The organism is Amycolatopsis sp. 3B14 (assembly GCF_050958625.1).
Taxonomy (GTDB): domain Bacteria; phylum Actinomycetota; class Actinomycetes; order Mycobacteriales; family Pseudonocardiaceae; genus Amycolatopsis_E; species Amycolatopsis_E thermoflava.
The window spans coordinates 1-46,661 of sequence record NZ_JBHZEN010000081.1; the positions used below are offsets into that span (position 1 = coordinate 1).

43 protein-coding genes and 1 pseudogene are annotated in these 46,661 nt (G+C 72.1%); 19 read left to right on the top strand and 25 right to left on the bottom strand.

The window, feature by feature from the left end; all coding sequences use genetic code 11:
• Positions 1–249: 249 nt before the first annotated feature.
• The 4 genes from ACCP09_RS35700 to ACCP09_RS35715 form a co-directional block, all read right to left on the bottom strand.
• Positions 250–1,188, bottom strand: a complete 939-nt coding sequence (locus tag ACCP09_RS35700; RefSeq protein ID WP_433753246.1) for an Acg family FMN-binding oxidoreductase — start codon at positions 1,186–1,188, stop codon at positions 250–252.
• A 20-nt stretch (positions 1,189–1,208) separates the two neighbouring features.
• Positions 1,209–1,379: a hypothetical protein gene (locus ACCP09_RS35705; protein WP_378334250.1), complete on the bottom strand. Its 171-nt coding sequence runs from the start codon at positions 1,377–1,379 to the stop codon at positions 1,209–1,211.
• A 140-nt stretch (positions 1,380–1,519) separates the two neighbouring features.
• Entirely contained in the window at positions 1,520–3,241 is a 1,722-nt protein-coding gene (locus ACCP09_RS35710; RefSeq protein ID WP_433753248.1) for a GAF domain-containing protein, read from the bottom strand.
• 88 nt (positions 3,242–3,329) lie between these two features.
• Positions 3,330–3,764, bottom strand: a complete 435-nt coding sequence (locus ACCP09_RS35715; RefSeq protein ID WP_027929542.1) for an Lrp/AsnC family transcriptional regulator — start codon at positions 3,762–3,764, stop codon at positions 3,330–3,332.
• Between the two features lie 132 nt (positions 3,765–3,896).
• Between ACCP09_RS35715 and pdhA the strand changes: the two genes are divergently transcribed.
• From pdhA to ACCP09_RS35730, 3 genes are read left to right on the top strand one after another with little or no spacing between them, the layout of a single operon-like run.
• Entirely contained in the window at positions 3,897–4,985 is a 1,089-nt protein-coding gene (gene pdhA / locus ACCP09_RS35720) for a pyruvate dehydrogenase (acetyl-transferring) E1 component subunit alpha (RefSeq protein WP_433753251.1), read from the top strand.
• The gene (locus ACCP09_RS35725; RefSeq protein ID WP_433753253.1) at positions 4,985–5,986 is read left to right on the top strand and encodes an alpha-ketoacid dehydrogenase subunit beta; all 1,002 of its coding nucleotides are present in this window, start codon (positions 4,985–4,987) and stop codon (positions 5,984–5,986) included. The genes pdhA and ACCP09_RS35725 overlap by 1 nt, the downstream gene beginning before the upstream one ends.
• Entirely contained in the window at positions 5,983–7,227 is a 1,245-nt protein-coding gene (locus ACCP09_RS35730) for a dihydrolipoamide acetyltransferase family protein (RefSeq protein WP_433753255.1), read from the top strand. Before ACCP09_RS35725 ends, ACCP09_RS35730 begins: the two co-directional genes overlap by 4 nt.
• 9 nt (positions 7,228–7,236) lie before the next feature.
• Here the strand turns inward: ACCP09_RS35730 and ACCP09_RS35735 are convergent, their stop codons facing one another.
• From ACCP09_RS35735 to ACCP09_RS35760, 6 genes are read right to left on the bottom strand one after another with little or no spacing between them, the layout of a single operon-like run.
• On the bottom strand, positions 7,237–8,043 hold the full coding sequence (locus ACCP09_RS35735) for an alpha/beta hydrolase (RefSeq protein ID WP_433753257.1): 807 nt from the start codon (positions 8,041–8,043) through the stop codon (positions 7,237–7,239).
• Complete coding sequence (locus tag ACCP09_RS35740) at positions 8,040–8,507, bottom strand: MmgE/PrpD family protein (protein WP_433753259.1); 468 nt, start codon at positions 8,505–8,507, stop codon at positions 8,040–8,042. The genes ACCP09_RS35735 and ACCP09_RS35740 overlap by 4 nt, the downstream gene beginning before the upstream one ends.
• Entirely contained in the window at positions 8,497–8,823 is a 327-nt protein-coding gene (locus ACCP09_RS35745; RefSeq protein WP_027929536.1) for a DUF4387 domain-containing protein, read from the bottom strand. The genes ACCP09_RS35740 and ACCP09_RS35745 overlap by 11 nt, the downstream gene beginning before the upstream one ends.
• Positions 8,816–10,198 (bottom strand): acyclic terpene utilization AtuA family protein, encoded by a 1,383-nt coding sequence (locus ACCP09_RS35750; RefSeq protein ID WP_433753307.1) that lies wholly within the window; start codon positions 10,196–10,198, stop codon positions 8,816–8,818. The genes ACCP09_RS35745 and ACCP09_RS35750 overlap by 8 nt, the downstream gene beginning before the upstream one ends.
• 5 nt (positions 10,199–10,203) lie before the next feature.
• The gene (locus ACCP09_RS35755) at positions 10,204–11,175 is read right to left on the bottom strand and encodes an NAD(P)-dependent oxidoreductase (RefSeq protein ID WP_433753261.1); all 972 of its coding nucleotides are present in this window, start codon (positions 11,173–11,175) and stop codon (positions 10,204–10,206) included.
• Positions 11,176–11,198: 23 nt separating this feature from the next.
• Complete coding sequence (locus tag ACCP09_RS35760; RefSeq protein ID WP_378363437.1) at positions 11,199–12,470, bottom strand: MFS transporter; 1,272 nt, start codon at positions 12,468–12,470, stop codon at positions 11,199–11,201.
• Between the two features lie 113 nt (positions 12,471–12,583).
• Between ACCP09_RS35760 and ACCP09_RS35765 the strand changes: the two genes are divergently transcribed.
• Positions 12,584–13,321 (top strand): GntR family transcriptional regulator, encoded by a 738-nt coding sequence (locus tag ACCP09_RS35765; RefSeq protein WP_433753264.1) that lies wholly within the window; start codon positions 12,584–12,586, stop codon positions 13,319–13,321.
• A 45-nt stretch (positions 13,322–13,366) separates the two neighbouring features.
• Here ACCP09_RS35765 and ACCP09_RS35770 read toward each other — a convergent pair whose 3' ends face one another.
• Positions 13,367–14,455: a tartrate dehydrogenase gene (locus ACCP09_RS35770; RefSeq protein ID WP_433753266.1), complete on the bottom strand. Its 1,089-nt coding sequence runs from the start codon at positions 14,453–14,455 to the stop codon at positions 13,367–13,369.
• A gap of 105 nt (positions 14,456–14,560) precedes the next feature.
• Here ACCP09_RS35770 and ACCP09_RS35775 point away from each other — a divergent pair, with 105 nt between their 5' ends.
• Positions 14,561–15,466, top strand: a complete 906-nt coding sequence (locus ACCP09_RS35775; RefSeq protein ID WP_433753268.1) for a LysR family transcriptional regulator — start codon at positions 14,561–14,563, stop codon at positions 15,464–15,466.
• 476 nt (positions 15,467–15,942) lie between these two features.
• Here ACCP09_RS35775 and ACCP09_RS35780 read toward each other — a convergent pair whose 3' ends face one another.
• The 3 genes from ACCP09_RS35780 to ACCP09_RS35790 form a co-directional block, all read right to left on the bottom strand.
• Positions 15,943–17,964: an APC family permease gene (locus tag ACCP09_RS35780; RefSeq protein ID WP_123686623.1), complete on the bottom strand. Its 2,022-nt coding sequence runs from the start codon at positions 17,962–17,964 to the stop codon at positions 15,943–15,945.
• Between the two features lie 190 nt (positions 17,965–18,154).
• On the bottom strand, positions 18,155–19,804 hold the full coding sequence (locus tag ACCP09_RS35785; RefSeq protein ID WP_433753270.1) for an amidohydrolase: 1,650 nt from the start codon (positions 19,802–19,804) through the stop codon (positions 18,155–18,157).
• Positions 19,805–19,818: 14 nt separating this feature from the next.
• Positions 19,819–21,126 carry an MFS transporter gene (locus tag ACCP09_RS35790; protein WP_433753272.1) on the bottom strand — a complete coding sequence of 436 codons (1,308 nt, stop codon included), beginning with the start codon at positions 21,124–21,126 and terminating at the stop codon, positions 19,819–19,821.
• A gap of 114 nt (positions 21,127–21,240) precedes the next feature.
• Here ACCP09_RS35790 and ACCP09_RS35795 point away from each other — a divergent pair, with 114 nt between their 5' ends.
• The 3 genes and pseudogenes from ACCP09_RS35795 to ACCP09_RS35805 form a co-directional block, all read left to right on the top strand.
• Complete coding sequence (locus tag ACCP09_RS35795; RefSeq protein WP_433753309.1) at positions 21,241–22,152, top strand: LysR family transcriptional regulator; 912 nt, start codon at positions 21,241–21,243, stop codon at positions 22,150–22,152.
• Positions 22,153–22,243: 91 nt separating this feature from the next.
• Positions 22,244–23,386 (top strand): FAD-dependent oxidoreductase, encoded by a 1,143-nt coding sequence (locus tag ACCP09_RS35800; protein ID WP_433753274.1) that lies wholly within the window; start codon positions 22,244–22,246, stop codon positions 23,384–23,386.
• A 278-nt stretch (positions 23,387–23,664) separates the two neighbouring features.
• A pseudogene (locus ACCP09_RS35805) lies at positions 23,665–23,847 on the top strand (DUF5829 family protein); the annotation flags it as partial.
• Between the two features lie 173 nt (positions 23,848–24,020).
• On the opposite strand, the gene ACCP09_RS35810 reads toward ACCP09_RS35805, so the two are convergent.
• Positions 24,021–24,602, bottom strand: a complete 582-nt coding sequence (locus ACCP09_RS35810) for a TetR/AcrR family transcriptional regulator (RefSeq protein ID WP_400987988.1) — start codon at positions 24,600–24,602, stop codon at positions 24,021–24,023.
• An 84-nt stretch (positions 24,603–24,686) separates the two neighbouring features.
• Here ACCP09_RS35810 and ACCP09_RS35815 point away from each other — a divergent pair, with 84 nt between their 5' ends.
• Complete coding sequence (locus ACCP09_RS35815; RefSeq protein WP_378334234.1) at positions 24,687–25,646, top strand: NADP-dependent oxidoreductase; 960 nt, start codon at positions 24,687–24,689, stop codon at positions 25,644–25,646.
• Positions 25,647–26,018: 372 nt separating this feature from the next.
• On the opposite strand, the gene ACCP09_RS35820 is transcribed toward ACCP09_RS35815, so the two are convergent.
• Complete coding sequence (locus ACCP09_RS35820) at positions 26,019–26,768, bottom strand: IclR family transcriptional regulator (RefSeq protein ID WP_378334233.1); 750 nt, start codon at positions 26,766–26,768, stop codon at positions 26,019–26,021.
• 159 nt (positions 26,769–26,927) lie between these two features.
• Here ACCP09_RS35820 and ACCP09_RS35825 point away from each other — a divergent pair, with 159 nt between their 5' ends.
• The 9 genes from ACCP09_RS35825 to ACCP09_RS35865 are packed head-to-tail and all read left to right on the top strand — an operon-like array spanning position 26,928 to position 35,186.
• On the top strand, positions 26,928–28,193 hold the full coding sequence (locus ACCP09_RS35825; protein WP_433753277.1) for an MFS transporter: 1,266 nt from the start codon (positions 26,928–26,930) through the stop codon (positions 28,191–28,193).
• Positions 28,190–28,900 carry an alpha/beta fold hydrolase gene (locus ACCP09_RS35830; RefSeq protein WP_433753279.1) on the top strand — a complete coding sequence of 237 codons (711 nt, stop codon included), beginning with the start codon at positions 28,190–28,192 and terminating at the stop codon, positions 28,898–28,900. Before ACCP09_RS35825 ends, ACCP09_RS35830 begins: the two co-directional genes overlap by 4 nt.
• Entirely contained in the window at positions 28,897–29,643 is a 747-nt protein-coding gene (locus tag ACCP09_RS35835) for an SDR family NAD(P)-dependent oxidoreductase (protein ID WP_027929521.1), read from the top strand. The genes ACCP09_RS35830 and ACCP09_RS35835 overlap by 4 nt, the downstream gene beginning before the upstream one ends.
• A 17-nt stretch (positions 29,644–29,660) precedes the next feature.
• Complete coding sequence (locus ACCP09_RS35840; RefSeq protein WP_433753282.1) at positions 29,661–30,284, top strand: nuclear transport factor 2 family protein; 624 nt, start codon at positions 29,661–29,663, stop codon at positions 30,282–30,284.
• Between the two features lie 2 nt (positions 30,285–30,286).
• Positions 30,287–31,111 (top strand): sugar phosphate isomerase/epimerase family protein, encoded by an 825-nt coding sequence (locus ACCP09_RS35845; RefSeq protein ID WP_433753283.1) that lies wholly within the window; start codon positions 30,287–30,289, stop codon positions 31,109–31,111.
• Entirely contained in the window at positions 31,108–31,992 is an 885-nt protein-coding gene (locus tag ACCP09_RS35850) for an intradiol ring-cleavage dioxygenase (protein ID WP_433753285.1), read from the top strand. The genes ACCP09_RS35845 and ACCP09_RS35850 overlap by 4 nt, the downstream gene beginning before the upstream one ends.
• The gene (locus tag ACCP09_RS35855; protein WP_433753287.1) at positions 31,989–33,059 is read left to right on the top strand and encodes a maleylacetate reductase; all 1,071 of its coding nucleotides are present in this window, start codon (positions 31,989–31,991) and stop codon (positions 33,057–33,059) included. Before ACCP09_RS35850 ends, ACCP09_RS35855 begins: the two co-directional genes overlap by 4 nt.
• Positions 33,056–34,408 carry an MFS transporter gene (locus tag ACCP09_RS35860; RefSeq protein ID WP_378363450.1) on the top strand — a complete coding sequence of 451 codons (1,353 nt, stop codon included), beginning with the start codon at positions 33,056–33,058 and terminating at the stop codon, positions 34,406–34,408. Before ACCP09_RS35855 ends, ACCP09_RS35860 begins: the two co-directional genes overlap by 4 nt.
• A 25-nt stretch (positions 34,409–34,433) precedes the next feature.
• Positions 34,434–35,186: an SDR family NAD(P)-dependent oxidoreductase gene (locus ACCP09_RS35865; protein ID WP_123686608.1), complete on the top strand. Its 753-nt coding sequence runs from the start codon at positions 34,434–34,436 to the stop codon at positions 35,184–35,186.
• 1 nt (position 35,187) lies between these two features.
• Here ACCP09_RS35865 and ACCP09_RS35870 read toward each other — a convergent pair whose 3' ends face one another.
• Genes ACCP09_RS35870 through ACCP09_RS35880 form a run of 3 tightly spaced genes read right to left on the bottom strand, consistent with a single transcriptional unit; the run spans position 35,188 to position 38,306 of the window.
• Positions 35,188–36,075 carry an alpha/beta hydrolase gene (locus ACCP09_RS35870; protein WP_228684594.1) on the bottom strand — a complete coding sequence of 296 codons (888 nt, stop codon included), beginning with the start codon at positions 36,073–36,075 and terminating at the stop codon, positions 35,188–35,190.
• A gap of 33 nt (positions 36,076–36,108) precedes the next feature.
• A complete protein-coding gene (locus ACCP09_RS35875; RefSeq protein WP_433753290.1) occupies positions 36,109–37,467 on the bottom strand; it encodes an MFS transporter in 1,359 nt (452 codons plus the stop codon).
• The gene (locus ACCP09_RS35880) at positions 37,464–38,306 is read right to left on the bottom strand and encodes an alpha/beta hydrolase (RefSeq protein WP_433753292.1); all 843 of its coding nucleotides are present in this window, start codon (positions 38,304–38,306) and stop codon (positions 37,464–37,466) included. The genes ACCP09_RS35875 and ACCP09_RS35880 overlap by 4 nt, the downstream gene beginning before the upstream one ends.
• 103 nt (positions 38,307–38,409) lie before the next feature.
• On the opposite strand from ACCP09_RS35880, the gene ACCP09_RS35885 reads away from it, so the two are divergent.
• Positions 38,410–39,372, top strand: coding sequence for a LysR family transcriptional regulator (locus ACCP09_RS35885; RefSeq protein ID WP_433753294.1), 963 nt, complete (start codon positions 38,410–38,412; stop codon positions 39,370–39,372).
• A gap of 77 nt (positions 39,373–39,449) precedes the next feature.
• Here the strand turns inward: ACCP09_RS35885 and ACCP09_RS35890 are convergent, their stop codons facing one another.
• The 6 genes from ACCP09_RS35890 to ACCP09_RS35915 all read right to left on the bottom strand — a co-directional run bounded on the left by ACCP09_RS35890 (position 39,450) and on the right by ACCP09_RS35915 (position 46,543).
• Entirely contained in the window at positions 39,450–41,099 is a 1,650-nt protein-coding gene (locus ACCP09_RS35890) for a DUF11 domain-containing protein (RefSeq protein WP_433753295.1), read from the bottom strand.
• Between the two features lie 202 nt (positions 41,100–41,301).
• Positions 41,302–42,006: a class E sortase gene (locus ACCP09_RS35895; protein WP_433753297.1), complete on the bottom strand. Its 705-nt coding sequence runs from the start codon at positions 42,004–42,006 to the stop codon at positions 41,302–41,304.
• 25 nt (positions 42,007–42,031) lie between these two features.
• Positions 42,032–43,702 carry a hypothetical protein gene (locus tag ACCP09_RS35900; protein WP_433753299.1) on the bottom strand — a complete coding sequence of 557 codons (1,671 nt, stop codon included), beginning with the start codon at positions 43,700–43,702 and terminating at the stop codon, positions 42,032–42,034.
• Entirely contained in the window at positions 43,699–44,538 is an 840-nt protein-coding gene (locus ACCP09_RS35905) for a septum formation family protein (protein WP_433753301.1), read from the bottom strand. The genes ACCP09_RS35900 and ACCP09_RS35905 overlap by 4 nt, the downstream gene beginning before the upstream one ends.
• Positions 44,539–44,591: 53 nt before the next feature.
• Positions 44,592–45,962 carry a glycosyltransferase family 2 protein gene (locus ACCP09_RS35910; RefSeq protein ID WP_433753303.1) on the bottom strand — a complete coding sequence of 457 codons (1,371 nt, stop codon included), beginning with the start codon at positions 45,960–45,962 and terminating at the stop codon, positions 44,592–44,594.
• Entirely contained in the window at positions 45,959–46,543 is a 585-nt protein-coding gene (locus ACCP09_RS35915; RefSeq protein ID WP_433753305.1) for an exosortase/archaeosortase family protein, read from the bottom strand. Before ACCP09_RS35915 ends, ACCP09_RS35910 begins: the two co-directional genes overlap by 4 nt.
• Positions 46,544–46,661 lie beyond the last annotated feature (118 nt).

A 46,661-nucleotide genomic window follows, 5' to 3' on the forward strand; every position in this document is an offset into this window, starting at 1 on the left:
GCAACCGCCCGCGAGCCGGCCACACCACCACCCCGTCACCCAAGCAACGGCGAGCCACCCGCCGATGGCGCCCAGGTGCGGTGGCGCTCATCCCGACCTCCCCACCCGGCCGCCGCCCTGGACGTGGCCCCCTGCGGCACCGCGGCACGCACAACCACCCACCGGCCAATGGGGCAGGCGCGGAACCCATCAGCTGGGAACCCGCCGCGCGGCGAGCGGCCGCCCGCCGGTAGCGCCCCGGCGTCGTGCTCATCCGCGTTTCCCCGCCCCGGTCGGCGCCAGCACCCGGCCGGGGGTGGCCGTCACCGGGTAGCCGATCCGGAGGATCGCCTGCGGGTACCCGGGGAGGCCGAGCTTCTCGATGAGCCCGGCACGCACCTCGGGCAGGTGCAGCGGCTGAGTCAGGACCGAACCGACCAGCCCCTCGGTGATGGCGGCGAGCCAGGCCCGCTCCAGCGCGGCGCCGGCGTGCAGCTGGTCGCGGCGGGTGTCGTCCGCGGTGAGCACGATCAGCAGGGATTCCGCCGCGACCCGCTCGGTGAGGGTCACCGTGTCGGGCAGGTGCGTGTCGGCGCGCACCAGGCCCGACCAGGGCAGCGTGGTCTCCCGCGACGGCGGTTCCCGCAGCTGGGCGGTCCAGGCGGTCAGTTCCCGCTGGTAGGCCCGGTCGGCGCGGAGCAGCTGCCCGGCGTGCGCCAGCAGCTCGGCCAGCGGCGCCGCCTCGGTCCGGGGCTGGACGAGCCGCGCCTCCGTGCCCGGCCCGGCCGCCGTGTCGCCCAGCAGGCGCAGGAGCCGTGGCGGGACGTGGTGCAGCGCGAACGGCGAGCGGTAACTGCTGCGCTGGAAGATCGCCGAGTAGCGCTTCAGCTCGGCAGGCGTGGCCTCCCCTGGCTCGGCGACGCGGATCTCGGCGACCAGGTCCGCCCGCTCCGGCGACGGCAGCAACCCGACCTCGGGCCGCCAGCCGAGGACCCGCACCGCGAGGTCCAGGTTCGCCAGCGCCGCGCCGCAGGAAAGCACCCGGTCGCGGCCGGTCGGGTCGTGCCGCGGCAACGACACGTCGAACCGTTCGTACAGCCGCAAGACCCCGTCCGGGACCTCCAGCGCCCACGGCTGCGAATTGTGGACCGAGGGGGCGCAGCTCGCGGCCCGCGCGAGCGCCCCGATCTCGACCTGGGACCAGTGCATGTCATTTCCTCCGGAAGTTCTCAGCGGACCGCGGCGACCGGGCACGGGCAGTGGTGGAGCAGGGCCTGGCTGCCCGAACCGGAGCGGGCAGATGCCGCAGCGACGCCCCGCGCGTCGCCCACCGCGGCGTTCAGCGCCGCGGGCGAGCCGTCCACAGCGGCGACAACCGCTGGTTCGATCGATCCGGCCATGACCCGATCCTGACCGGCCGGTGCCGCGGCGGGCAGGGCAGACGGGCCCCGGCCGCGGGGCACTTCGGCTCTTTCCCGCGCCGACCGGAGCGGGCCCGCCGGGGTCGTGGCGGCCGTGACGAACCGCAGGCCCGGCGCGGTCAGGAGATCGGCGCGGCCCAGGTCAGCCGCGTCCCGCCGGTCTCGTCCGGAACGACGGAGAAGCTGCCACCCGCCTGGGTGGCGCGTTCGGCGAGGTTGTGCAGGCCGCTGCGGGCGACCTTGCCGGGGATGCCGGTGCCGTTGTCGACGACGTCGATGACGAGGTCGTCGTCGACGGAGACGGTGATCGTCAGGGTGGTCGCCCGGGCGTGGCGGACCGCGTTGGACAGCGCCTCCCGCAGCACCGCCTCGGCGTGTTCGGCGAGGTCCGCTCCCGCCACGCCGATCGGCCCGGACATCCGGACCGTGGTGCGCAGCCCGGTGTCGCCGGTGACCTCGGCGATGATGTCGTTGAGCCGTGTGCGCAGCTTCCCGGTGCCGTGCAGGCCGCCGTGCAGGTCGAAGATCGCGGTGCGGATCTCGGCGACGATGCTCTGCACGTCGTCGATCATGTCCGCCAGCCGCCGCTGGATCTCCGGGTTGCGGGAGCGCATGTGGGTGCTCTGCAACGCCAGCCCGTGGGCGAACAGGCGCTGGATCACGTGGTCGTGCAGGTCCCGGGCGATGCGGTCGCGATCGGAGACCACCTTCAGCTCGTTGATGGAGCGCTGGTCCTCGGCCAGTTGCAGGGCGAGCGCGGCCTGGTCGGCGAACGCGGCGGCCAGCGGGAGCTGGGTGCCGTCGAAGGCCGCGTCGCCCTTGCGCCGGACCACCACCAGCACGCCGGAGACCGACGTGCGGGACGCGCGCAGCGGCAGCACCAGCGCGGGACCGAACTCGGCGGACACCTCGAACTCCAGGCTGTCCACCCGCCGCGGCTGGGCATCGGTGAACGCCGCCCCGCAGGTCGAACCGTCGACCGGGATCCGCTCGGTCAGCTGCCCCGGGCCGGGTCCGGCGTGCACGGTGACCACCAGTTCCGTCACGTCCTCCAGGGGCATGTCCGGATCCTCGGGTTGGGCGATCAGCGCGTAGTCCGCGCGCGCCAGCGTCAGGGCGCGGGTCGCGATGAGCGTGAGGACGTCGGCCGGATCGGCGGCGGCCAGCAGTTCGGCGCGGACCTCGCTGGTGGCCTCCTGCCACTGCTGCCGCAGCCGGGCCTGTTCGAACAGCCGCGCGTTCTCCACCGCGATGCCCGCCGCGGCCGCGAGCGCCAGCACCACGACTTCGTCGTCCTCGGTGAAGGGCTGCCCGTTCGCCTTCTCGGTGAGGTAGAGGTTGCCGAACACCTCGTCCCGCACCCGCACGGGCACACCGAGGAACGAGTTCATCGGCGGGTGGTGCGCCGGGAACCCGGACGAGGCGGCGTGCTGGGAGATGTCGTCGAGGCGGATCGGCTTGGGCTGCTCGATCAGCAGGCCCAGCAGGCCGTGCCCGGTGGGCAGGTCGCCGATCTCCCGGCGCGTGGCCTCGTCGATGCCCTCGTAGACGAACTCCGCAAGGGACTCGCGGTCCTGGGTGAGCACGCCCAGCGCGCCGTAGCGGCAGTCCACGAGCTCGATCGCCGAGTGCACGATGCGCCGCAGGGTGGCGTCCAGTTCGAGCCCGCCCGCGACGGCGAGCATCGCTTCGAGCAGTCCGTCCATCTGGTCGCGGGATTGCACCAACTGCTCGATGCGGTCCTGCACTTCGCGGAGCAGTTCGCGCAACCGCAACTGGGACAACGTCTCGCGCAGCGGCCGCTCCTGCCCCGCCAGGTCACGCCGATCCTCACCCGCCATGCCGACCATCGTGCCTCAACGCGCACGGCAGCGGGGCAGAAAGACCCCGGCGGGGAGGACTACGGGCTCTTCGGGGAAGCCTACTGGGTCAGTTCGCCGAGTCCTCGAAGATCAGGAACGTGCGAGTGCCGAGCACCTCGGGTATCGCCTGCAGCTGTTCGAGCACGACGCGGCGCAGCGCGTCGTTGTCCGCGGCGCGCACCAGCAGCATCACGTCGAACTCACCGCCGGTGAGGGCCATGTGCCGGACCTCCGGGATGGTGCGCAGCCGCTCCTTGAGGTCCCGCCAGCCGTTCTGCCGCACGGTGAGGCTCACGTACGCCGAGGTGGTCAACCCGATCTTCACCGGGTCCACGGTGGCGGTGAACCCGGTGATGACTCCGCGCGCGGTGAGGCGGTCCAGGCGGGCGTAGGCGTTCGCGCGCGAGATCCGCACCCGCTCGGCGAGGGCGCGCACCGACAGCCGCCCGTCGGCGCGCAGCTCGGCGACGATCCGGCGGTCGACGTCGTCCAGGGTGTCCATCCGTCTCACTTCCCGGCGCCGAGACCGCCCTCCCGGAGAGAACCGACCTGATTCCGCACCGAAGAAGGCCGATCGTCTCGACTCTTCCCGTGTCTCTGGTCAAACTGCGCACGCTGACGGGACCATCCTGTCATGTCGTCCATCGCCAGCACACGAGTTCCGGACGAGGCGGCCGCCCCGGTCCGGCTGATCGACGAGCGCGGCGCGCACGTCGGCGAGCACCCGTTGCCGCCCGTGGCCGCGCTCGTCGCCGGGTACCGCGGGCTGCTCCTGGCCCGCCGCCTCAACGAGCAGGCCGGCGCGCTGGTCCGGCAGGGACGGCTCGCGGTGTACCCGTCCTCGCGCGGCCAGGAGGCCTGCCAGGTCGCCTGCGCCCAGGTGCTCGCCGAGGGCGACTGGCTGTTCCCGACCTACCGCGACACCGCGGCGGTCGCCGCCCGCGGCGTGGACCCGGTCGAGGTGCTGACCATGCTGCGCGGCGACTGGCACTGCGGCTACGACCCGGTGGCCCACCGCGTCGCCCCGCAGGCCACCCCGCTCGCGACCCAACTGCTGCACGCCGTCGGCGTCGCGCACGCGGCCCGGCTCAACGGCGAGGACACCGTGGTGATGGCGCTGTGCGGGGACGGCGCGACCAGCGAGGGCGACTTCCACGAGGCCTGCAACTTCGCCGCCGTCTTCCGCGCGCCGGTGGTGTTCTTCGTGCAGAACAACAAGTACGCGATCTCCGTGCCGCTGGCCCGCCAGTCGGTGGCGCCGTCGCTGGCGGCCAAGGCGGTCGGCTACGGCATGCCCGGTGTCCTGGTCGACGGCAACGACTTCGCCGCCCTCACCGTGGTGCTCGGCGAGGCGGTCGCCCGCGCCCGTGCCGGTGGCGGGCCGACGCTGGTCGAAGCCGACACCTACCGCATGGACGCCCACACCAACGCCGACGACGCCGCCCGCTACCGCACCGACGACGAAGTCGCCGCGTGGGTGAAGCGCGACCCGCTGACCCGCCTGCGCACGCACCTGGCGGAAGCCGGCGCACTCGACGCGGAACGCGAGGCCGAGTTCGCCGCCGCGGCCGAGGAGATGGCGGCGCACGTCCGAGCCGGGCTCGGGGCCGAGACCCCGGTGGACCCGGAAGAGCTGTTCGCCCACGTCTACGCGACGCCCACCCCGCAACTGGCCGAGCAGCGCGCCGCCCTGCGCGCCGAGCTCGAATACGAGGAGGCCTGATGTCGCCGGCCAAGATGACCATGGCCCAGGCGATCAACACCGCCCTGCGCGACGCCATGACCGCCGACGACCGGGTCGTCGTCTTCGGCGAGGACGTCGGGCAGCTCGGCGGGGTGTTCCGCGTGACCGACGGCCTGCACCGCGACTTCGGCGAGGCCCGCTGCTTCGACACCCCGCTCGCCGAGTCCGGCATCGTCGGCCTGGCCGTCGGGATGGCGATGAACGGGATGCGCCCGGTGGTGGAGATGCAGTTCGACGCGTTCGCCTACCCCGCGTTCGAGCAGATCGCCAGCCACGTGGCCAAACTGGGCAACCGCACCCGCGGGCGCCTGCGGCTGCCGATGGTCATCCGCATCCCCTACGCCGGCGGCATCGGCGGGGTGGAGCACCACTGCGACTCCTCCGAGGCCTACTACGCCCACACCCCCGGCCTGACCGTCGTCACCCCGGCCACCAACGCCGACGCCTACGGCCTGCTGCGCGCGGCGATCGACAGCCCCGACCCGGTGGTGTTCCTCGAACCGAAGAAGCGTTACTTCGCCAAGGAAGAGGTCGACGTCGCCGAGGCCGTCCCGCCGATCGGGCGGGCGATCGTCCGCAAACCCGGCCGGGACGCCACCCTGATCGCCTACGGCCCCTCGGTGCCCGTCGCGCTCGCCGCGGCCGAGCAGGCCGCCACCGAGGGCCGCGACCTGGGCGTGGTCGACCTGCGCTCGATCGTCCCGTTCGACGACGACACCGTCTGCGCCGAGGTCCGCCGGACCGGGCGCGCCGTCGTGATCGCCGAGGCGCCCGGCTTCGCGTCCGTGGCCTCGGAAATCGCCGCCCGTGTGTCCGAGCGCTGCTTCCACCACCTGGAGGCCCCGGTGCGCCGGGTGACCGGGTTCGACGTGCCCTACCCGGCGCCGAAGCTGGAACACCACTTCCTGCCCGGCACCGACCGGATCCTCGACGCCGTCGACACCCTGCAGTGGCAGGACTCCTGGGAGGTGACCGCGTGAGCGTGCAAGTCTTCACCCTGCCCGACCTCGGCGAGGGTCTCACCGAGGCCGAACTGGTGCGCTGGCTGGTCAAGGTCGGCGACCCGGTCGCCGTCGACGCCCCCGTCGCCGAGGTCGAAACGGCCAAGGCCACGGTCGAGGTGCCCTCCCCCTACGCGGGCGTGGTCGCCGCGCGGCACGGCGAGGAGGGCGCCACCCTCGCCGTCGGCGAGCCACTGATCTCGGTCGCTCCCAGCGCGGAGGCGAACGCCTATGTGGAGGAAGAGCGAGCCGGGTCCGGCAACGTCCTGATCGGCTACGGCACCACCGACGCCGCGCCGTCCCGACGCCGACGTCGCGCGGCCACGAAGGCTGCGGCATCGCCACGGCGCGACGGGGACCGGCCGGCCGTGATGTCGCCGATCGTCCGCCAGCTCGCCCGCCGCACCGGCGTCGATCTGGAAGCGCTCACCGGCAGCGGGCCGGACGGCCTGATCACCCGCCGGGACGTGGAGGCGGCGGCCGTCGCGGAAGAGCAGGCGGCAGGCGACGTGGACGCGCGGACCGGGCTGCCGATCCGTGCCCGGGTGCCGCTGACGGGCCTGCGCAAGGCGGTCGCCGAGACCCTCACCCGCAGCCGCGCGGAGATCCCGGAGGCCACCACCTGGGTGGACGTCGACGCGACGGCGCTGCTCGACCTGCGGGCCCAGCTCGCGGAAACCGGGCAGGCGCCGGGCATCCTCGCCATGGTCGCCCGCTTCGTGATCGCCGGCCTGGCCCGGTTCCCCGAGCTCAACGCCCGCGTGGACACCCGGCGCGGCGAGATCACCCACCTCGACGGCGTCAACCTCGGCCTCGCCGCGCAGACCGACCGCGGCCTCGTCGTCCCGGCGATCACCGGCGCCCACCGGCTCGGCATGCGCGGCCTGGACGCCGAGATCCGCAGGCTCACCGCGGCGGCCCGCGCGGGCACCGCCACCGCGGCCGAGCTCAGCTCCAGCTCGTTCACGCTCAACAACTACGGGGTGCTCGGCGTCGACGGCAGCGTGGCGATCATCAACCATCCCGAGGTCGCCATCCTCGGGATGGGCCGCATCATCCCGCGGCCGTGGGTCGTCGGCGGTGAGGTCGTCGCGCGGCAGATCGTGCAGCTGTCCCTGGTGTTCGACCACCGGGTGTGCGACGGCGGCATCGCGGGCGGGTTCCTCCGCTACGTCGCCGACGCGATCGAGTCCCCGACCTCGGCGATGGCCGACCTGTGAGCGGCGCCCTCAGCCGGTCAGCAGGTCGTCGAAGAAGGCGGTGATCGACGGTTGCGTCCCGGCGGCGCTGTGGCCCACCCCGGGCACCTCGGCCGTCCGCACCGCAGCGCCGTGTGCCCGCAGGCTCGCGGCGAGGCGGGCCAGCTCGGCGGGCCGGCTGCGGCCGGGTTCACCCATCGCGGCCAGGTCGGCGCGGCCGTCGTCGTCGGCGCCGATCACCAGCAGCACCGGCACCCTCGCCACCGCGGTGGGATCCACAGTGGACCCGAACCGGGACTGGGTGTCGCCGGTGCCGTCCGGCCAGGCGCGTGCGGAGTCGAGCACGGTCACGCTGCCCGGCGCGCTCACCGCGACGGCCTCGACCCGCTCCGGGTGGAGGTAGAGGAACCGGTGGGCGAACTGGCCGCCGCCGGAGTGCCCGCACAGCATCACGGTGTCCACGCGCGCGTTCCACCGCTCCCGGACCTGGTCCAGGATCTCCAGCAGCACCAGGTCGAACCGGATGCCGAAGGCGTCGAGGGTCTTGTAGTTGTGCACGTCGTCCGGATCGCCGATGCCGGCCGGGAACAGCGGCGTCACGACGATGACGTCGTGCCGGTCGGCGAACGGAATCAGCCCCTCACGCAACGCGCCGACGTTGCGCCCAGTGCCGTGCACGGCCACCAGCACCGGCATCCGCGCCCCGGGCGTCCAGGTCCGCGGCACGTAGGCGCAGTAGCTGCAACGCGGCTCGGTGGGCGCGGCGAAGAACGGCGTGCGGCCGGTCAGCAACCGGCGGCCGGGGTGCGCGGGGGGCAGGTCTTCGACACGGATCACGGAATCTCCCTTGTGGACGGCGGCCGGACGAGGACGAGCGCTTGGGTGAGCGCGGTGACGGACGGGGCCGATTCGACGTGCCAGATCGCGTCGAGCACGCGACTGCACCACGCGGCCGTGGCCAGGGGTTCCACCAGAGCCAGGAACTTCTCCTCGAACTGCGCGCCGGTCATCGGCGTGCCGTGCCGGCGGGGGCGTCGTGGACCTCGCGCACGAGCTGCTCGCCGGAGGCGAGGTGGACGGGCCGGGATGTTGTCGCTCGGGTGCCCGGGCTCCAGTCCGAGGTAGCCGTCGTTGAAGTCCGGGTGCCGCACCATGGTGCCGTCCACGAACGCGGCGACATCCGCCGTGGTGGTGTCCGTCGCGCCGAGCACTGTGGACGGTCCCGGCCGGAGGGCCCGCGCGAGCCGGCGGGCGGCCCGGCTGGGCTCGGCGTGGAAGGCGCCGAGGTCGTCAGCGATCATCGCGCCGGACCGGCAGGCGGGCCAGCGGGACGTGGTGCTGGCCCGCGTGCATGTCGCGGTCCCGCAGCGAGCCCTGGCTGACCGGGCGCGGGAAGGAGATCTTCACGACGTTCAGCGAGGGGATGCGGAACACCTGGACGGTGCTCTCCTCGACCCGGTACAGCTCCGCGATCACCCGCTCGTTGAGGAAGGACTCGTCGGCGGCGATCCGGTAGCCCTCGGCGTCGCGGAGGAAGACCTCCATGGTGACCCAGAACGGGCCGGCGTTCTTGGACCGCACTTCGTGCGCGAGGTCGGCGAGAGTGGTGTCAGGCACGGGTGTTCTCCCCCAGTTCGATGCGGAACAGGCTCAGCGGGTCATCGCAGTCCACGACGTGGTTGAGCACGAACTCGTACGCCGCGCCGCGCTCGACCTCGGCGGGCGAGGACGCGAACGCGAAGCTGGGCAGATAGTCCATCCCGGGCGCGGGCAGGTGCAGCATCAGCGGGTTGGCGACCTTCGCCACCGCCGTGGCGGTCGCCTGGTCAGGCGCGTTGACCAGCAGCATCACGCCCACCTCGCGCGGCGGCCCGCTCTCCGGTTCGAGGTCGTCCAGCACCGCGTTGTGCCCGTAGAGGCGCAGGTCGAAGGCGTACTCGCCGTCCGCCAGCCCGAGCGTCTGGCCGACCCGCTGCCGGATCATCGTGCGCATCAGCTCGGCCCAGGCGTCGACGTCGGCCAGGATCAGCGGATCCCGGATCGCGGCGAACGACATGGTTTCGTAGCCGGTGACCCGGGCGCCCTCCAGCTTGATCGTGTACTGCCCGGCGACGTGGAACTTCGACCCCTCGACCCGGACGATCCGGTCGTCGAGCGCGGTGTAGCGCGCGTCCCGGACGTCGAGGGTGCCGTCGGGTTCGCGCATCTCGAACGGGTTCACCGTCTCGTACAGCATGTGGGCGGCCACCGTGATCGGCGTGCACGACACCGTGGGATCCAGCGGCTCGATCGTGAAGCCGTCGGCGTCGATGGTGGCCAGGACCCCGCCCGCACGCGGGTTGGTGGTGCACTGCCCGCCGCACTCGACGATCTTGGCGGCGTGCCAGGTGGGTCCGGCCGGCATGCCCATCATGAGCGGGTAGGCGGCCGCCACGGCCGTGTCGGTGGCGCGGCCGGCGAGCACGACCTGGGCGCCCGCCCGCAGCGCCGCGACGATCGGCTCGTGTCCCATCGCACCGACGATGTGGGTGCAGCTTTCCAGGGTTTCGGCCCGCAGCTCCCCCAGCGGCGGCAGCGGGTGGACCCGCCCGGCGTTGAGGTGTTCCTTCAGATCGGCCGCGTTCTGCTCGCTGTAGATCTTCGCGACCCGCAGGTCGACCCCTTCCTCCGCCATCACCTCGGCGGCGATCCCGGCCACCCAGTCCACCCCGCGGTCGGTGCCGCTGGTGCCGCACGAGCCCACGATCACGGGAATGCCCGCGTCCGCGGCGGCGGTGAACAGGCTGCGCAGATCGCGGGCCACCGCCTTGGCCGTCGTCTTGGCCGTCGCCGACCCCAGGTAGTGCGGGCCGGAATCCGTGGACCCGCCGTCGATGCTGATCACGTCGGCGCCGAGCGCGATGCCGCGCTCGATCGTGGCGTGGTCCCAGCCCGCGCCGAGCATGCCGGTCGGTGTCAGGACGCGGACGGACTTCACCGGTTCGGTGCCCATGTTCCTCATTTCTTTCCTTCGGTGATCAGGGCGTCGTTTACCGGGAACCGCGGCCGGCCCTGCAGCGCCGCCACGAGTTCCTCGGCCCCCTGGCGTCCCGCGGCGGCCCGCGCCTGCGCGGTCTGCCCGGCCAGGTGGGAGTAGACGACGATGCCGTCGACGTCGCGCAGCGGGCTGTCCGGCGGCAGCGGCTCCTCGGTCGCGACGTCGAGCGCGGCGCCCGCGATGTCCCCGGCACGCACGGCCTTGGCAAGCGCGTCCTCGTCGACGATCGGCCCGCGGGCGGTGTTCACGAGCAGTGCCGTGGGCTTCATCCGCCGGAAAGCCTTTTCTCCCAGCAGGCCGCGGGTTCGTTCGGTGAGCGAGGTGTGCACCGAGACGTAGTCGGCGACGGCGAGGAGCTCGGGCAGGTCCACGAACCGCACCGCGGGGTCGGTCCGCAGGTGGGCGGGCACGCCGGTGGTGCACACGACGGTCATGCCGAAGGCGCGGGCCAGCGGAACCACGGCGCGCGCGGACGCCCCGTACCCGATGAGACCGAGGGTCGCGCCGCGCAGCTCGTGGCCGTCTTCGCGCGGCCAGGCGCCCCGGGCCACGCCGCAGGCGGACTGCACGAGACGCCGCGCCCCCGCGAGCAGCAGTCCCATCGTGTACTCGGCCACGGCGTTGGCGTTGATCCCGGGCAGGTTGCTCACGCTGATGCCGAGCCGGGTCGCGGCGGCCACGTCGATCGAGTCGTAGCCCACGCCGGTGCGCACCACGACCCGCAGCCGGGGCGCCCGCGCGAGGACGCCGGCCGTCATCGGCTCGTTGGCCACCAGCGCGGCGTCGACCCCGGCGAGCGCCTCCGCGAGCCGGTCGGGGTCCCGCCTGCCGGTCATCGGCAGGTGTTCGGTCTCCAGCCCGGCGCCGCGCAGGAACTGGTCGACCTCGTCGCCGGGACGGAGGTAGTCCGTGGTGATCAGGACGCGGAGCACGATCTCCTCTTTCTCCAGAGTGGTCAGACGGCGCGGTCGGTGGCGGAACGCCGCTGCAACGCCCAGACCCGGGCGACCGCGAGCACGGCGACGAGGGCGACGACCGCGACGTCGAGCAGCATCAACGGCCAGCCGGTGAGGTCGACCATGCCGCCGACCAGCGCCGGGCCGAGGAACCCGCCACCGGCCCAGCCGACGGTGTAAAGACCGGTGTAGGTCCCGACGACCCGGTCGGAGGGGGCGAGGTTCCACAGGACGACCACCGCGTTGACGAGGAACGCGGACGCACCCGCGGAAGCCACGCACAGGGCCACGACGGTGCCGGTCGCTGTCTGGACGACGGTGCCGAGCACCATGGCGGCCGCGAACACCGTCATCCCGGCGATCATCACGCGCAGCCGGCCGAAGCGCTCGGCGAGCATCGCCACCGGGAAGGCGGCCAGGATGAAGGCCACCCCGCTGGGCAGGGTCAGCCCGCCCGCGTCGCCGCGGGACAGGTCCAGCGCCTCCATCCCGTAGGAGGTGACGAGCGAGCGCGACGCGGCCCACGCGCCGCCGAACAGGAAGATCGACACGATGAGCAGCAGCCGGCTGCGGTCGCGGTCCGTCACGATGTCGGGCACGATGTCGCGCACCCGCACCTTGGCCACCGCCGGTTCGTCTCCCGCGCGGTCCTCTTCCACCGCCGCGCGGTAGGCCGGGGACCGGCTGTCCCGCACCTTCGCCGCCAGCACGGCCACCGAGACCACCATCAGCACCGCCGGGATCGCGAACGACAGGTTCGGGTGGTCGTCGACCAGGAAGAGGCTGATCAGCGCCGAGACGATCACCGTGATGCTCGAGGCGATCTTGACCACCGCGTTGGCGCGGCTGCGGCGCGCGGGGCTGATGAAGTCCGGGAGCAGGGATTCGGCGATGGGCTTGAACGAGTTCGCCACCAGCGCGTAGCTGAACATCGCCAGGATCAGCAGCGGCAGGGAGCCCGCGGTGAACGGGATGGCGACGAACAGCAGGGCCGCGACCGGCATCCCGGCGACGAGGTAGGGGATGCGCCTGCCCCAGGAGGTCCGGGTGTTGTCCGACCGGTTGCCCATCCAGGGCTGGACGAAGATGCCGAGCAGGTTGTCCATGCCCATCAGCAGGCCGATCAGCGCGGCGCTGCCGAGGTGCGCGCCGAGCAGCGGCGGGACCTGCGACTCGTAGAGGTTCCACGTCGACTCCTGCGCGAACACCGCCAGGGCCACGAAGAACGTGATCCGCCGACCGGTTCCCGCACGCCGCGTAGCCAGCGTCATCGCCACCACCCTTCCCTGTCGCCACGGCCTTGTGGCGAGCCCGACGCTACTTTGCTATAGCAAGATGGTCAATAGTTGCAAATGATCGCTGCGATGGCAGATAGGGTGATCGCATGGCAGGTGAGAGGTTGACGGGCCTGACGAGCGACACGCTGTCCGACCGCGCGTACCGCGCGATCCGCGCCGCGGTCACGACCGGCGAGCTGCGCCCGGGGCAGAAGGTGACCGAGCGCGGGCTGGCCGAGCGCCTGTCGGTCAGCCCGACCCCGGTGCGCGAGGCGATCCGGCGGCTCGAACAGGACGGCCTGCTCGAGCGGACCGGACCACGCACCGTCAAGGTCGCCGAGGTCGCCGACGCCGCGGTGCAGGACCTCGCCGAGGTCGAGGTCGCGCTACGCGGGATGGTGGCCCGCTTCGCCGCGCGGCACGCGACCGAGGAGCAACTGGACCGGCTCGACGCCATCCTCGACGACGCCGACGACCTGCTGATCGTCATCCAGCAGCGGCACCAGGCCGGTGAGGACATCTCCCGCCAGCTGGGCCGGCTGCTGGACACCATGCAGCGGTTCAACGAGGTTGTCGAATCCTGCGCGGGCAACCCGGTGCTCGTGCGCCTGCTCGACCAGACCCGGGTGTTCTCCTGGGCGGAGCGGCGCACCAAGCTGATCGACCGCATCAACCAGGACGAGACGTTCGGCCTGGACCGCTACTCCAGCCACCGCGCGCTCGTGCGGGCGCTGCGGGCCCGCGACTCGGCCGCCGCGGAGGCACTGGTGATCGAGGACGCCCGCGGCGGACTCGGCGACCTGCTCGCCGGCGCCCCGGCGGCGGTGCCCGCGGCGCAGCACTGACGGCCGGGACCACTGGTCAGAGACCGACCGGGTCGACGGGGCGGGTCATGACGCCACCGCCCGCGCGATCTCGTCGGCGATCGCCGCGCCCAGTTTCTCGGTCGTCCCGGAGCCGCCGAGATCGGGGGTGCGCACCTCCGGCCGCTCGTCGAGCACGGTTTCGATCGCGGCGACGACCTGCGCCGCCGCGTCCGGCTCCCCCAGGTGGTCGAGCATCATCGCGCCGCTCCAGATCTGCCCGACCGGGTTGGCGATCCCGCGCCCGGCGATGTCCGGGGCCGAGCCGTGCACCGGCTCGAACAGGCTGGGCCAGGTGCGGTCGGGGTTGATGTTGGCGCTGGGCGCGATCCCGATCGTCCCGGCGCACGCCGGGCCGAGGTCGGACAGGATGTCGCCGAACAGGTTGCTGGCCACCACGACGTCGTAGTCCTGGGGCCGCAGGACGAACTTGGCGGTGAGGATGTCGATGTGGTCGGAGTCCGCGGCGACGTCCGGGTACCGCCCGGCCATCGCGGCCGCGCGCTCGTCCCAGTAGGGCATCGTGATGGAGATGCCGTTGCTCTTGGTCGCCCACGTCAGGTGCTTGCGCGGGCGCGCGGCGGCCAGCTCGAACGCGTACCGCAGCACCCGGTCCACCCCGGTCCGGGTCATCACGGTCTCCTGCACCACGGTTTCGCGGTCGGTGCCCTCGAAGATCCGGCCGCCGATGCTGGAGTACTCGCCCTCGGTGTTCTCGCGGACGACGACGAAGTCGATGTCGCCCGGACCGTGGTCCCGCAGCGGGCTGCGCACCCCGCGCAGCAGCCGGACCGGCCGGAGGTTGACGTACTGGTCGAACCCGCGCCGGAACCGCAGGAGACTCCCCCACAACGACACGTGGTCGGGCACGACGTCGGGCCTGCCGACCGCGCCGAAGAAGATCGCGTCGAAGCCGCCGAGCACTTCCCGCCAGTCCGGGGGCAGCATTTCGCCGTGGCGCACCCAGTAGGCGGCGCTGGCGAAATCGAACTCGGTGACGTCGAGCTCGAAGCCGTGGCCGCGGGCGGCGGCGCGCAGGCACCGCAACCCCTCGGGCACGACCTCACGTCCGATGCCATCCCCCGGGACGACGGCGATGCGGTAACGGTGGGACACGGCAGCTCCTTGTGGTCGGGCCCTTCACCTTGATCGGCGCGGCACACCACGACAAGAGCTCTCCGGGCAACCTATCCTTTCGCTCAGGGAAAGAAAGGGGCGCGTGTGAGCTCGATCGACGATCTCCGCTTCTTCCACGTGGTCGCCGCGAGCGAGACGCTGACCGCCGCCGCCCGCGAACTCGGGTCCTCACTGCCCGCGGTCAGCAAACGCCTGCGGGCGCTGGAACAACGGCTCGACGCGCGCCTGGTGCACCGCGGCACGCGGCGGCTGGTGCTGACCTCCGAGGGCGAGCTCTACGCCGCCCGCCTGGAGACGATCCTCGACCAGGTCCGCGAGCTCGACGACCTGATCACGCACCGGTCGGCCGACCTGCGCGGCTCGGTCGTGGTCCAGGCCACCCTCGGCCTCGGACGCGCCCACGTCGCGCCCCTGCTCGGCGAGTTCACCGCGCGGCATCCCCAGCTGAACATCCGGCTGCACACCACGGCGCTGCCGCTGCGCCCGCACCGGCGCGAGTTCGACCTGGCCGTGCACGTCGGCGCCCCGCCGGATTCGACGCTGCGGATGCGGCGGCTGGCCCGCAACCGGCGCGTGCCCTGCGCCGCACCGTCCTACCTGGACCGCAAGGGCATGCCGGAACGGGTCGAGGACCTGGCCGACCACGACTGCATCGTGCTGCGCGAGAACGAAGGGGACTTCGACCTGTGGCGGTTCGGCACCGCGGGCCGGCCGAGGCAGGTGCGCGTGCGCGGCCGCCTGTCCAGCGACGACGGGGACGTCGTCACCGGCTGGGCACTGCGGGGACACGGGGTGATCATGCGCTCGGAGTGGCAGGTCAGGTCGCATTTGGACAGTGGCGCGCTCGTCCGCGTGCTGCCCGGAGTCCCCACCCCGCCCGCCGACATCTACGCACTCCTCGCCGACGACGTCCACGTGCCGCGGCGGGTCAGCGAGCTGATCGACCACCTGGCGGCCCGGCTGCCTGCCCGGATCGCCGGGTCGCGCTGAGGCGCCCCCAGCAGTCACGGCACAGGCGCGCCGCTTGGTGCCGACCGGCGGGCGGACAGTGGCCCGCAGCTAGCACCGCGGCGTGGCCAGCGCGCCCGCGCCGAGGCTCAGCGCACGAACGCGACGGCCGCGAGAGCTTCCGGCACAGCGCCGGATCTTCGCTGGAACACCGAGGTGGCCCGCGCCCGGCGCGCGCTCCGCGACGAGCTGGACACCGCCGGCCCCGGTGCCGATCTGGGCGACCCGCTTGCCGGGCAGGTCGTAGTCGTGGTCCCAGCCGGCGCTGCGCAGGAGCTGCCTACATCCGCGACCACTTCCCGAGGTGGCAGCAAACCTGGCAGCCGTGCGAGGGGATTTCGCGCCGCCCGCGCCGCCGGAGCGCGACCCCGGGGTCGAAGTGGACCACGAGCACGCGCAGCCGCAACATGTCCGGCCGGACATACCTGATCGACGGAGGCCGGTTGGGTCGTCCGGCGTCACCGGGGTTGCCCGGTTCGGCGCGGCCGGTGTGCGGGGATGCCGCGCCGGACGTCGCCAGGCAGGCGGTCGAGGCGTTCGAGGTTCCGCGCGGTGCTGGAGCGCAGCTGCCAGGGCACGCTGACGACCATCACAGCGGGTTCGAACAGCAGCCTGCTCTTCAGGCGCAGGGCGCTCTGGTTGTGCAGCAGGTTCTCCCACCAGTGGCCGACGACGTACTCGGGGATGTAGACGCAGATGACGTCTCGGGGGCTGTCGCGGCGCAGCTTCTTGATGTAGTTGACCACCGGCCTGGCGATCTCCCGGTATGGGGATTCCAGCACCAGCAGCGGGATCGCGAGGTCGTGGCTTTCCCAGACGCGCTGCAGCTCGCGGGTTTCGGTGTCGTCGACGTTGATGGTGATCGCGGTCAGCGTGTCGGGGCGGGCGGCCTTCGCGAAGGCCAGAGCGCGCTGGGTGGGTTTGTGCAGTGTCGAGACCAGGACGACGGCGTGCACGCGGCTGGGCAACAGCGTCCCGGTCTCGTCGGGGGCGAGTTCCTCCCGCACCTGCTGGTAGTGCCGCCGGATCGCGCGCATCAGCAGGAACAGCAGGGGGATCGCGATGACCACCAGGTAGGCGCCGCCGGAGAACTTCGTGATCAGCACGACGACCAGCACGACGCCGGTGAAGCACGCGCCGAATGCGTTGATGGCCCGGCCACGCCGGACACGCCGGCGCGACGCCGGATCGGTGGCGGTGCGCAGTTCCTGGTTCCAGTGCCGGACCATCCCGGCCTGGCACAACGTGAACGAGGTGAACACACCGATGATGTAGAGCTGGATCAGCCGGGTCGTGGAACCGTCGAAGGCGTAGATCAGCGCCGCGGCGACCATCGCGAGCAGGACGATCCCGTTGGAGAAGGTGAGCCGGTCCCCGCGGGTGTGCAGCTGCCGGGGCAGGTACCGGTCCCGCGCCAGGATCGCGCCGAGGAGCGGGAAGCCGTTGAAGGCGGTGTTGGCAGCCAGGATCAGGATGAGCGCCGCGGTGGCCTGGATGTAGAAGAACCCGGCGCTGTGGTCGCCGCCGAAGACCGCGGCGGCGATCTGCGCGATCACCGTCCGCTGTGCCGCGTTCTCGCAGCTGCCCGGGAAGCCCGCCAGGTCGCACGGGTTCTCGGCGATCCTGACCTGCGCGATCAGGGCCAGCAGCGTGATGCCGCTGAACATCGCGATCGACAATGCGCCCATCGCCGTCATCGTGCGCGCGGCGTTGAGGCCCTTCGGCTTGCGGAAGGCCGGGACGCCGTTGGAGATCGCCTCGGCGCCGGTGAGCGCGGTGCAGCCGGAGGAGAACGCCCTGAGCACGAGGAACGCCAGCGCGAGACCGGTCAGCCCGGCCTGCTCGGCGTGGATGTCGTAGTGCGCGCTCTCGGCCACCGGTCGATGCCCGGCCAGGGTCTCGGCCAGACCGGCCACGATCATGATGAGCACACCGGCGACGAACGCGTAGGTGGGCACCGCGAAGGTGCGCCCCGACTCGCGTACCCCGCGCAGGTTCACCGCGGTCAGCAGCAGCACGAACACGAGGTTGATCAGCACGCGGTGAGGGTTGAGCTCCGGCAGCGCCGAAATGATGTTGTCCACCCCGGCGGCGACCGACACCGCCACGGTGAGCACGTAGTCCACCAGCAAGGCGCCCGCGACCACCAGGCCGGCGTTGCGCCCCAGGTTCTGCGACGCGACTTCGTAGGAGCCGCCGCCGGTCGGGTAGGCCTGCACCACCTGGCGGTAGGACAGCACGACCACGACCAGCAGGACCACCACCGCCAGCGCGATCCACGGGGTCAGGTGCAGGAACGCCACCCCGCCGAGCGAGAGGATCAGCAGGATTTCCTGGGTGGCGTAGGTGACCGAGGACAGCGGGTCGCTGGCGAAGATCGGCAGTGCGATCCGCTTCGGCAGCAACTCGTGCGACAGCCGGTCGCTGCGGAACGGGCGCCCGACCACCAGGCGCTTGAGCACGGACGTTGCGGAAGGCACGAAGGCAGGGTAGGCAGCAGGTGATGGGCCGAACGGCCGCGCGGCGTATGGATCCCGTCAAAAATCCGCCCGTGTCGCGGGGCCGCTGCCGGAAACTCGACCGGTGATATCAGGGCCGGGTCGAGCCTCGGAACCCGCGGCCGCCGCAACCGGGTCCGGCCGGGATGACGGCGCCGGGCGAGTGCGCTCGTCAGGACGGGGCCAGCGCACCCTCCGCGTCGTAGCCGAAGACGCCGCCCACCATCGTCGCCCGAACTTGGAGGTCTCGGATGCGGTCGGGCGCCACCTGGAGCAGGTCGTCGGACAGCACGGTGAGGTCGGCCAGGTTGCCCCGCCGCAACGCGCCCTTCCGCGTCTCCTCGTGCACGGCGTGCGCGGAGCCGATCGTGTACGCCCGCAGGGCCTGCGCCGGGGTGAGCGCTTCCCCCGGGGCGATCGGCGCCCCGGACGCCGAGCGGCGGTTGACCATGTCGTGGATGCTGATCAGCGGCTCCCCCGGCACCACCGGCGCGTCGGTCGACCCGGGCAGCTCGACACCGGCCTCGACGAAACTACGCATCCGGTACGCGCGCTCCACACGATCCGCGCCCAGCGCGGCGAGGAAACCGTCGCCGAGCGCGGAGATGAACCGCCCCTGCGGCACCGGGATCACACCCGCCGACACGATCCGCGCGACGTGCTCGTCGGAGGCGACCCCGACGTGTTCGACGCGGTGCCGGGCATCGGGCCGCGGCAGGCGTTTCTGGGCCTCCTCGTAGGCGCCGAGCACGACGTCCAGCGCGTGGTCGCCGATGGCGTGCGTGGCGATCTGCCACCCGTTCTCGTGGCCGCGCAGGATGTTCTCCCGCAACGCCTCGGCCTCGGCGAGCAGGAACCCGCGGTTGCCGGGGCTGTCGCGGTAGTCGCAGCACATCGCCGCGGTCCGGCCGATCAGCGACCCGTCGGACACGATCTTCACCGGCCCCAGCCGGAACCACTCGTCGCCGATCCCGCTGCGCAGCCCGAGGTCCAGTCCCCAGCCGTCCAGGCCGTCGTCGACCCGCCCGAGGTCGTGCACCGCGTCGATGAACGGCATCGCCGTGACGCGGGTGCGGAGGTTCCCCCGCTCGTAGGCCGTCTGGAACGCCCGGGCGTCCGCGGGACCGTGGCCGATCAGCCGTCCGCCGATCCCCGGCTCGGTCACGCTGGTCAGCCCGTGGCGCAGCGCCCACGCCGACGCGGCTTCCAGCGCCGCCACCAGCTCCTCCTGCGGCACCGGCTTGAGCACGTGGCTGACCAGCGTCATGGCCTGCTCCTGCAGCAGACCGGTGTGCACGCCGTCGCGGAACACGGCGCTGCCGCCGGGCGGCGCCGTCACCACGTCCGGATCGGGATGCCCGGCCCGCCGGAACGCCTCGGTGTTCGCCACCGCCATGTGGTTGGAGTTGTGCACCAGGTAGACCGGCCTGCCGCCGGCGATGCGGTCGAGCACCTGCCGCGTGGGGTGCTCGCCGATGTTGTTCTGGTCGTAGCCGTTGCCGATCACCCACGCGCCGTCGGGTTTCCCGGCGGCCCACTCCTCGACGCGGCGGTAGAGCGCGTCCAGCGTCGGCGCGGCCTCGGCGGACAGGTCGAGCTGCGTCATCTCCTTGCCCAGCATGGAGAAGTGCAGGTGGGCGTCGTTGAACCCGGGCACGACCGGGGCGCCGCCGAGGTCGTGGCGCGCGTCCGCGGTGACGCCGTCGAGCTCCTCGTCGAAGCCGGCGATCCGGCCGTGCAGCACGCCGACCGAGTGCGCGCGCGGACGCGCCGGGTCGAGGGTGGTGATGCGGGCGTTGGTGATGATCGTGTCGATGCGCATGAGGTATGTCCCAATCAGACCGAAGCGGTGACGGTTGGCGTGGCGGACCTGCGGACGAGTGCGGACAGCACGGTCACGCCGGCCGCGGTGACTCCGATGAGGACGAGGTAGAACACCGCCACCCCGGCCCAGTGGCCGCCGCCGAGCCCGAGGAAGAGCTGCGCGAGCAGCGGCGTCGTGCCGCCGATGACCGTCGAGCAGAGCTGGTAGGCGAACGAGATGCCGGTGTAGCGCACGCCCACCGGGAACGCCTGGGCGAGGAACCCGGCGAGCACCGCGTAGTAGCCGGTCCCGGCGATCGTGCTCAGCCCGATGCCGAGCAGGATGAGCGCGGGTTTCCCGGTGCCGGCGAGCAGGAACATCGGCACGGCCAGCGCCGCCGTGGCCGCCAGCGTGCCGACCATGAACCGGGCCGCGCCGATCCGCTCCGCGAGCCGGGTAGCCAGCGGCTGCCACAGGAACTGCAGGACCGCGTTGGCCAGCAGCAGGTTCAGCATGACCTGGCGGCTGACCCCGAGCTGCGAGGTCGCGTAGGCGAGCATGAACGTGCTGAGGAAGTAGGCCATGCCGATGCCGAGCGCGCTGGCGAACACGGCGGCGACGACCCGTCGCCAGTGGTGGGCGAGCAGCTCGGCGATCGGCAGCTTCACCGGCGGGGCCTGCTCGACGCGCTGGGTGAACTCCCGCGACTCCTCCAGTTTCAGGCGGGTCACCAGCCCGATGACGACGAGCAGGGCCGACAGCAGGAACGGGATCCGCCAGCCCCACGTCGCGAACGCGTCCCCGGGCAGCGCCGCGACCAGCGCCATGACGAGGGTCGCGAGGATGTTGCCCGCGGGCGAGCCCTGCTGCACGAACATCCCGCCCCGCAGCGCGCGGCCGCTCGCCCCGCTCTCGGTGGCCAGCAGGACGGCGCCGCCCCACTCCCCGCCGACGGCGAAGCCCTGGAGCGCGCGCAGCAGCACCAGCAGGATCGGCGCGGCGACCCCGATGGTCGCATACCCCGGCAGCACGCCGATCGCGAACGTGGCCACGCCCATGATCAACAGAGTCGCGACCAGCGTGTTCTTCCGGCCCAGCCGGTCGCCGAGGTGCCCGAACACGATGCCGCCGATCGGTCGCGCGAGGAAACCCGCCCAGAACGTCGCGAACGATGCCAGCAGCGCCGTGGACGTGTCGAACGTCGGGAAGAACACCGGCCCGAAGGCGATCGCCGCGGCGGTGCCGAAGATGTAGAAGTCGTACCACTCGACCGCGGTGCCCACGAAGGCCGCGATGCGGGCACGTCTGCCCTGACGTGCGGCCGTCTCGTCGTCGGACATGTCGCCTCCGGTGTGATGCGGGTGAATGTGCCAGGAATTCTCAGTGGCCACGTGCCATGCTGTCGAATACTGATTTCGCAAGGACTTGATGCTCGGGAGGCATGCGGCGTGGAGATGCGGGTGGTGAAGTACTTCCTCGCGGTCGCGGAGGCGGGTTCGATCACCGAGGGGTCACGGCGCCTGCACGTCACGCAACCGTCGGTGTCCCGGCAGCTCCGCGCGCTCGAACAGGAGCTCGGCGTCACCCTGTTCCAGCGGGGCCACGGTGCGCTGAGCCTGACGCACGCCGGCAGGCGGTTCCTCGACGCGGCGCGGGACCTGGTGCTGCGCGAGCAGATGGCCCGCGACGCCGTCGGGCTGGACCAGATCCGCGGCGCGCGGTGGCGGGTGGTCGCGCCGTTCACGACGATCGTCCGGTCGCTGGCGCCGTTCATCGCCGAACACGGGGCGAGCCATCCGGTGATCGACGCGCTCGAATGCGAGCCGGTCGCGGTGTTCGAGCGCACCCGGGTGCTGGGCGCGGACCTGGGGGTCTCCACCGTGGCGCCGCCCGCCGACTGGGCGTCCCGACGCCTCGTCGACGTGGGGATCACCGTCCACGTCGCGGCCGACCACCCGCTGGCCGGCCGGTCCGACGTGGAGATCCGCGAACTGGCGCGGCACCCGCTGGTGCTGATGGACCGGACGAACGTGGCGCGGCTGGCGTTCGACGAGGCGGTCGCGACCGCGGGCGTGGACGTGCCGGAGGCGATCGAGATGAGCTCGGCGTTCATGGCGCAGGGCCTCGCGGCGAGCGGCCGCGGCGCCGCGGTGATGACCAATGCCCCGGCGTTCGGCCTGCACGCGGTGCGCATCATGCTGGACGGGCGCCAGATCCGGCTCGGCCTCCACGCAGGCTGGGACCCGACCCACTACGCCGCCGAGGCGATCTGCCGGTGGGTCGAGGAGTTCGCGGAATGGCACGCGGACGTCCCGGAAGCGGTGCACGTCGACGACCCGCCCGCCGCACCGGAAGTCAGCGCCTGACAGGCCGGTGTCAGCGCGCTGTGCTCCCGCTGCCAGCGAACCCCTCCAATGTCAGGGACGAAGACGTTCCCGACTTTGAAGGAAGTTTCCGATGCGCACCCCAGTCACGATCATCGGCGCCGGTCTCGGCGGGCTCACCCTCGCCCGCGTGCTGCACGTCCACGGCATCCCGGCCGCCGTCTACGAGGCGGAGCCGTCGCCGATGGCGCGCACGCAGGGCGGGATGCTCGACATCCACGACTACAACGGGCAACTCGCCGTCGAGGCCGCCGGCCTGATGCCGGAGTTCCGCGGTCTCGTGCTGGAGGGCCGCCAGGCGATGCGGATCCTCGACCAGGCCGGCACCGTGCTGTTCGAGAAGTCCGACGACGGCACGGGCGGCCGTCCCGAGGTGCAGCGGGGCGAGCTGCGCCGGATGCTGCTCGACGCGCTCCCCGCCGGCACCGTCCACTGGGGACACAAGGCGAGCGGCGCCCGCACCCTCGGCGACGGCCGGCACGAGGTGACCTTCACCGACGGCCGCACCGTCGTCACGGACCTGCTGATCGGCGCCGACGGCGCGTGGTCCCGGGTCCGGCCACTGCTGACCGGCGCCACGCCCGAGTACACCGGCACGGCGTACGTCGAGACGTACCTGTTCGACGCCGACACGCGGCACCCCGCCACGGCGAAGGCGGTCGGCGGCGGCTCGATGATCGCGAACGGCCCCACCCCGGACGCGGCGATCTTCGCCCACCGCGAGCGTGGCGACACCCTGCACGGCTACATCGAGCTCGCCCGGCCGCTGGACTGGTTCGCCGCCGTGGACTTCGCCGACCCGGCCGCGGCCACCGCGCGGATCGCGCGGGAGTTCGACGGCTGGGCTCCGGAGCTGACGGCACTGATCACCGACAGCGACACCGCGCCGGTCCTGCGCCCGCACCACGCCCTGCCCGCCGGCCACCGCTGGGAGCGCGTGCCGGGAGCGACGCTCGTCGGCGACGCGGCGCACCTCGCCGCGCCCAACGGCGAAGGCGCGAACCTGGCCATGCTGGACGGCGCCGAACTCGCCCAAGCCCTGGCCGCGCACGAGGACGTCGAGACCGCACTGGCCGAGTACGAACAGGCGATGTTCACGCGGGCCGCCAACCCGCCCGACGAGAGCGCCCTCCTGGAAAGCGTTTTCGGCGGCACGATCCCGCAGAGCCTGGCCGCCCTGTTCGGGGATCGGACCGGTACTGCGCAAAACGGGTGACGGCTGGGACAATTCCGGCAGAACGGTTCTACTGTCGGCGGCAGGGGGAGACGTCGAAGAATTCTCGGCATGCTTTGTGCGATGGCCGTGGGATTCGCCGGAATCGCCGGCACCGCGGCGCGCCCAATGCCCGCAACCGTTCGGTCGCCGGTCCACGTCTGCCCACCGCCGGTGGTGGTCCGGACCTGACGAACCGGTCGTGTCCCTGCAGACGCGCGACTTCGGTGACGGAATCCCGATCCCTCAGCAACACCGAGCCCGCCTCGTTCCCGGGCGACGTGGGGCGGGAACGCGTCCTACCGGACGACTACGCCGACCACCTGATGCGCGACGTCACCGGGATCCGGATCGGGATCACCGCGGGCGATCACGCCGACACGGTGCCGTTGCTGCGGGCCGGCGGTTTCGCGGTCCGGACCACCCCGCAGGGCACGGTCGCCACCCGCGGTGGCACGACGATCCGGTTGGATGTCGTGCCACTGGGCGAAATCGGTCTGCGCAGTGTCGAGTTTCGCTCAGCACGGCGGTGCTCCACCGGCACGTGGAGCGGATCGGCAATTCCGAACTGGTGGTCGGGCCGGGACCGCGTGCGCACTGGACGTTCAGGTTCCGGGGATAGGGATCCGCATGCGGATCAACGCCGCCGCGAAGAAGGCCGGAGTCCGTCCATCAGGAGGTTCAGCAAGCGCGCTGCCATCGCCTTGTGCTCGGGCGAACCCGCCACGGTGAAGATGCCGATGAGAGCGGCTGCGATGTCTTCGGCAGGGACATCGCCACGGAGTTGGCCGCTCGTGCGACCGGCGTCGAGGATCTCGTCGATGGCCGCGAGCAGCTCGGTCCGGGTGTGGGCATGCCCGATCTCCCCCGATTCGATCATCGCGAGCAGCGTGTCCAGCATCCCGTTCTTGGTCGCGACCCACTCCCCGAACAGGTCCATCCACCGTCGCAGGGCCGCGGGCGGGTCGAGTTCGGCGAGGAGCTCACGAGCGCCGGAGGTGAGCCGCGCGACCTGGTCCCGGTAGACCGCGTCGACCAGCGATTCCCGGGTCGGGAAGTGCCGGTAGAGCGTGGCGATGCCCACCCCGGCTTCGCTGGCGATCGCGCGCATCGACGGCTCGGTCTCCGCCGAGGCGAACAAGCGGGTCGCCACGTCCAGCAGCTGCTGGCGGTTGCGGGCCGCGTCCGCTCGCGGTCTGCGGGTCTCCTCGGCGGCCAAAACGGATCACGCTCCACTTGTGTTAGCCTGGTGTTGAAACGGAGCATAGTCCGCTTACTGAGCCGCGACTGGAGACAGGTGAACATGGCAGAACCGAACGTCAACACGCCGGCGATCACGAGCCGGGCGGTTCAGTTCGAGTCGTTCGGCGGGCCGGAGGCCTTGACCGTCCGCGAGGTGCCCGTGCCGCAGGCCGGGCCGGGACAGATCCGCGTGCGGGTCGCCGCGGCCGGCCTGAACCCGATGGACTGGTTCATGACCTCGGACGCGGAGACCGCGGCGCGATTCGGGTTGAGCCTGCCCTGCGGGTTCGGCACCGACTACGCCGGCGTCGTGGACCAGATCGGTGACGGGGTGCGCGAGTTCGCGGTCGGTGACCGGGTGTTCGGCGGCGCCCTGTCCCGCGCGGTCGCCGACTACGTCGTCGTGGACGAGGCGGGGACCATCGCGGTGGGCGGCGAGGCCCACCACACCCCGGACGGAGTCGACGACCGCACCGCCGCCACCCTTGCCATCGCGGGCCGCACGGCGGCCGCGGCCCTCGCCGTGATCGAGCCTGGCCCGGGCGACACGGTGCTCATCGGCGGCGCGGGAGGCGGGGTCGGTGTGTTCGCCGTCCAGCTCGCGCGCCGGGCGGGCGCACGGGTGATCGGGACGGGGTCGGCATCCTCGGCCGAGGCCCTGCGAGCCCTGGGGGCCGAGCCGGTCACCTACGGCGACGGCCTGGTCGACCGGGTCCGCGCGCTGGCTCCAGCCGGCGTCACCGCGGCCATGGACCTGCACGGGACGGACACGGCGCAGGCGGCACGGAAACTGGGCGTGCCCGACGCACGCATCACCACCATCGCCGCCCAGGTCGACGGGATCACGCCGGCGAACGGCGCCGGCGCACCCCAAGGCGCCCTCGAGGAGATCGCCGGCCTGGTCGCGACAGGCCGGCTCCGGGTGCCGATCGCGGCGCGCTACCCGGTCGAGCAGATCCGCGCCGCGGTCGAGCTCCAAGCGGCGCGGCACGTGCACGGGAAGGTCGTCATCGACCTCTAGGTGTTGTGACTTGTGAGGTTGTGGACGGCGTGTTGGGGTTGATTGTGGGGAGGACCTCCGGGCGGAGTGGGTGTTGCGACGCATCCACACCAGCCCTGGAGGTCCTCGACGGGTCACGCTGACGCAGGCACCAGTTGATCGTGCAGCGTTATCAGGCGGGTGGCCGGCGGCGCGGATCGGCTGAGCAGCTCGGGGTGGCCCGTTCCACAGTTTGTCAGTAGTTGTCCCGGCATCGGGAGGAGGGCGCGCTCTGACGTCCGCGGGGCGATGACCGCCGGGTGAGCAGCGGGAGGTTGGTCAAGGCCAGGACCGGCCTGGCCACACTGCTCATCCGGCCTTGAGGACAGGCCGCCAACGCCGCCCCGCCAGGGCTCACCCGGCCCAGCGGGCGATGCCGAGCGCCGCGGTGCGCACGGCGGGCGCGAGCCGGTCGACGGCGGCCCTGGAATGCGCCACGATGCCGAGCGCGGCGCGCACCCGGCCGTCCAGGCCGAGGATCGGGGCGGCGACCGACACCGCGCCCAGCGTCATCTCCTCGTAGGAGTAGGCGACCCCGGTCTTGCGGACCTCCTCCAGCGCGGCCGCGAGCCGGCCGGGCTGGGTGATCGTGTGCGGGGTCATCCGCGCCAGACCCGCCTCGGCGACCGACCGGAGCAGGTCCTTTCCGGAGAACGCCAGGAAGACCTTGCCGACGCCGGTCGCGTGCAGCGGCAGGCGGCCACCGACTTCGGTTCGCGTCGGAACGGCCTTGGTGCTGGAGATCTTCTCGATGCACAGCGCCTGCGTGCCCTCCAGGACGGTGAGCTGGAGGTTCTCCTGGGTCGCCTGGAAGAGGTCGTGCATGTAGGGCAGGGCGGCTTCCCGCAGCCCGCGCTGCTGCGGGGCGAGCGTCCCGATCGTCCACAGTCGCATCCCGATGCGGTACCGGCCGTCCTCGAGCCGTTCCAGCCCGCCCCACTCCCGGAGCTCGGTGATCAGCCGGCGCGCGGTCGACACGGGCAGACCGCTGCGCGTGGCCACCTCGGTGAGTGTGAGCGCCGGATGCGCCACGTCGAAGCAGTCGAGCACGGTCAGCAGCCGCCGGGACACCGACTGACCGGGCGTGTTCGTTCGGCCCGCCATGCCGTCAATGTACGGGCGATTGCCACTGGACGGCAATCACGTCTGGCGCCGGGCGGCGCCTGGGCCGCAGGATCCCTACGTTCCCGCCACACCGGAGCAGAACGAGGAGGTTCTGAGCATGACGAACACCGACCGGGCGTGTGCCCGCCGTGTCACTGGGTGGACGAACCGGTGAGCGGGTTCTGGACGCGCCAGGGCATCGTCCCGCACCTGCGCTGGGGCTTCGTGGCGCTCACGTTGTTCATGATCGGCGACGGGATCGAATCCGGATTCCTCTCCCCCTACCTCGCCGAGCACGGCTTCGGCGCGGGCCAGACGTCGCTGCTGTGGAGCGTCTACGGGTTCGTCGTCGCCGTCGCCGCGTGGCTGTCGGGCGCGCTCGCCGAGGCCTTCGGCCCCCGGCGGGTGATGTTCGCCGGATTCGCGATCTGGGTGGTCTTCGAGATCGCCTTCCTGTTCGCGCTGGCCCAGGGCGACTTCACGCTCATGCTGATCAGCTTCGGCGTCCGCGGCCTTGGCTATCCGCTGTTCTCCTACGGTTTCCTCGTGTGGGTGGCCATGGACACGCCGGAGTCGGTGATGGGCAAGGCCGTGGGCTGGTACTGGTTCTTCTTCGTGCTCGGCCTCGGGGTGATCAGCTCCTACTACGCGGGCGCGGTCATCCCGCTGATCGGCGAGTTCGCCACCCTGGTCACCTCGCTCGCGTTCATCGGCGCGGGCGGGATCCTGCTCGCGTTCCTGGTCAAGGCCCGCCCGCAGCAGCCCGCCGGCGTCAAGGCCAGCCTGCGCACCGTCCTCGGCGCCGTCACCGTCGTCGTCGAACGGCCCAAGGTCGGCATCGGCGGGATCGTCCGGATGATCAACACCCTCGGGTTCTACGCCTTCGTCGTCTTCCTGGGCACGTTCATGGTCCGCGACGTCGGACTGTCCACTCCGGAATGGCAGACGGTGTGGGGCACCATGCTGCTGACCAACATCCTCGCCAACGTGCTCTTCGGCTACGTCGCCGACAAGATCGGCCGCGTCCGGACGGTGGCGTGGTTCGGCGGTTTCCTCTGCGCCCTCAGCGTGCCCGCCTTCTACTACGTGCCGGCGCTGCTGGGACCGAACTTCTGGGCGATCCTCGTGATCGCGATCGTCTACGGCGCCGCGCTCTCCGGATTCGTTCCCCTCTCGGCGATCCTGCCCGCGCTGGCCCCGCACCGCGTCGGCGGCGCCGTCGCGATCCTGAACCTCGGCGCGGGGGTCAGCCAGTTCATGGGACCCGTCGTCGCCGGGCTGGTGGCGCCGATCGGTGTCTCCGGGACGCTCTGGGTGATCGCCGGCATCTACCTCGCCGGGATCGCCCTCACCTTCTCCCTCCGCACCCGTGACACCAGCGTGTCCACAGCAGACCAGCCACTCACCGAAAGGACCGCGTCATGACCGACCGTCCCACCATCGTCCTCGTGCACGGGATGTGGCACGGCGGCTGGGCCTGGGAACGCGTCGCGTCCCTGCTCGAAGCCGACGGCTACCCCTGCGTCCGGGTCACGCTGCCCGGCAAGGACCGGGCCCCGGGTGATCCGACCTTCCGGGGACACTGCGACCACCTCGTCCGCGTGCTCGCCGGCATCCCCGGCGACCTCGTGCTCGTCGGCCACTCCTACTCCGGCGCCCTGCTCACCGAGGTCGGCGACGCCCCAGGCGTGCGCGCCCTGGTCTACCTGAGCGCGTTCTGCCTGGAACCCGGGGAATCGGTCGCCTCCGTCAACGACGCCGAAGCGGGCTCCCAGGCGGGCAAGGACGACATCCGCCAGGTCGGCGACTACCTGGTCATCGACCCGGACACCGCGCGGCACGCCTTCTACCACGACTGCACGCCCTCGGACGCGGCGAGCGCGGCCGCACGTCTCACCCCGGAGCACGCCGACGCCCGCACCGCGGTCGTCTCCCGCGCGGCCTGGCGCACGGTCCCCGCCCACTTCGTCGTCTGCACGCTCGACCGGGCCTGCACGCCGGAGGTCCAGCGCAAGATGGCCGCGAGGGTGGGCTCGGTGAGCGAACTCGAATCGAGCCACTCCCCCATGCTGTCGATGCCCGGCGCCGTGGCCGACACGATCGTCAAGGTCGCGACGGAGCACGCGTCATGACCGCCCCAGTCGCAATCGTGACCGGTGGCGCGGGCGGCATGGGCACGGCCATCGCCACGGCCCTGCTCGCTGACGGCTTCCGGGTCGCGCTGCTGGACCGCCGCGGCGCGAAGGAGGCCGCGGATCAGTTCACCGGCGAGGTCCTGGGGGTCGAGGCCGACGTCACCGACGAGGCATCGGTCCAGGCCGCCGTCGAGCAGGTGGAGGCCACCTGGGGCCGGGTCGACGCGCTGGTGAACAACGCCGGCATCGAGCCGCCGCACACCGTCGCGGACCTGGACCTCGCAACCTGGCAGGCGACGTTGCAGGTCAACCTGACCGGGCCGGTGCTGCTGATGAAGCACTGCGTGCCGCTGTGGCGGCGGCAGGGCGGCGGCCGCGTGGTGTCGATCGGCTCACGCGTATGGCTCGGCGGCGGCTGGACGCCGGCGTACTCCGCGTCGAAGGCGGGACTCGTCGGGCTGACCCGGGTGGCCTGCCGCGAACTGGGCCCGCTCGGGGTCACGGTCAACGTCGTCGCGCCGAGTTTCGTGCACACCGCGTTCAACGCCCAGAAGGCCGATCCGGAGTTCCTCGACGACTACACCGGCCGGTTCGCCGCCGCCTCGCCGCTGGGCAGGCTCGTGGAGCCCGCCGACGTCGCGAACACCGTGGCCTTCCTGGTGTCCGACCGCGCCCGCAACATCACGGGCGAAGTGATACACGTCGCCGCCGGCACTCAGCTGGCGCCGGCGATCCGATGACAAGGAGGTTGGAAAACGTGCCGACAAGCCTCGAAGACAGGCTGGAACTGCGTGAACTCGTCGACAACTGGGTCGTCTGGCGCGACGCCGGGGACTGGGACCGCTTCGCGACGGTCTGGCACCCGACCCAAGGGTGGATGACCGCCACCTGGTTCCAGGGCCCGGCCGCGGAATTCATCGCGGTCAGCCGCGAGGGATTCGAGCGTGGCGTGAACATCCTGCACTTCCTCGGCGGCCACAGCGCCGACGTGCACGGCGACCGGGCCGTCGTCCAGACGAAGATGACCATCAGCCAGCGCGCGAGCGTCGACGGGGTCGAGGCCGACGTCGTGTGCACCGGCCGGTTCTACGACTTCTGCTGCCGCCACGAGGGCGAATGGAAGATCGTGCGCAGGCAGCCGATCTACGAGAAGGACCGGCTCGACCCCGTCGACCCGGCCGCGCGGCTGGAACTCGACACCGGACTGTTGAACCGGTTCCCGTCCGGGTACCGCCACCTGGCGTACCTGCAGACCAAGGCCGGGTTCACGGTCAAGACCGGGCTGCCCGGACTCACCGGCGAAGCGGTGCTCCGCCTGTACGACGAGGGCGCCAAATGGCTCGCGGGCTCGGCCACCGCGGGCGAAGTCGGCAAAGGATGAGCATGAAACACCTCAACTGCAGCGCCAGCACGCTGCGCACGGCGGACCTGCCCACCCGCGTGGCCGCCGCGGCCGAGGCCGGGTTCACCGGCATCGGGCTGCGGGTGAGCGACTACCTCGGCACGGACCTGTCCGACGGGCAGATCCGCGACCTGCTGGACCAGCACGGACTGCGGGTGCTCGAAGTGGAGCACAACTGGGACTGGTCCCTGGGCGCGGATCCGGCTGAGGAGGCCATGTTCCGGCTCGCCGACCGGATCGGGGTGCGGCACCTCAACGTGCCGATGTTCCAGGCGCACCCGCTCGCGGACCTGGTGGAGCCGTTCGGCGCGCTGTGCGACCGCGCCGCCGAGCACGGTGTGCTGGTCGGCTTCGAGTTCCTGCCCTACAGCCACGTCCGCACGCTCGCCCAGGTGTGGGAGGTGGTCGCCGCGGCGGACCGGCGCAACGGCGGGATCACCCTCGACCTGTGGCACTGGTTCCGCTCCGGCGCCACGCCCGGCGACCTCGACGGCATTCCCGCCACCAAGATCACCACGGTGCAGCTGTGCGACGTCCGGCCCGAACCGGACCCCGACATGACCGAGGAGGCCCGCCACCGGCGGCTGCTCCCCGGCCGCGGCGCCGGGGACACGCTCGCCGTGCTCGGCGCCCTGCGCGACCGCGGCGTCACCGCGCCGGTGTCGGTGGAGGTCTTCTCCGACGACCTCGACGCCCGCCCCGCCGGGGAGTCGGCCCGGCTCGCCTTCGCCGCGGGCGCCGAGGTCCTCGACCGCGCCGGACTGGCCGCGCCGGAGTGGACGACCAATCTCGAGGAGGGCCGATGACCGGGTTTTCCGAAGACACCTCCGCGCAGGTCGTCGCCGAGAGTTTCGCCGGCACCCCTGATCCGCGGCTGAAGCAGGTCCTGACGAGCCTCGTCGAGCACGTGCACGCGTTCGTCAAGGACGTCGAGCTCACCGACGCCGAGTGGCAGCAGGCGATCGATTTCCTCACCGCGACCGGCCACATGTGCGACGGCACCCGGCAGGAGTTCGTCCTGCTCTCCGACGTGCTCGGGGTGTCGATGCTCGTCGACGCGATCAACAACCGGAAATCCGCCGCCGCCACCGACACCACGGTCCTCGGCCCGTTCCACATGGTCGACTCCCCGCCGCGCGAGCTCGGCGCGAACATCTCGCTCGACGGCAACGGTGAGCCGTGCGTGTTCGCCGGGCAGGTCCGCTCCTCCGACGGCACCCCGCTGCCGGGCGCGCGGGTCGACGTGTGGCAGGCCAACGGCGCCGGGTACTACGACGTGCAGCAACCCGGCGTGCAGCCCGAGCGGAACCTGCGCGGGCTGTTCGTCACCGACGAGCACGGCCGGTTCTGGCTGCGCACGGTGGTGCCCCGCTACTACCCGATCCCGGACGACGGACCGGTCGGGCGGCTGCTCGCCGCCACCAAGCGGCACCCGAACCGGCCCGCGCACATCCACGTCATCGCCGACGCCGCCGGCCACGCCCCGCTCACCACCCACGTCTTCGTGGAAGGCAGCCCGTACCTGGACTCCGACACGGTGTTCGGGGTCAAGGAGTCGCTGATCCGGCCGGTCACCGACGTCGACGACCCGGATCGCGCCCGGCGCTACGGGGTCACGAACCCGTTCCGGCTCATCGAGTTCGACATCGTCCTGGACCGCGTCGTCTCAAACGAGGTGCGGCGATGACCCACGACTTCGTGCACGAGAGCCGTCCCGGCCGGGTCGTCTTCGCGGTGGGCGCGGCGAGCCGGCTGGCCGGCGAGGTCGAGCGGCTGGGCCTGCGCAGGCTGATCGTGCTGTGCAGCCCGGAACAGGCGGAACTGGCCGCCGAGCTCACCGCCCCGCTCGGCGACCGGATCGCGGCACTGCACCCGCACGCCACCCCGCACGTACCGGTCGCGGTCGCGACGACGGCGGTCGCACGCAGCCGGGAGATCGGCGCCGACGGATGCCTCGCCGTCGGTGGTGGTTCCTCGATCGGCCTGGCCAAGGCGATCGCGAAAGACACCGGGCTGCCCGTCGTCGCGGTGCCCACGACCTACGCCGGCTCGGAGATGACGCCGATCTGGGGCCTGACCGACGGCGGCCGCAAGACCACCGGCCGCGATCCCCGTGTCCTGCCGTCCACTGTGGTCTACGACCCGCGGCTGACCCTCACCCTGCCGACGGCCCTGTCGGTCACCAGCGGCGTCAACGCCCTCGCCCACGCCGCCGAAGCGCTCTACGCGCCCGACGGCTCACCGATCACCGCGTTGATGGCGGCCGAGTCGGCACGCGCCCTCGCCGCCGCACTCCCCCGGGTCGCCGACGATCCGCACGACCTCGAGGCCCGATCCGAGGCCCTCTACGGAGCGTGGCTCGCCGGCAGCGTGCTGGGCGCGACCACGATGTCGTTGCACCACAAGCTGTGCCACATCCTCGGCGGCACGTTCGACCTCCCGCACGCCGAAACCCACACCGCGGTACTCCCGCACGTCCTCGCGTTCAACCTCCCGGCCGCACCCCGGGCACGGGCCGCACTGCGGAACGCGTTCGGGGCCGGCGATCCGGCCGCGCACCTGTTCCGCCTCGCCGACGACCTCGGCGCCGACATGTCCCTCAAGTCGCTCGGGATGCCGGCGGACGGTGTGGACACCGTGGTGGCCCAGGCGTTGTCCGCGCCCTACGCCAATCCCCGGCCGGTGACGGAACACGACCTGCGGATCATGCTCGGCAATGCCCTCACCGGCTCCTGTCCAACGGAGGACACGTGACCAGTCTCGACCTGCAACACGTCATCGACCGCAACAAGGTCGGGCCCCTGCAACGCAAAGTCCTGCTGCTCTGCCTGGGCGTGGTGGTGCTCGACGGCCTGGACCTCGCCGTCGTCGCCTACATCGGCCCGCCCCTGCTCGCCGACTGGGGCCTGTCCAAGGCCCAGCTCGGGCCGGTGATCACCAGCGGGCTGCTCGGCATGGCGCTCGGGTCCCTGGTCGCCGGGCCGATCGCGGACCGCATCGGCCGGCGCAAGATCATCCTCGCCTCGATGGTCTTCTTCGGGGTGATGTGCGCGGCGACCGCGCTGGCCCCGAACGTGGTGTGGTTCTCGATCCTGCGCCTGCTCACCGGTTTCGGCCTCGGCGCCGCGCTGCCCAACGCGACGACGCTGGTGTCCGAGTACGCTCCCGTGCGGCGCCGCGGCACGATGATGGCGCTCACCTACTGCGGACACACCCTCGGTGGCGCGATCGCCGGGTTCCTCACCAGCCTCGTCGTGGAGGTCGCGAGCTGGCACTGGGCTCTGGTCGCCGCCGGTGTCCTGCCCCTCGCCTACGCCGTTGTCGTCTACTTCGCGCTGCCGGAGTCGCCGAAGTACCTCGCCCGTCAGGCCGGGCGGGAGGCCGAACTGCTGGGCCTGGTGAACCGGATCGTGCCCGAGAACTTCCCGCCCGGCACCCGGTTCGCCCTCAACGAGCCGGCCGTCGACGCGAAGGTCCGGGTCGCCGGGCTGGTCGCCCGCCGGTTCCGGCTGGGGACCGCCGCCATCTGGATCGGCTTCAGCGCGGCGTTCTTCATCGTCTACCTGACCAACAGCTGGATGCCCATCCTGATGACCGACATCGGCTTCTCCCTGACCGCCGCCGCCACGATGGGGCTGCTGCTGCAGGCCGGCGGAACCCTGGGCAACCTCGGGATCGGGTCGGCGATGGACCGCTTCGGCATGCACCGCACGGTCGTCGCCGCCATGGGCTGCGCCTCGGTGATGTTCGTGCTCGTGGCCGTCGCGCCGCCGAACGTGCTGGTGCTCGGGACACTGATGTTCGTGATGGGCATGTTCACCAACACCTGCGGCACCGCCTTCCCGATCATCGGCGCCGCCTTCTACCCCACGAGCATCCGCGCCACCGGAACCAGCTGGGCGACCGGCGTCGCCCGGTTCGGCGCCATCGGCGGCGCGGCCATCGGCACGGTGCTCGTCGCCGCCGGCCTCAACTACCACCAGGTGTTCCTCTCGCTGCTCATCCCCGGCGCCGTGTGCATCCTGGCCGTCATCGTCAAGGGCAGGCGAGCGCGCACACCGGCAGGCGAACCCGTCGCCGGACGCGTCTCCGCCCGCGGCTGAGCAGCCTCACGAAAGGACCCCGATCATGCGACTGCGCGACAAGACCGCGCTGATCACCGGCGCCTCCAGCGGCATGGGCCGCGCCACCGCCACGACGTTCGCCCGCGAGGGCGCGACCGTGGTGGTCGCCGACATCAACGACGACGACGGCGCGGCCGTGGTCAAGGAGATCGAGGCCGACGGCGGGCGGGCGCGCTACCTCCACCTGGACGTCACCGACGAGGATTCGTGGACCACCGGGATCGACGAGATCGTCGCGGAGTTCGGGCGGCTCGACGTGCTGGTCAACAACGCCGGCATCAGCGGCACCTTCGACCCCGACCTCACCAGCACCGCGTTCTTCGACCAGCTCATGCTGGTCAACGCCAAGGGTGTGTTCCTCGGCATCAAGCACGGCGCCGCCGCGATGGCCCGCTCCGGCGGCGGCTCGATCGTCAACCTGTCCTCGATCTCGGCCTCGATCGGCCAGCTCGGCGTGCACCTCGGCTACGGGGCGTCCAAGGCCGCCGTCAAGTCGATGACCCGGACCGCCGCCGTGCACTACGCCGACGACGGGATCCGCGTCAACGCGGTCGCTCCGGGGATGCTCCCGCCGATGCGGACCTCCCGCGGCTCCGCCGACCCGGTGTGGCGGGCCAGGCAACTCGACGGGGTGCCGATGAAGCGGGCCGGCGAGGTGCGGGAGGTCGCCGACGTCGTTCTCTTCCTCGCCAGTGACGAGGCGTCCTACGTGACCGGCGTGGAGGTCCTGGTCGACGGCGGGCTGACCGCGGTGTGACTCACCGCCGGGCGAGGAACGCCTCCACGGCGGCCACCACGTCCCCCGGCGCTTCCTCGGGGACGTAGTGGCCGCCCGGCACCGCGTGACCGCGCACGGCGGCGGGATCGGCGTGGTGCTCCTGCCAGACGCGCACCACGTCGGTCCCGCCGAGGCCGCCCTCGGCGCCCCACAGCAGGAGCAGCGGCGCCCGCACCCGCAACCCCCGCTCGTGATCGGCCTGGTCGCGGTCCAGATCGGTGGCGAATCCGGTGCGGTAGTCCTCGAAGGACGCCCGCAGGTGCCCCGGATCGCTGAACGCGGCGACGTAGTGCTGGAACGTCTCCGCGTCGACCGCGCCGGAGTCGAGCACCCGGGCGAAGAAGTGCCGCAGGTACGCCTCGACGTTGCCGGCGACCAGCGTCGCCGCCAGCTCCGGGTTCCGGTGGAAGAACCAGTGCCACATCGCGCTCGCCGAGTCGCGGTCGAACGTGTCCATGACGACCCTGGTCGGCAGGATGTCCAGCAGCACCAGGGCGTCGATGTCCGAGGGGTGGTCCAGGGCCCAGCGGTGCGCGACGCGGGCGCCGCGATCGTGGCCGATCACCACCGCCGAGGAGAACCCGAGGTGGTGGACGAGGGCGCTGAGGTCGGCGGCGGTGGCGCGCTTGTCGTAGTCCCCCGACCGCGCCAGGCCCGAGTCACCGTACCCACGCAGGTCCGGGACGATGAGGGTGCGCCCGCGGCTGAGCGGCTCCACCACGTGCCGCCAGCAGGCGTGCGTCTGCGGCCAGCCGTGCACCAGCACGGCGGCCTCGGGCCCGTCGCCGACGACGCGGTAGGCCAGCTCGACGTCGTCGAGGCGCACCGACTCGCGGATGTCCCACGGCATGATTTCCCCTTGCTTCAACGGACTTTCCTCGATCCACAGTGCACGCGGCGCTCAGCCCACACCAAGCGGTGGTTGCCGCTCAGTGGCAGCCGGGCGCCGCGCGCCCAGCCGAGCGGTGGCCAGGGCCGCGAGCAGGAACACGACGGCCTCGTAGACCATCGCCGAGCCCATCGCCCCGGCGGTGTAGACGACCCCGGCCACCGCCACCCCCACCGTGCCGCCGAGCTGCTGCGCGGTGGGCAGCAACCCGGACACCGAACTCGCCGCGTCCGCCGGGACCCGTTGCAGCACCAGGGAAAACGCCGAGGCGGTGAAGACACCGAACGCGAAGCCGCCCGCGCCCAGCACCGCCCACAGGACCGGCGCCGGCGCCGACAGTGCCGGGCTGACGAGCAGCGACACCACGGCGAGCCCGGCGGACGCGGCGGCCAGCGCCACGGCGCCGAACCGGCGTGCCGCGGCTTCGGCGACCCCGCTGCCCAGCAGCGCGCCGACCGCGTACGGTGCGACCGTCAACGCGGTGACCAGCGGGTCGCGGTGCAGCTCGCCCTGCAGGTACAGGGAGAGCAGCAGGCTGAACGACGGGATCCCGGCGTTGAACAGCAGCACCGCGCCGATGCCCCAGCGGGTCGTCCTCGCCGTCAGGGCTGCCGGGTGCACCAACGGGTGCCGCACCCGCCGTTGTGACGCGGCGAAGGCGGCGAGCAACCCCAGCGCCACCACCAGGCTGACCCACGTCCACACCGGCCAGGCCGCGTCCTGGCCGAGGGTCAGCGGCAGCACCAGCAGCACCAGCCCCGCCAGGGACAACGCGGCGCCGACCGGGTCCACCCGGCTCGCGACCACCGGCCCGCGCCCTGCGGGCAGCACCCGGAACAAGGCCAGCGCGGCGATCCCGACCGGAACCGGCAACGCCAGCGCGACCCGCCAGCCGGCCCCGAACGGGTCGAAGTGCAGCAGGACGCCGCAGCACAGCGGCCCGGCGAGCGAGGCGATCGCCATCGTCGCCCCGTACCGGCCCAGCACCGCCGCCCGCCGGCCCGCGGGCACCGCGGTCTGGATCAGCGACAGGATCTGCGGCGCCACCAGGCCGCTGCCCGCCCCCTGCACCAGCCTGGCGGCCACCAGCCACTCCACGTCCAGCGCGGCGGCCGCGGCCAGCGACGCCAGCGTGAACACGGCCGTGCCGGCAACGAACAGCCGCCGGTAGCCGAACCGGTCGCCGAGCCGCGCCGCGGTGATCAGCGCGCAGGCATAGGTGAGCGTGTAGCCGGCCAGGGCGAGCTGGCCCGCGCCCGAGCCGGCGGCGAAGTCGTGGCGGATGCGCGGCACGGCCAGCTGCATGACGGTGACGCTCATCAGCTGGACGAACGTGCCCGACAGCAGCACGGCCTGAGCGGCGGGCCTCATGCCTTCGCGATCCGGCCGAGGAGTTCGGCGAGCTCGCCGGGCCGGGTCAGGAACGGCGAATGCCCGCCGGGCAGGGAATGCACCGTGAACGGGTTGTCCGGTGTCACCCGGTCCGCTTCGGCGATCATCAGGTCCTGCGTGACCGGCGGCAACGCGAGGTCGCCGGTCAGCCGGATGTAGCTGCGCGGCACGCGGCCCCACCGTGCGGCGGTGACGGGGAACTCCCCGGCCAGCGACACCAGGGGTTCGTCGGGGTGCAGCGTGAGGCGCCAGCCGGGCCGGTCCGCGGGCCAGTCGTTGAGGAACGCCCGCCGGATCACCTCCACTTCGGACGGATCAGTCGAGAGCGGGTTGATCCGGAACGCGCCGATCACCTCGGGGTCGCCGGCCCGCGGCACCTGGACGGCGCCGGCGTTCTCCGGCGCGGTGACGTAGTCCATGAAGCGTGGCCGGCCCGCCGGCACGAACGCCGACAGGTACACCACGTGGTCGGCCAGCTCCGGCTGCCGCTCGATCGCGGCCGACGCCGGGCCGCCGCCCGCGCTGTGCGCGACGAGGACCACCCGCGCGTACCGGCGGCGCACCTCGGCGAGGTCGGCGACCAGCGCGTCGACGAGCACGCCGGTGGTGAGCCCGGTGAGCGCGGACGGTTCGGTGGCCAGGCCCGGCTGCCCCGGCTGCAGGTACCCGGACGGGGTCGGCGCGGTCACGCCGTGCCCGGGCAGGTCCACGGCCACGCTGGGCACACCGGAGGCGGCCAGTGCGCGTTGGGTCGCGGCCCAGTGCAGCGAGGAGTGCCAGGCACCGTGGACGAACACGCAGGCAGTGGTCTCGTTCATGACGTCCTTTCGACGGCTGTGGGGAACGAGGTCCACTTCATCGCGTCGTGTGACGGTCATCCACTTTCATATCTGGATCAGCCCGGCGCGATATCTTGTGCGTATGGAAGTGCGTCACCTCCGGTACGCCCTGGCGCTGGCCGAGCACCAGCACTTCGGCCGGGCGGCCGCGTCCCTCGGGATCGCGCAGCCGCCGCTGTCCACGCAGATCGCGGCTGTCGAACGCGAGATCGGTGAGCGGCTGTTCGACCGCACGCCCCGCGGCGTGTTCCCGACCGCCGCCGGCACCGCGTTCCTCGCCAGGGCACGGCGCGCGCTGAGCGAGATGACCGCCGCCGCGGTCGAGGCCGGCCGCGCGGCTCGCGGCGAAACGGGTCAGCTGCGGATGGGTTTCATCGGCTCGGCGTTGCTCGACCCGCTGCCCGGCGTGCTGGGACGCTTTCGCACCGCGCGGCCGGACGTCCGGCTCGACCTGCATGAGATGAACAGCCCGGACGGGACCGCGGCCCTCGTCGCGGGCGACCTCGACGTCGCGGTCGGCCGTGGCGCACCCCGGGGCGCCGGGGTCGAAGGGCTCGTGACCGTGCCGATCGGCGCCGACCACCTGGTCGCCGTGGTCGGGGTCGCCCACCCCTTCGCGGGCCGCGGCGAGATCCGGCTCGAACAGCTGGCTGCCGAGCAGCTGATCATGTCGGCGCCGGAACAGGAACCCGCGGTGGCCGCCCATCTGCGCAGCCTGTTCGGCGCGGACACGTCGGCGCTGGACGCGGCCACCCGGTCGCGGGACGTCCACACGATCATCGGCCTCGCGGCCTGCGGCGTCGGCGTGGGCCTCGGCCCGGCCCGGATGCGGCTGGTCACCCGCAAGGACGTCTGGTTCTGCGACGTCGCCCCGCGCTTCCGCCTGCCGGACCTGCACCTGTCCTTCCGCGCGGCCGACGACTCACCGGTGCTCGCCGCGTTCCTGGACATCGTGCGCGCGAACTGCGCCGAAGTCGGCTCCCGCCTCGACGACATCCTCGCCCGGCGGCAGGCCCGCTCGATCAAACCGGACCTGGCCGGCTGACCACATCGGACGGTTCGCCCGGCAACGCTTCCGGGCAGGCGGCTCGCCGCGGCGCGCGACGAGCCGCCTCCTCCCCGTCAGTTGACGATCGACCGCCGGCGCAGGAACCATGCGCCGGCGCCGGCCAGGGCGCCGACACCACCGATGGCGAGGCTCACCAGCGGCACGACCCGCACCGTCTTGGAACCGGTGTTGTTGCTCGGGTCGCTGTCCGGGTCGTTCCCGGTGACCTGGGCGGCGTTGGTCAGGTACTTCGCCACCCCGTCCGCGTTGACCGCGTCCACCGTGCCGGAGATCTCGTAGCTCACCGAGTCACCCGCGGCCAGCGGACCACCCGTGCAGATGATCACGCTGTCCGAGCCGACCGAGCAGCCTGCGGGCACCTGCACGTCCACCAGGCCGGCCGGGATCGGGTCGGTCACGGTGTATCCCGAGGACTCCGCCGGGCCGAGGTTCATCACCGTGATGGTGTAGGTGATGCGGTCACCGGGCTGCACCTCGTCCTGCGGTGCGGTCTTGCTCAGCGCCAGGTCGGCGCTCGGGTCCGGCTCCACGAACGTGACCGTCGTGTCCGCGGGCGGGTTGAGCCCGACCAGCGACATGTTGCCGGGACCGTTGGTGTAGCTGCCGGCGGTGCCGGAGGTCACCGGGACGCTGACAGTGCACGACGCCATCCCCGCGGTCAGGTTGCCGGTCACGCTGACCGAGGTGGCGCCGGCCGCCGCGGTCACCGCACCGCTCGGGCAGTTCGTCGTCCCGGCGCCGGCCACCGTCAGCCCGGCGGGCAGCGCGTCGGTGAACGACCAGCCGTTCTTCGCCGCCAGCTCGCTGGTGTTGGTGATGGTGAACGTCAGCGTCGACGTCTCGCCGGTGTTCACCTCCACCGGGCTGAACGACTTGTCCAGCTGCGGCGTCACATCGAGGATCTTGATGTTGTCGAAGGCGTGGTCGTTACCGGTGCCGCTGGGCTGGTTGTTGACCATCTGCACGCCGATCGAGCTGCCGTTGACCAGCACCGCGCCGTTGGAGGTGTAGGTGCCGACAGTGGCGGATTTGGCCGGCGCCGACCCGATCTGCGGCACGTTGATCGTCCGCGAAGCGCCGCAGCCGTCGATCTGGGAGCCGACCGGCCTCGCCCTCCCCGCCTCGTCGAGCAACGAGAACTGCAGCAGCGGGTGGTTGGCGAAGCAGTTGATCACCGCCACGTCCACGCTGAACGTGACGAACCGGTTGCTGCCGCTGAACGGGATGTTCGAGGCGGTCTTGAACTCGACGTGCGGCGCACCCGGGTTACCCGCGGTCATCGCCGACACCGCGTAGTTGCTGTTCGGCGCGACGCCCGTGTAGGAGCCCAGGGCGTAGGCCATCTGCTGCACCGCGTTCCAGGTTCCCTGGTTCGAACAATCGTTGACCTGGGCGGCGGGCGCCACCGGCTGGGCCGACGAAGCGATCCAGCCGTTGCACATCGACAGCCACTGCGGATCGGCACCATACCGCTGGCCGCTTGCTCCGGTGTACTGGTTCAGCCGGACGATCGGGGTCGCGGCCGGGCGGTTCTGGAAGTTCTCGGCGTAGATCGTCGTCGGCGCCTGTGGGGTGCCCGGTGACCCGGGCGTGGTCGCCATCGCGAACGACGCGCCGGCCGCCGCGACGACCGCCGCCACCCCCGCCACCGCGCCGGCCCGGCGGACCATGGACGACTTCCACCATTGTCGTGGTCGCGTCACGTCTCCTCCTCCATCGCAAAGCTCCAATCCGATTGAGACGGTGCGAGCGGAACCGCCCGCGAAGACAAGACGGGGAAAACTCACGCCGACATGACGCGTTCGGCGTCCGGTCGGCCCACCGTGGTGCCGTGCACCTGCGGAACTTCGTGCGGCGCCTCGTCCGATCGGAGGAGGCCGGCCCCGTCGCGTGTGGACATCCGGCTCAGCCCGCCGGCTCGATCGGCACGGTCCGGACGCCGGACAGGCTCGCGTGGACGATCAGCCGCTGATAGCTGGCCCACTTCGGGTTGCACGTCGTCAGCGTGAGAACCGGTTCCACTGGCTGCGCGCCCGGATCGCCGGGCACCGGCGCGATCACGCCGACGTCACCGGGCCGGACGATCTCGGTGCCGGTGACCGTGTAGGTGTACTCGGTCGCACCAGCCTGCACCTGGATCGAATCGCCCGCGGCGAGCAAGTCCAGATCCCAGAACACACCCGGCGCGCGGTGCCCGGCCACGGCGAAATTGCCCGGCTGCCCGGGAAAAGCGGTGCCGGGATAGTGGCCAGGACCGCGTCGCAGATCGGCCAGAGTCACACCCTCCACGACCACCCAGCGCGCGCCGAGCCGCGGGATGGACAGCCGCACCAGGGGCCGCCCCTGCGCCGGTGGCACCGCCGCGTCCCACGGGTTGCCGACCACCGGCGCGGGCAGACCGGACGGGTCCGGCTGCTCCCACTGCTGGATCAGTTCCTGCTCCAGCGTGCGTTGTTCCGCACCGGTGCGGGCCGGCACGACGTACAGCTGGTAGACCACGAACAGCAGGGCGACGAAGCCGAGCGTGAGGCAGGTGCTCCCGAGGGCGCCGTAGAGCCGCGGTTTCCACCCGATCCGAGGCCTCGCCCGCCCTGCCGCGGCTGTGCTCACCGAACCTCCCATGCGGAACCCCCGCTCACACCGGTTCCAGTTCCCTTTCCCGTTCGCCGCCCCGCACGGCGCCCGTGACGTGCCGCGCGCGCCTGCGCTGCCAGGGCCACGGCACGCCGGTGTTCGGCAGCTTCTGGCCGGGCAGGAACTGGTCGGGCCTGCCGATCTTGTCGATCGCGCCGAGCGCCGCCACCAGCGCGGGGAACAACAGGAACGTGCTGTAGACCACGAAGATCGAGTGCTTGACGATGTCGTTCAGCCCGTCCGACAGCAGCACGGACGCCAGCTGCGCCACGGTGTTGAGCGAGAGCGCCACGAGCAGCCAGCCGATGCTGCGGCCCGCGGCGCCGAGCCGCCGGTGCAGGGCGAGCCAGGCGCCGAGCGCGAGCGAACCCAGCCACAGCACGGGGAACACGACCCAGCGGACCGGGCGGAACAGGGTGAACAGCGCTCCCCCGGCGAACACCCGGTTTTCCTGGCTGTAGGCCGGTTTCCCGCTGTCCGGCGTGTAGTTGCCGAGGTAGCCGGGCCGGGCCTGGGTCACCGCGTCCAGCCCGCGGTCGAGCACTGCGAAGATCCGCGCCGGATGGGTGGCGTAGAACCCGGCGATTTTGGTCATGCTCATGTCGTCGAGGAACTCGCGGTAGCCCTGCGGCACCTCTCCCGGTCCGGACAGCGCCAGGATCGACTCGCCGTCGTACCGGGCCAGGCTCTCGTCCACGCCGAGGTCCCGCAGGTCCTGCCGCGGGTCCGAACCCAGGGGCAGGATCGTGCCGAACACCTGGTGGAAGTGGTAGATCTCGGTGAGCCACCGCGACTGCGAGCTCGCGAACTGCACACACCCGAACACGAGCAACCCGCAGATCACGGCCGCGGGCGTCCGCCGCAGCGCACCCACCAGCACCCGCCGCGGCAGCCCACGCGGCGGTTCCGGGCCGAGTTCGCGGCGCGTCCTCCGCAGCTTCGCCAGCCACGGGAAGCGCACCGGCCGGACCAGCATGGCGGGCAGCACCCCGGCGAACATGGTGATCGTCTGGGTCTTCGCCATCACCGTCCACAACACCGCGGCCGAGACCAGCAACAGGTCGGCGACGGTCACGAAGTTCCGGCGCAACAGGCGGAGCAGCGCGGCGACGATCACCAGCATCCCGATGATCGCGGCAGGCTCGCTCAGCGGCGAGACGAAGTAGGGGGCGATCGTGGAGTCGGCGGTGAACAGGCCGATCAGGGACACCACCAGCACCCGCACCCACACCGGCAGCGGCAGCGTCGCGCAGATCAGCCCGATGGCCAGGCCGAAGAACACCGACACGACCACCCCGAGGACGCGCAGGTCGAGCGCGTGGTCGAAGCCGAACACCGGGGTGAGCAGTTTCGCCAGCCACAGGAAGTACCACTGGCTGCTCAGGTACGGCTCGCCGGTGCCACCCGCGCTGCACGCTTCTCCGTACCAGACGTGGGTGTCGTACACCGGGTTCAGGTAGGCCCAGGTGTCGTGGCCGTTGGGCACGGCGGCGACCTGGAGCTGGCACATCAGGCGGTGGCCGTCGAAGTTGTCCGCGAGCCCCACCGCGCCGCCGACGAACAGGCGGGCCAGCATGATCACGGTCCACAGCACGCCCAGCGCGGTGGAGACCACGGGGATGCGCCGTCCCGGCTCGGCGAGCCAGGACCAGGTGCGCCGCACGGCGGTCACGCGCTCGCCCCCGCCGGGTAGGCCCGGACGCTCCGGTCCAGGGTCACCGCCGGGTCCGACGGCGCCAGCCAGCACCGGCCCACCCGGCTGTCCTGCCGGATCGACGGGTCACCGGGCACCTCGACCACGACCGTGAGGTCCGGCCGCGACGCGGGCGGCGCGCCCAGGTAGGCCTCCGCTTCGGGGCCGCACAGCCGGCGCGCCACGCCGACCATGAAGTCACGGCCCTTCGCCACCTGGTCCGGCCCGAACAGCAGCCACGGGTTGACCAGCTCGCGGTTGTGCGGCTGGTCGCACGTCACCTCGCTGCCGTCGAGACGGCAGGTGCGGAAGCGGGACCCGTCCGGGGTCTTCAGGGAGTCCTTGATCGGGGACGACACCGTCACCGGCGTCAGCTGCCCACGGGGCACGTTCATCACGTCGCACCGCATCCGCCGCTCGCCACCGCGCCACTCCTCCTCGGTCGGGAAGAAGGCGACGGTCGTGAGGTCGCGGACGGCGTCGCGCTCGTCCGCGCCCACGTAGGCGTTCAGCACGTCGCCGCCGCACAACGGGGGTCCTTCCTTCTGCAGCAGCACCGGGCTGGGACGCTCCGGCTCCGCCGCCAGGCCGGCGGGCAGCTCCACCACCTGGTAGGTCTCGGTGGTGTGCTCGCTGTCGCACGGGACGACCGGTTTGGTGTCGGTCAGGAACGCCCACGAGGTCTCCACCGGCTGGTCGAGCCGGTGGCACGCCCCGACGTCCCACTTGGTGCGCAGCTCTCCCGCGCCGAGCCCGGGCGGGCTCTGGATGAAGCCCGCGGCGGCCAGCGCGACCCCGCCCAGCGTGACGATCACCAGCAAGCTTGCCCAGGCGCCCCGGGCGATTGCGCGTCGCACAGTTCCCGACCTCATTTCGTGACGGCGCCGACGGCGGGCGCCCGCGTCCCGGCCAGCTCGCTGTTGCGCCGGGTCTTCTTCCAGCTGCCCCGCCCGCTGACGAACCGGCCGAAGGCGCGCCAGGCGATGACGTAGTTCAGGACCGAGTACAGCGCGACCGACAGTCCGTAGTAGACGGCGGAGCGGCGGCTGACCCCGGGTTCGCAGCGGGACCGGTAGAACCAGCCCCAGATCGCGAACTCCGCGACACCCACGACGGCGTAGGCGAACATGAGCAGCAGGCCGCCGTTGGCGAGGAAGCCCGCCATGAAGTCGCGGTAGGCCGCGGCGTTGAAAGCGAAGACCGCCAGCGGGATGACGTACACGATCGAGCCGACGACCTGGACCCACGGCCGCAGCATGAAGTAGAGGATCTCCAGGAACCCCGCGGTCGAGAAGCACGGCGATCCCCACACTCTGGGCAGGTACCGGAGGCACTGCATGGATCCCTGCGCCCAGCGGGTGCGTTGCACGACCAGCGGCGGCAGGCTCCACAACGCCTCCTGGTCCACCCAGGACCCGCGGCTGTAGGCCGTCCGCCACCCGGCGAGCATCAGCCGCAGCCCCAGCTCGAAGTCCTCCAGGAGCGCGTTGCCCCAGGGTTCCGCCGACTCCCCCGCGATGCTGTCCAGCGCGGTGAGCCGGTTCATCTGGCCGTTGCCACCCATGTTCACGGTGCCCGTCCGGCGACGGATGATCTGCATGGCCGAGATCGGGCCGCGGAACTCGATGTCCTGCATGCGGGCGAGCATCGCCGCGAACTTGTTCGCCAGTGGGCCCTTGCGCGGCAGCGGCCGCTCGACGTCCCGGTTGACCATCCGGACCTCGACCTGCACCGCGCCGACCGACTCGTCGGCGAACGCGTCCGGGCCCGCGCACAGCTCGAGCATGTTGGCCGACGGCCTGCCGTCCGCGTCCACCACGACGACGATCGTGCGGGCCCGCAGGTCCGAATCCCCGACGTGCCGGCTGATCTCCCGGTAGCCGTGGTTCAGCGCGGCACCCTTCCCCTTGCGGGCGTCCGGCAGTTTCCGCGCCAGCAGGTGGATGCGGGGGTTGCGCGCCGCCCGCTCGGCGACGATCGCCGCGGTGCCGTCACCGGAGGCGTCGTCGATCACCCACAGGTGCGCCTCGGGGAAGGTGCTCTCCAGGTAGCCGAGCGTCCCGCCGATCACGGCCTGCTCGTCCCGGCAGGGGATGACGAAGTGCCAGTCCAGCTCGCCGGGGTCGCCCGGCCGCTCCGGCTTCGCCTTGACGAACCCGCGCACCAGGATGCACACGTAAGCCAGGAAGACCAGTCCGAGGAAGAACGACAGGCTGATCGAGACTTCGAGCAGGCTCATCGGCCGTCCGCCTCCCGCCGCCGTCCCGTCGTGATCCTGATGTAGAGCAGGATCGCGACACCGCCCGCGGTCAGCATCACCAGCGACCCGATGAGCACGTGGGCCCAGTCGAGCCCGGTCTCGCCGAAGCGGCCGCCGAGCATCACGATCAGCATCAGCCGGATGTTGTTGGCGACGGCGATGATGAGGAAGCCGAGCAGCGTCGCGAGGATGAGCCGCATCCGGGAGCGCGCCCTGGACAGGAACAGCGCGCCGGAGGTCAGGAACAACGGGGCCACGAGCAGCGCGCTGCTGCACGCCAGGGAGACGTTGATGCCCATGACGCCGGGCGAGGCCGACGTCCGGAAGTACAGCACCGGATGCCCGGGCACGGCGAAGGTGTACTGCCCGGAGACGGCGGTCACCAGTTCACCGGCGAGCCAGGTCTCGAAGATCCGGTAGCTGTCCTGGAAGGCGATCAGGGCCACCGCGACGCCGAAGCACAGCGCCGCGGCCAGCCACCCCAGCCAGGACCGGTGCGTGCGCCCGGACGGGTTCGCCGGGATCCCGGACCAGGGAACGGCGGCGCTCTCGCTCGTCACGCGTCCTCCCTCGTCGGCGCCGGCCGGTTCGCCGGGTCACTTTCAGCTGTGCACATCGCTGGTCCCACAGTCCTCTCGCTCTCGCAGCCGTGCCCGCACTCCGCGTTCATCCCGGTGC

What these genes read in the sequence shown, in the direction of transcription:
- ACCP09_RS35705 (WP_378334250.1), bottom strand. Translation starts at nt 1,379, where the DNA reads ATGGCCGGATCGATCGAACCAGCGGTTGTCGCCGCTGTGGACGGCTCG.
- ACCP09_RS35750 (WP_433753307.1), bottom strand. Translation starts at nt 10,198, where the DNA reads ATGGGCACCGAACCGGTGAAGTCCGTCCGCGTCCTGACACCGACCGGC.
- ACCP09_RS35820 (WP_378334233.1), bottom strand. Translation starts at nt 26,768, where the DNA reads ATGGCGGGCCGAACGAACACGCCCGGTCAGTCGGTGTCCCGGCGGCTG.
- ACCP09_RS35740 (WP_433753259.1), bottom strand. Translation starts at nt 8,507, where the DNA reads ATGATCGCTGACGACCTCGGCGCCTTCCACGCCGAGCCCAGCCGGGCC.
- ACCP09_RS35855 (WP_433753287.1), top strand. Translation starts at nt 31,989, where the DNA reads ATGACCCACGACTTCGTGCACGAGAGCCGTCCCGGCCGGGTCGTCTTC.
- ACCP09_RS35710 (WP_433753248.1), bottom strand. Translation starts at nt 3,241, where the DNA reads ATGGCGGGTGAGGATCGGCGTGACCTGGCGGGGCAGGAGCGGCCGCTG.
- ACCP09_RS35765 (WP_433753264.1), top strand. Translation starts at nt 12,584, where the DNA reads ATGGCAGGTGAGAGGTTGACGGGCCTGACGAGCGACACGCTGTCCGAC.
- ACCP09_RS35885 (WP_433753294.1), top strand. Translation starts at nt 38,410, where the DNA reads ATGGAAGTGCGTCACCTCCGGTACGCCCTGGCGCTGGCCGAGCACCAG.
- ACCP09_RS35875 (WP_433753290.1), bottom strand. Translation starts at nt 37,467, where the DNA reads ATGAGGCCCGCCGCTCAGGCCGTGCTGCTGTCGGGCACGTTCGTCCAG.
- ACCP09_RS35850 (WP_433753285.1), top strand. Translation starts at nt 31,108, where the DNA reads ATGACCGGGTTTTCCGAAGACACCTCCGCGCAGGTCGTCGCCGAGAGT.
- ACCP09_RS35800 (WP_433753274.1), top strand. Translation starts at nt 22,244, where the DNA reads ATGCGCACCCCAGTCACGATCATCGGCGCCGGTCTCGGCGGGCTCACC.
- pdhA (WP_433753251.1), top strand. Translation starts at nt 3,897, where the DNA reads ATGTCGTCCATCGCCAGCACACGAGTTCCGGACGAGGCGGCCGCCCCG.
- ACCP09_RS35865 (WP_123686608.1), top strand. Translation starts at nt 34,434, where the DNA reads ATGCGACTGCGCGACAAGACCGCGCTGATCACCGGCGCCTCCAGCGGC.
- ACCP09_RS35880 (WP_433753292.1), bottom strand. Translation starts at nt 38,306, where the DNA reads ATGAACGAGACCACTGCCTGCGTGTTCGTCCACGGTGCCTGGCACTCC.
- ACCP09_RS35790 (WP_433753272.1), bottom strand. Translation starts at nt 21,126, where the DNA reads ATGTCCGACGACGAGACGGCCGCACGTCAGGGCAGACGTGCCCGCATC.
- ACCP09_RS35835 (WP_027929521.1), top strand. Translation starts at nt 28,897, where the DNA reads ATGACCGCCCCAGTCGCAATCGTGACCGGTGGCGCGGGCGGCATGGGC.
- ACCP09_RS35845 (WP_433753283.1), top strand. Translation starts at nt 30,287, where the DNA reads ATGAAACACCTCAACTGCAGCGCCAGCACGCTGCGCACGGCGGACCTG.
- ACCP09_RS35760 (WP_378363437.1), bottom strand. Translation starts at nt 12,470, where the DNA reads ATGACGCTGGCTACGCGGCGTGCGGGAACCGGTCGGCGGATCACGTTC.
- ACCP09_RS35910 (WP_433753303.1), bottom strand. Translation starts at nt 45,962, where the DNA reads ATGAGCCTGCTCGAAGTCTCGATCAGCCTGTCGTTCTTCCTCGGACTG.
- ACCP09_RS35725 (WP_433753253.1), top strand. Translation starts at nt 4,985, where the DNA reads ATGTCGCCGGCCAAGATGACCATGGCCCAGGCGATCAACACCGCCCTG.
- ACCP09_RS35700 (WP_433753246.1), bottom strand. Translation starts at nt 1,188, where the DNA reads ATGCACTGGTCCCAGGTCGAGATCGGGGCGCTCGCGCGGGCCGCGAGC.
- ACCP09_RS35830 (WP_433753279.1), top strand. Translation starts at nt 28,190, where the DNA reads ATGACCGACCGTCCCACCATCGTCCTCGTGCACGGGATGTGGCACGGC.
- ACCP09_RS35795 (WP_433753309.1), top strand. Translation starts at nt 21,241, where the DNA reads ATGCGGGTGGTGAAGTACTTCCTCGCGGTCGCGGAGGCGGGTTCGATC.
- ACCP09_RS35715 (WP_027929542.1), bottom strand. Translation starts at nt 3,764, where the DNA reads ATGGACACCCTGGACGACGTCGACCGCCGGATCGTCGCCGAGCTGCGC.
- ACCP09_RS35785 (WP_433753270.1), bottom strand. Translation starts at nt 19,804, where the DNA reads ATGCGCATCGACACGATCATCACCAACGCCCGCATCACCACCCTCGAC.
- ACCP09_RS35815 (WP_378334234.1), top strand. Translation starts at nt 24,687, where the DNA reads ATGGCAGAACCGAACGTCAACACGCCGGCGATCACGAGCCGGGCGGTT.